This window comes from Nonomuraea sp. NPDC059023 (genome assembly GCF_042740095.1).
In the GTDB taxonomy this organism is placed as follows: Bacteria; Actinomycetota; Actinomycetes; order Streptosporangiales; family Streptosporangiaceae; genus Nonomuraea.
Map to the genome: position 1 here is coordinate 79,208 of NZ_JBHYIO010000039.1, position 56,053 is coordinate 135,260.

General features: G+C 71.2%; 54 protein-coding genes and 2 pseudogenes (1 of these 56 only partly in view). 17 read left to right on the forward strand and 39 right to left on the reverse strand.

Features of this window, described 5'->3' with window-relative positions:
* Positions 1 to 452 (reverse strand): annotated as a pseudogene (locus ACFWYW_RS46120) (hypothetical protein); the annotation flags it as partial.
* A 199-nt stretch (positions 453 to 651) separates the two neighbouring features.
* Here ACFWYW_RS46120 and ACFWYW_RS46125 point away from each other — a divergent pair.
* Positions 652 to 1,839 (forward strand): S8 family serine peptidase, encoded by a 1,188-nt coding sequence (locus ACFWYW_RS46125; RefSeq protein ID WP_379617645.1) that lies wholly within the window; start codon positions 652 to 654, stop codon positions 1,837 to 1,839.
* A gap of 157 nt (positions 1,840 to 1,996) precedes the next feature.
* Here ACFWYW_RS46125 and add read toward each other — a convergent pair whose 3' ends face one another.
* Positions 1,997 to 3,010, reverse strand: a complete 1,014-nt coding sequence (gene add, locus ACFWYW_RS46130; RefSeq protein ID WP_379639254.1) for an adenosine deaminase — start codon at positions 3,008 to 3,010, stop codon at positions 1,997 to 1,999.
* Between the two features lie 123 nt (positions 3,011 to 3,133).
* Between add and ACFWYW_RS46135 the strand changes: the two genes are divergently transcribed.
* Both ACFWYW_RS46135 and ACFWYW_RS46140 read left to right on the forward strand, forming a co-directional pair.
* Positions 3,134 to 3,883 (forward strand): class I SAM-dependent methyltransferase, encoded by a 750-nt coding sequence (locus ACFWYW_RS46135; protein WP_379617641.1) that lies wholly within the window; start codon positions 3,134 to 3,136, stop codon positions 3,881 to 3,883.
* A 50-nt stretch (positions 3,884 to 3,933) separates the two neighbouring features.
* Positions 3,934 to 4,086 (forward strand): hypothetical protein, encoded by a 153-nt coding sequence (locus ACFWYW_RS46140; RefSeq protein ID WP_379617639.1) that lies wholly within the window; start codon positions 3,934 to 3,936, stop codon positions 4,084 to 4,086.
* On the opposite strand, the gene ACFWYW_RS46145 is transcribed toward ACFWYW_RS46140, so the two are convergent.
* Positions 4,083 to 4,853 carry a hypothetical protein gene (locus ACFWYW_RS46145; protein ID WP_379617637.1) on the reverse strand — a complete coding sequence of 257 codons (771 nt, stop codon included), beginning with the start codon at positions 4,851 to 4,853 and terminating at the stop codon, positions 4,083 to 4,085. The genes ACFWYW_RS46140 and ACFWYW_RS46145 overlap by 4 nt on opposite strands.
* A gap of 87 nt (positions 4,854 to 4,940) precedes the next feature.
* On the opposite strand from ACFWYW_RS46145, the pseudogene ACFWYW_RS46150 reads away from it, so the two are divergent.
* Positions 4,941 to 5,337 (forward strand): annotated as a pseudogene (locus tag ACFWYW_RS46150) (Clp protease N-terminal domain-containing protein); the annotation flags it as partial.
* Between the two features lie 251 nt (positions 5,338 to 5,588).
* On the opposite strand, the gene ACFWYW_RS46155 reads toward ACFWYW_RS46150, so the two are convergent.
* A complete protein-coding gene (locus tag ACFWYW_RS46155) occupies positions 5,589 to 6,611 on the reverse strand; it encodes a GNAT family N-acetyltransferase (protein ID WP_379641283.1) in 1,023 nt (340 codons plus the stop codon).
* A 108-nt stretch (positions 6,612 to 6,719) separates the two neighbouring features.
* Between ACFWYW_RS46155 and ACFWYW_RS46160 the strand changes: the two genes are divergently transcribed.
* Complete coding sequence (locus ACFWYW_RS46160) at positions 6,720 to 8,111, forward strand: NAD(P)/FAD-dependent oxidoreductase (protein WP_379617633.1); 1,392 nt, start codon at positions 6,720 to 6,722, stop codon at positions 8,109 to 8,111.
* A 16-nt stretch (positions 8,112 to 8,127) separates the two neighbouring features.
* Entirely contained in the window at positions 8,128 to 9,732 is a 1,605-nt protein-coding gene (locus ACFWYW_RS46165) for an amidohydrolase (RefSeq protein WP_379617631.1), read from the forward strand.
* A gap of 168 nt (positions 9,733 to 9,900) precedes the next feature.
* Here the strand turns inward: ACFWYW_RS46165 and ACFWYW_RS46170 are convergent, their stop codons facing one another.
* From ACFWYW_RS46170 to gap, 5 genes are all read right to left on the reverse strand, one after another.
* Entirely contained in the window at positions 9,901 to 10,245 is a 345-nt protein-coding gene (locus tag ACFWYW_RS46170) for an RNA polymerase-binding protein RbpA (protein WP_184974105.1), read from the reverse strand.
* A 70-nt stretch (positions 10,246 to 10,315) separates the two neighbouring features.
* Positions 10,316 to 10,546, reverse strand: coding sequence for a preprotein translocase subunit SecG (gene secG, locus ACFWYW_RS46175; RefSeq protein ID WP_379617630.1), 231 nt, complete (start codon positions 10,544 to 10,546; stop codon positions 10,316 to 10,318).
* A 99-nt stretch (positions 10,547 to 10,645) separates the two neighbouring features.
* A complete protein-coding gene (gene tpiA, locus ACFWYW_RS46180) occupies positions 10,646 to 11,422 on the reverse strand; it encodes a triose-phosphate isomerase (protein ID WP_379617629.1) in 777 nt (258 codons plus the stop codon).
* Entirely contained in the window at positions 11,419 to 12,591 is a 1,173-nt protein-coding gene (locus ACFWYW_RS46185; protein WP_379617627.1) for a phosphoglycerate kinase, read from the reverse strand. Before ACFWYW_RS46185 ends, tpiA begins: the two co-directional genes overlap by 4 nt.
* Positions 12,588 to 13,592: a type I glyceraldehyde-3-phosphate dehydrogenase gene (gene gap, locus ACFWYW_RS46190; protein WP_379617625.1), complete on the reverse strand. Its 1,005-nt coding sequence runs from the start codon at positions 13,590 to 13,592 to the stop codon at positions 12,588 to 12,590. Before gap ends, ACFWYW_RS46185 begins: the two co-directional genes overlap by 4 nt.
* Positions 13,593 to 13,778: 186 nt before the next feature.
* On the opposite strand from gap, the gene ACFWYW_RS46195 reads away from it, so the two are divergent.
* Both ACFWYW_RS46195 and ACFWYW_RS46200 read left to right on the forward strand, forming a co-directional pair.
* Entirely contained in the window at positions 13,779 to 14,687 is a 909-nt protein-coding gene (locus tag ACFWYW_RS46195; RefSeq protein ID WP_379617623.1) for a hypothetical protein, read from the forward strand.
* A complete protein-coding gene (locus tag ACFWYW_RS46200; RefSeq protein WP_379617621.1) occupies positions 14,687 to 15,343 on the forward strand; it encodes a hypothetical protein in 657 nt (218 codons plus the stop codon). The genes ACFWYW_RS46195 and ACFWYW_RS46200 overlap by 1 nt, the downstream gene beginning before the upstream one ends.
* Before the next feature lie 253 nt (positions 15,344 to 15,596).
* Here the strand turns inward: ACFWYW_RS46200 and whiA are convergent, their stop codons facing one another.
* From whiA to ACFWYW_RS46235, 7 genes are all read right to left on the reverse strand, one after another.
* Positions 15,597 to 16,577 (reverse strand): DNA-binding protein WhiA, encoded by a 981-nt coding sequence (gene whiA, locus ACFWYW_RS46205; RefSeq protein WP_379617619.1) that lies wholly within the window; start codon positions 16,575 to 16,577, stop codon positions 15,597 to 15,599.
* Positions 16,578 to 16,661: 84 nt separating this feature from the next.
* A complete protein-coding gene (yvcK, locus tag ACFWYW_RS46210; protein ID WP_379617784.1) occupies positions 16,662 to 17,579 on the reverse strand; it encodes a uridine diphosphate-N-acetylglucosamine-binding protein YvcK in 918 nt (305 codons plus the stop codon).
* 224 nt (positions 17,580 to 17,803) lie between these two features.
* Positions 17,804 to 18,673, reverse strand: a complete 870-nt coding sequence (rapZ, locus tag ACFWYW_RS46215) for an RNase adapter RapZ (RefSeq protein ID WP_379617617.1) — start codon at positions 18,671 to 18,673, stop codon at positions 17,804 to 17,806.
* Positions 18,670 to 20,637, reverse strand: a complete 1,968-nt coding sequence (gene uvrC / locus ACFWYW_RS46220; RefSeq protein ID WP_379617615.1) for an excinuclease ABC subunit UvrC — start codon at positions 20,635 to 20,637, stop codon at positions 18,670 to 18,672. The genes rapZ and uvrC overlap by 4 nt, the downstream gene beginning before the upstream one ends.
* Positions 20,638 to 20,705: 68 nt before the next feature.
* Complete coding sequence (locus tag ACFWYW_RS46225; RefSeq protein WP_379617613.1) at positions 20,706 to 21,152, reverse strand: Rieske (2Fe-2S) protein; 447 nt, start codon at positions 21,150 to 21,152, stop codon at positions 20,706 to 20,708.
* A 49-nt stretch (positions 21,153 to 21,201) separates the two neighbouring features.
* Entirely contained in the window at positions 21,202 to 21,657 is a 456-nt protein-coding gene (locus ACFWYW_RS46230) for a Rieske (2Fe-2S) protein (RefSeq protein WP_184974084.1), read from the reverse strand.
* 104 nt (positions 21,658 to 21,761) lie between these two features.
* Positions 21,762 to 22,187: a Rieske (2Fe-2S) protein gene (locus tag ACFWYW_RS46235; RefSeq protein WP_379617611.1), complete on the reverse strand. Its 426-nt coding sequence runs from the start codon at positions 22,185 to 22,187 to the stop codon at positions 21,762 to 21,764.
* 210 nt (positions 22,188 to 22,397) lie between these two features.
* Between ACFWYW_RS46235 and ACFWYW_RS46240 the strand changes: the two genes are divergently transcribed.
* The gene (locus tag ACFWYW_RS46240) at positions 22,398 to 23,105 is read left to right on the forward strand and encodes a DUF2306 domain-containing protein (protein WP_379617609.1); all 708 of its coding nucleotides are present in this window, start codon (positions 22,398 to 22,400) and stop codon (positions 23,103 to 23,105) included.
* 55 nt (positions 23,106 to 23,160) lie between these two features.
* On the opposite strand, the gene uvrA is transcribed toward ACFWYW_RS46240, so the two are convergent.
* Positions 23,161 to 26,001 carry an excinuclease ABC subunit UvrA gene (uvrA, locus tag ACFWYW_RS46245; protein ID WP_379617607.1) on the reverse strand — a complete coding sequence of 947 codons (2,841 nt, stop codon included), beginning with the start codon at positions 25,999 to 26,001 and terminating at the stop codon, positions 23,161 to 23,163.
* 230 nt (positions 26,002 to 26,231) lie between these two features.
* On the opposite strand from uvrA, the gene ACFWYW_RS46250 reads away from it, so the two are divergent.
* Both ACFWYW_RS46250 and ACFWYW_RS46255 read left to right on the forward strand, forming a co-directional pair.
* Positions 26,232 to 26,909, forward strand: coding sequence for a maleylpyruvate isomerase N-terminal domain-containing protein (locus tag ACFWYW_RS46250; RefSeq protein ID WP_379617605.1), 678 nt, complete (start codon positions 26,232 to 26,234; stop codon positions 26,907 to 26,909).
* 120 nt (positions 26,910 to 27,029) lie between these two features.
* Positions 27,030 to 27,686, forward strand: coding sequence for an MBL fold metallo-hydrolase (locus tag ACFWYW_RS46255; protein ID WP_379617603.1), 657 nt, complete (start codon positions 27,030 to 27,032; stop codon positions 27,684 to 27,686).
* Positions 27,687 to 27,704: 18 nt separating this feature from the next.
* Here the strand turns inward: ACFWYW_RS46255 and ACFWYW_RS46260 are convergent, their stop codons facing one another.
* The 13 genes from ACFWYW_RS46260 to ACFWYW_RS46320 form a co-directional block, all read right to left on the reverse strand.
* Positions 27,705 to 27,971 carry a hypothetical protein gene (locus ACFWYW_RS46260; RefSeq protein ID WP_379617601.1) on the reverse strand — a complete coding sequence of 89 codons (267 nt, stop codon included), beginning with the start codon at positions 27,969 to 27,971 and terminating at the stop codon, positions 27,705 to 27,707.
* 38 nt (positions 27,972 to 28,009) lie between these two features.
* Entirely contained in the window at positions 28,010 to 28,831 is an 822-nt protein-coding gene (gene pssA, locus ACFWYW_RS46265; RefSeq protein WP_379617599.1) for a CDP-diacylglycerol--serine O-phosphatidyltransferase, read from the reverse strand.
* A complete protein-coding gene (locus ACFWYW_RS46270) occupies positions 28,818 to 29,459 on the reverse strand; it encodes a phosphatidylserine decarboxylase (protein WP_379617597.1) in 642 nt (213 codons plus the stop codon). The genes pssA and ACFWYW_RS46270 overlap by 14 nt, the downstream gene beginning before the upstream one ends.
* Positions 29,460 to 29,565: 106 nt before the next feature.
* A complete protein-coding gene (locus ACFWYW_RS46275; RefSeq protein WP_379617595.1) occupies positions 29,566 to 30,555 on the reverse strand; it encodes a TerC family protein in 990 nt (329 codons plus the stop codon).
* Between the two features lie 198 nt (positions 30,556 to 30,753).
* Complete coding sequence (locus ACFWYW_RS46280; RefSeq protein WP_379617593.1) at positions 30,754 to 31,824, reverse strand: glycosyltransferase; 1,071 nt, start codon at positions 31,822 to 31,824, stop codon at positions 30,754 to 30,756.
* Positions 31,825 to 31,870: 46 nt separating this feature from the next.
* Complete coding sequence (gene murJ / locus ACFWYW_RS46285) at positions 31,871 to 33,559, reverse strand: murein biosynthesis integral membrane protein MurJ (RefSeq protein ID WP_379617591.1); 1,689 nt, start codon at positions 33,557 to 33,559, stop codon at positions 31,871 to 31,873.
* On the reverse strand, positions 33,556 to 34,455 hold the full coding sequence (locus ACFWYW_RS46290; protein WP_379617589.1) for a hypothetical protein: 900 nt from the start codon (positions 34,453 to 34,455) through the stop codon (positions 33,556 to 33,558). Before ACFWYW_RS46290 ends, murJ begins: the two co-directional genes overlap by 4 nt.
* A gap of 3 nt (positions 34,456 to 34,458) precedes the next feature.
* Positions 34,459 to 35,436, reverse strand: a complete 978-nt coding sequence (locus tag ACFWYW_RS46295; RefSeq protein ID WP_379617587.1) for a copper transporter — start codon at positions 35,434 to 35,436, stop codon at positions 34,459 to 34,461.
* Positions 35,433 to 36,629, reverse strand: a complete 1,197-nt coding sequence (steA, locus tag ACFWYW_RS46300; protein ID WP_379617585.1) for a putative cytokinetic ring protein SteA — start codon at positions 36,627 to 36,629, stop codon at positions 35,433 to 35,435. Before steA ends, ACFWYW_RS46295 begins: the two co-directional genes overlap by 4 nt.
* A 63-nt stretch (positions 36,630 to 36,692) precedes the next feature.
* Positions 36,693 to 38,405 (reverse strand): DNA repair protein RecN, encoded by a 1,713-nt coding sequence (recN, locus tag ACFWYW_RS46305; RefSeq protein ID WP_379617583.1) that lies wholly within the window; start codon positions 38,403 to 38,405, stop codon positions 36,693 to 36,695.
* 105 nt (positions 38,406 to 38,510) lie between these two features.
* Positions 38,511 to 39,410, reverse strand: a complete 900-nt coding sequence (locus tag ACFWYW_RS46310) for an NAD kinase (protein WP_379641285.1) — start codon at positions 39,408 to 39,410, stop codon at positions 38,511 to 38,513.
* Positions 39,407 to 40,228, reverse strand: coding sequence for a TlyA family RNA methyltransferase (locus tag ACFWYW_RS46315; RefSeq protein WP_379617579.1), 822 nt, complete (start codon positions 40,226 to 40,228; stop codon positions 39,407 to 39,409). Before ACFWYW_RS46315 ends, ACFWYW_RS46310 begins: the two co-directional genes overlap by 4 nt.
* On the reverse strand, positions 40,225 to 40,383 hold the full coding sequence (locus ACFWYW_RS46320; RefSeq protein WP_379617577.1) for a hypothetical protein: 159 nt from the start codon (positions 40,381 to 40,383) through the stop codon (positions 40,225 to 40,227). The genes ACFWYW_RS46315 and ACFWYW_RS46320 overlap by 4 nt, the downstream gene beginning before the upstream one ends.
* A 114-nt stretch (positions 40,384 to 40,497) precedes the next feature.
* On the opposite strand from ACFWYW_RS46320, the gene ACFWYW_RS46325 reads away from it, so the two are divergent.
* The 3 genes from ACFWYW_RS46325 to ACFWYW_RS46335 are packed head-to-tail and all read left to right on the forward strand — an operon-like array spanning position 40,498 to position 42,409.
* Positions 40,498 to 40,845, forward strand: coding sequence for an SCP2 sterol-binding domain-containing protein (locus ACFWYW_RS46325; RefSeq protein WP_379617575.1), 348 nt, complete (start codon positions 40,498 to 40,500; stop codon positions 40,843 to 40,845).
* 38 nt (positions 40,846 to 40,883) lie between these two features.
* Positions 40,884 to 41,636, forward strand: a complete 753-nt coding sequence (locus tag ACFWYW_RS46330; RefSeq protein ID WP_379617573.1) for an ABC transporter ATP-binding protein — start codon at positions 40,884 to 40,886, stop codon at positions 41,634 to 41,636.
* Positions 41,636 to 42,409: an ABC transporter permease gene (locus ACFWYW_RS46335; protein ID WP_379617782.1), complete on the forward strand. Its 774-nt coding sequence runs from the start codon at positions 41,636 to 41,638 to the stop codon at positions 42,407 to 42,409. The genes ACFWYW_RS46330 and ACFWYW_RS46335 overlap by 1 nt, the downstream gene beginning before the upstream one ends.
* On the opposite strand, the gene ACFWYW_RS46340 is transcribed toward ACFWYW_RS46335, so the two are convergent.
* The 6 genes from ACFWYW_RS46340 to ACFWYW_RS46365 are packed head-to-tail and all read right to left on the reverse strand — an operon-like array spanning position 42,406 to position 49,901.
* A complete protein-coding gene (locus tag ACFWYW_RS46340; protein WP_379617571.1) occupies positions 42,406 to 44,097 on the reverse strand; it encodes a bifunctional metallophosphatase/5'-nucleotidase in 1,692 nt (563 codons plus the stop codon). The two genes, ACFWYW_RS46335 and ACFWYW_RS46340, sit on opposite strands and share 4 nt — an antisense overlap.
* A 7-nt stretch (positions 44,098 to 44,104) precedes the next feature.
* Positions 44,105 to 44,914, reverse strand: coding sequence for a carbohydrate ABC transporter permease (locus ACFWYW_RS46345; RefSeq protein ID WP_379617569.1), 810 nt, complete (start codon positions 44,912 to 44,914; stop codon positions 44,105 to 44,107).
* Complete coding sequence (locus ACFWYW_RS46350; RefSeq protein WP_379617567.1) at positions 44,907 to 45,782, reverse strand: carbohydrate ABC transporter permease; 876 nt, start codon at positions 45,780 to 45,782, stop codon at positions 44,907 to 44,909. The genes ACFWYW_RS46345 and ACFWYW_RS46350 overlap by 8 nt, the downstream gene beginning before the upstream one ends.
* Positions 45,779 to 47,023: an ABC transporter substrate-binding protein gene (locus ACFWYW_RS46355; protein WP_379617565.1), complete on the reverse strand. Its 1,245-nt coding sequence runs from the start codon at positions 47,021 to 47,023 to the stop codon at positions 45,779 to 45,781. The genes ACFWYW_RS46350 and ACFWYW_RS46355 overlap by 4 nt, the downstream gene beginning before the upstream one ends.
* Positions 47,024 to 47,049: 26 nt before the next feature.
* Positions 47,050 to 48,657 carry a beta-N-acetylhexosaminidase gene (locus ACFWYW_RS46360; RefSeq protein ID WP_379617563.1) on the reverse strand — a complete coding sequence of 536 codons (1,608 nt, stop codon included), beginning with the start codon at positions 48,655 to 48,657 and terminating at the stop codon, positions 47,050 to 47,052.
* Positions 48,654 to 49,901 (reverse strand): Gfo/Idh/MocA family protein, encoded by a 1,248-nt coding sequence (locus ACFWYW_RS46365; protein ID WP_379617561.1) that lies wholly within the window; start codon positions 49,899 to 49,901, stop codon positions 48,654 to 48,656. Before ACFWYW_RS46365 ends, ACFWYW_RS46360 begins: the two co-directional genes overlap by 4 nt.
* 141 nt (positions 49,902 to 50,042) lie before the next feature.
* Here ACFWYW_RS46365 and ACFWYW_RS46370 point away from each other — a divergent pair, with 141 nt between their 5' ends.
* Positions 50,043 to 51,215, forward strand: coding sequence for an ROK family protein (locus ACFWYW_RS46370; RefSeq protein WP_379617559.1), 1,173 nt, complete (start codon positions 50,043 to 50,045; stop codon positions 51,213 to 51,215).
* 296 nt (positions 51,216 to 51,511) lie between these two features.
* Here ACFWYW_RS46370 and ACFWYW_RS46375 read toward each other — a convergent pair whose 3' ends face one another.
* Positions 51,512 to 52,477, reverse strand: coding sequence for an HAD-IIA family hydrolase (locus ACFWYW_RS46375; protein ID WP_379617557.1), 966 nt, complete (start codon positions 52,475 to 52,477; stop codon positions 51,512 to 51,514).
* Between the two features lie 417 nt (positions 52,478 to 52,894).
* Positions 52,895 to 53,317, reverse strand: a complete 423-nt coding sequence (locus tag ACFWYW_RS46380; protein WP_379617555.1) for a tetratricopeptide repeat protein — start codon at positions 53,315 to 53,317, stop codon at positions 52,895 to 52,897.
* A 155-nt stretch (positions 53,318 to 53,472) separates the two neighbouring features.
* On the opposite strand from ACFWYW_RS46380, the gene ACFWYW_RS46385 reads away from it, so the two are divergent.
* A complete protein-coding gene (locus ACFWYW_RS46385) occupies positions 53,473 to 55,302 on the forward strand; it encodes a DUF1015 family protein (RefSeq protein ID WP_379617553.1) in 1,830 nt (609 codons plus the stop codon).
* A gap of 15 nt (positions 55,303 to 55,317) precedes the next feature.
* On the opposite strand, the gene ACFWYW_RS46390 is transcribed toward ACFWYW_RS46385, so the two are convergent.
* Positions 55,318 to 55,656, reverse strand: coding sequence for a single-stranded DNA-binding protein (locus ACFWYW_RS46390; RefSeq protein WP_379617551.1), 339 nt, complete (start codon positions 55,654 to 55,656; stop codon positions 55,318 to 55,320).
* Between the two features lie 112 nt (positions 55,657 to 55,768).
* Here ACFWYW_RS46390 and ACFWYW_RS46395 point away from each other — a divergent pair, with 112 nt between their 5' ends.
* Positions 55,769 to 56,053: the beginning of an MBL fold metallo-hydrolase gene (locus ACFWYW_RS46395; RefSeq protein WP_379617549.1), read on the forward strand. Its footprint extends 642 nt past the window's final position; only the first 285 of its 927 coding nucleotides appear in the window; its start codon is at positions 55,769 to 55,771; its stop codon lies beyond the right edge, outside the window.

Sequence of the window (56,053 nt, forward strand, 5' to 3'; positions counted from 1 at the left end):
CACCGCCGCCCGCCCCCCCGCCGCCGGCTGGGGGCCACGATGTGGGGTTTGTGGCGGGGGCCGGGCGGGTGTGGGGGGGGCCCCCCCCCCCCCCCCCCCCGTCCGTACTCGGCCGCCTCGTACAACCCCGGGCGCAGGGAGAAGTAGATCAGCGTCGTCATGGCCAGGTTGATCGTCAGTTTGGCCGCGACCCACCAGTAGCGGATCAGCCCGTACTTGCTGCCCAGGCCCAGCGTGACACCGGTGGCCAGGCTGCACAGGCTGGCGATGAGCATCGGCCACACGGCGATCAGGTGCGCGGCCTGGAAGGCGGTCGCGGCGGTGGCGGTGTCGTCCGTGAGCATCGCGGTCAGCACGAGCACGCCGAGCGCGAGGTCGATGCCGATCCACGCGCTCACCGCGACGACGTGGCCGACCAGGACGACCTTGCGGGTTCTCGTTCCCAGTCTCATGTCGTCCAGGGTCCGGGTTCGCGGGTCGGGCCGCGTCCGGCGTGGAGAGACCGTGCGGGTACCGCGTTGCGTGTACGCGCGAGGCGGGCGGGATCGGCCCCTGGGTGTACGCCCACCGCTTGACCACAAATGTTAGGCCTTGTCATGAGCCGGAGTCGCGTTTAGCTTCGGGGGCGAATCCTCACGAAGGGATACCCCCATGGCGTTATTCCGCTGGGCAGCCGCCCTGGCCGCGGCCGCCGCCACCGTCCTGGCGAGCACCACCCCCGCCCTCGCCGACCCCGCCCCGGCCATCCTCACCCCGGAGGCCGAACCGGTCCCCGGCAGCTACATCGTGGTACTCAAGGATTCCGGCGAGGTACGCGCCCGGGCCGGCGACCTGACCGCGCGGCACGGGGGCACGACGTTCGCCGAGTACCGGCACGCGCTGCGCGGCTTCGCCGTGAACGCCACCGAGCGGCAGGCGCGCCGCCTGGCCGCCGACCCGGCCGTCGCCTACGTGCAGCAGAACGCGATCCACCGCGCCTCCGACACCCAGCCCAACCCGCCGTCCTGGGGCCTGGACCGGATCGACCAGCGCAACCTGCCGCTCAACAACTCCTACACCTACGGGCCCACCGGGCAGGGCGTGCGCGCGTACATCATCGACACCGGCATCAGGCCGAGCCACGGCGACTTCGGCGGCCGTGCCTCGATCGGGTTCGACGCCATCGGCGACGGCCAGAACGGCAACGACTGCAACGGCCACGGCACCCACGTCGCCGGGACCACCGGCGGCACCGCCCACGGCGTCGCCAAGCTCGTGACGCTGGTCGGCGTGCGCGTCCTGAACTGCCAGGGCTCCGGCACCACCGCGCAGGTCGTGGCCGGCATCGACTGGGTCACCGCCAACGCCGTCAAGCCCGCCGTGGCGAACATGAGCCTCGGCGGCTCCGCGAACACCGCGCTGGACGACGCGGTGAAGGGCTCGATCGCCTCCGGCGTCGGCTACGCGATCGCGGCGGGCAACGGGCTGTTCGGGCTGTTCGCGCTGGACGCCTGCACGCAGTCGCCGGCCAGGGTGCCCGAGGCGATCACGGTGTCGATCACGAACATCTCCGACACCAAGCCGTCGTGGGGCAACCGCGGCCCGTGCGTTGACCTGTTCGCGCCCGGCTACAACATCACCTCGGCCTGGCACACCTCCGACAGCGCCACCAACACGATCAGCGGCACGTCGATGTCGGCGCCGCATGTCGCGGGGGCCGCCGCCGCGTACCTGCAGGGGCATCCGACCGCGACCCCCCAGCAGGTCCGCGACGCCATCGTCGCCAACGCCACCACCGGCGTCGTCCGCAGCCCCGGCTCCGGCTCCCCCAACCGCCTCCTCTACACCCCGGGTCTCTGACTCCTGCGGGTTTGGGATCGGGCTTCTCCGCCCTTATGGGTTACGGCAAGCCCGGCTGACCCGCACGCGCCGACGTGCGCGGGCCTCTGTCCTGGCCGGTCGTGAGGGCCCACGGGGTCGCTCGCCGTGACGAGCGCCCCGTGGGCCCGCGCCGTGTTCAGGAGGTTGGCAGGGCGTCGATCTCGGCCAGGAGGGTGCTCTTGGTCTCCTTCGGCATGAAGGAGGCGTTCACGCTGTTGCGGGCCAGTTGGGCCAGGTGCTCCGCGCCCAGCCCCAGGGCGTGGGCCACTCGGTACTCCTGGGACAGCGTGGTCGCGAACATGGGCGGGTCGTCGCTGTTCAGCGTGACGTACAGGCCCTCCTCCAGCAGGCGCGGCAGCGGGTGGTCCTCGATGCGTCCGACCTGGCCGGTGCAGACGTTCGAGGTCGGGCAGACGTCCAGCGGGATCTGCGTCTCGCGCAGGTGGGCGACCAGGCGCTCGTCGTCCAGGCAGCTGATGCCGTGGCCGATGCGCTCGGCGCCCAGGCCCTCGATGACCTCCCAGATCGTCTCCGGGCCGGACATCTCGCCGCCGTGCGGGACGCTGTGCAGGCCGGCGGCGCGGGCGGCGGCGAAGGCGTCGCGGAACGCGTCGCGGAAGGGGGGCCGCTTCTGCTCGATCCCGCCCAGGCCGAAACCTACCAATGCGGCGGGAGGTTCGTTGAGCGCGTGGTCGAGGGTGATCCGGGCGGCCTCCTCGCCGTCCTCGCCGGGGATGTCGAAGATGTAGGCCATCTCCACGCCGTGGTCCTCGCGGGAGGCGGTGGCGGCGAGGTTCAGGGCCTCGGTCACCTCGCGCATCGGCATGCCCGTGATCGCGTGGGCGTACGGGGTCACCTGGAGTTCGGCGTAGCGGGCGTTCTGGGCGGACAGGTCGCGGGCCAGGCCCAGGACCAGGGTGGCCACGTCCTCCGGGTCGCGGACCAGGGAGTTGACCGCCTGGTAGACGCGGGCGAAGTGGGGGAAGTCGGTGAAGGTGTAGAAGGCGCGGAGTTCCTCCTCGCTGGTGGGCACGCCGCTGCCGGGGTGGCGCCGTGACAGTTCCAGCACCGTGGGAACCGAGGCGGAGCCGATCAGATGGACATGGAGTTCCACCTTGGGCAGGGCGTCAATGAAGGCATCGATCGTCATGCGGACGACCATAAGTCGCCCACAACCGGCAACGACAGGCTTTATCGCGAAATTTCACATAAGAATGTGAGCTTTGAAGTGGCGCGACCGCGACCCGGCATCTCCCCCGATAGGCTGCCGCCCGTGACCAACCCCCAGGTGTACGCCCGCGGCTTCGCGAGCCTCACCGCCCACACCGTGGACCCGCTGCTCAACCTCGTCCGCAAGAGCCGCGCCCCACGACTTCTGGACCTCGGCTGCGGCACCGGCGTGGTGACCGCGGCGGCCCTGGCACTGGGCGCCGACGTCACCGCCGTGGACTCCGACCTGGACATGCTCGAATACACCGCCCGCGCCCACCCCCACGCCGCCGTCCGGCTGGCCGCCCTGCCCGAGCTGCCCTTCCCCGATGGCGGCTTCGACGCGGTGGCGGGCAACTTCGTCATCCAGCACGCCCCCGGCACCCCGGCCACTCTCGCCGAGCTCCACCGCGTCCTGCGCCCCGGCGGCACCCTCGCGCTGAGCTGGTGGAAGCGCGACGAGATGCCCGCCACCACCCTGCTGGCCGACGCCGCCGCCTCCGCCGGGCTCCCCGTGGACCCGGACCCGCCGCGCGACTTCGACCGGTACGCCGGCCCCGCGGCCTTCACCGCCCTGCTCAGGAAAACCGGCTTCTCCGGCGGCGCGGTCGACACCATCCGCTGGCGCCACCGCGTCGACCTCGCCACCTGGTGGGACGACGTCACCGGCGCCGCCGGGCCCCGTTTCGCGTTCATCCTCGAACAGGACGCGGCCACCGTGGAGCGCATCCGCCAGGCCTACCTCACCCTGGCCGCCCCGTACGCCGAGCAGGGCTTCCCGGTCTGCGCCCACCTCGCCCACGCCACCCGCTAGCCGGAACGGTCTGCCTTGCACGTGAGCCGAACGCACGGAGGTCGCTTCAGGTGCGCAAGATCGTGTTCCACACGCAGACCACTCTGGACAACCGCATCGCGAACGCCGCCGGCGGGTTCCGGGAGCCGTTCCCGTGGGGCGAGGAGCGGGTGTTCGACGGCGGCGCGATCGTCGCCCGCTACCGCGTCGTCAGCCCGCTCTAGTGCGCCTTTTCCAGACGCTGGCGGGCCAGGCGCTCCTCCCGGCGGGCGACCTCGACGCGCTGGTGGCTCTCGTTCTGCCTCTTGCGCGCCTTGGCCAGCTTCTTCTCCAGTCTGGCCACCTTCTCCGAGCGTTCGTCCAGCTCCTGAACGGCCAGCGCCAGCGTGTCCCGCCACTCCTGGTAGTCGGACTCGGCCTGGGCCAGTTCCCTGGCCCGCCGTTCCCCGGCCTCGCGCCGCTCCCGCTCCACCTCCTCCGGTGAACGGGTGGCGCGGCGGGGCCGGGCGGAGCTACGGCCCAGCCCCGGCCCGGCCGACGGCAGCCCGGAGGGCCCGCCGAAACCGCTGTAGCTGAGCGGCTTCACCAGGCGGCCGAGCCGTACGAGGCCGGCCGCCTCCTCGTCCACCACGGCCGCGTCGAGGGTCTGGTCGACCTCCATGGCCGCCGCGCCGGACAGGCCGCCCTGGCGCAGGAGCCGGGCGAGCTTGCCTGTCACCTCGCCGCGGCGCCTGGTCAGCTCGGCGAGCGCGTCGGCGTCGCCCTCGGCCCAGGCGGCGCGCAGGTCCTCCCCCACCGACAGGAGCTCGGCCAGCAGTTCGGGATGTTCCCTGCGGGCGCGGTTGACCGCTCCGGCCGAGACCGTGGGCTTGCGCAGCGCGGCGATCTCGCGCGCCAGCCGTACCTGCCCGGACTCCTTCGCCGCCGCGGCCTCGGCGGTGCGTGCGGCGGTGAAGTCGGCAGGCGGGAGGCCATACAGGCGGTCCGCCACCTCGTCAAGATCCACACCTGTCAATTACCCCACATCGGGGGGTTTGTAGCGCATAGTGGAATCAGCCCTCTTAGCCGGGAGGCCCCCGTGTTCGAGCGTTTCACCGACCGTGCCCGCCGCGTGGTGGTTCTGGCCCAGGAAGAGGCCAGAATGCTCAATCACAACTACATCGGCACCGAGCATCTCCTGCTCGGGCTGATCCATGAGGGCGAGGGGATCGCCGCCATGGTGCTGCGGGAGAACGGCATCGCGCTGCCCGAGGTCCGCGTGGAGGTGGAGCAGATCATCGGGCACGGCCAGGCGTCGCCGTCGGGGCACATCCCGTTCACGCCGCGGGCCAAGAAGGTGCTGGAGCTGTCGCTGCGCGAGGCGTTGCAGCTGCACCACAACTACATCGGCACGGAGCACATCCTGCTCGGCCTGATCAGGGAGGGCGAGGGGGTGGCCGCGCAGGTCCTGGTCAAGCAGGGTGCGAACCTGAGCGCCCTGCGGGCGAAGGTCGTGGAGAAGACCCGGGGCCGCGGCCCGGAGAGCCTGGCCGATCCGCTGATCGGTCCGCGAGGGACGCACCTGGAGGAACGGCTGACGCGCATCGAGGCGAGCCTGCGTCGGATCGAGCGGCACCTGGGCATCGCCCGTCCGGACGACCCGCCCAACCAGGAGCCCGGCCACAAGCCCGGCGAAGAGGACGACGCCGCATCAGGCTGAGGCCCTCGCATGGGCGCCGCGGCGCTGTCAGGCCACGGTCAGGGCGCCGACCGGCAGGCGGGCCTCGACCACGCCGGGGTCGTCGGTGTAGCCCAGCGTCGCGCCCAGGGAGACGAGCAGGCGGCGCATCCTGACGTTGTCGGAGAGCATCGTGGCCCGCACCTCGGCATAGCCCTGGTCGCGCGCCTCGGTCACCAGCATCCTGGCCAGCGCCGCGCCAAGGCCGCGCCCCTGCCAGCGGTCCTCGATCAGGAAGGCCATCTCGGCGATGCCGGGATCCGGCGTGAACATCAGGTTCGCCATGGCCACGACCTGGCCGTCGTGCCCGGCCACGAGGGAGTGGCCGCGGGTGCGGTCGCACAGGCGCTCGAACATGCGCGGCGGCAGCGCCGGCATCGAGGTGAAGTAGCGGAACCTGCGCGCCTCCGGCGAGCACCGGTCGTGCAGGTCGCGGACGGCTTCGCGGTAGATGCCGGTGAGCGGCTTGACCGTGACCTGGGCGCCGTCGGCCAGCCGGACGCCCTGCTCGGCGGTGGAGTGGTCGGGGGCGGGCTGCGCCAGCCGTACGAAGGAGGCCGCCCGCGCCGCCTCGGTCAGCGTGAAGGGCAGCTCCGCGCGGCGCAGCCGTACGGCGCGCCGGGCGGCGACCGGCACCACCAGCCGCGTCGGGTCGGGAAGATCGCTCACCGCTTCACCATAGGTCCATCGGCCGTCGTCCGCGCGCAGCAGCTCGGCCAGCAGCTCCGGCAGCCGCCACGGCATCGAGCGCAGCCGGGAGGCCAGCAGCAGCGCCCTGGTGGGCTCGTCGGTCAGCTCGTGGGCGGTGGCGGGCACCACCTGTACCCGGCGTCCGCCGGCCGCCTCCAGGGCGGTGCGGACGGTCTCGGGTGTGGCGGAGATCTCAGCGACGAACTCGTCGACGGTCCCGTCGGCGTCGGTCTGCACGCTGAGGCCGAGGATGTTGCCGCCCCGGCCGGCCAGGGCGGCGGCCAGCGAGGCGAGACGTCCGGGACGTTCGTCGACCGTGGTGCGGATACGCAGGAATGCCATGTCCGCCAGCATGCGGGGAGGCTGTTTCGGACAAGCTAACACCCTGTTTCGCTCGCACCCCTTTTCGATGCAGCGTGTTACATCCCGGATGCTGGAAGATGGGGTGCTATGAACGCGCGTGTGCCACTATCTGAGGACTTCGTCAATGGCGAGGTGTCTTTCTGGTATCGCTCCTCCGGCGTACCGGAGCCCGGACCGCGCCTGGACGGCGACCTCCGGGCGGACGTGGTCATCGTCGGCGCCGGCCTCACCGGGTTGTGGACCGCGTACTACCTCAAGAAGGCCCGGCCCTCGCTCGACGTCGTGGTGCTGGAGCAGGAGTTCGCCGGGTTCGGCGCCTCGGGGCGCAACGGCGGCTGGCTGACCGGCGCGCTGGCCGGCTCCCACGGGCGCTACGCCAAGACCCACGGCGAGGAGGGGGCGCGGGCGCTGCAGCGGGAGATGTACGCCACGATCGACGAGGTGATCGCCGTCTGCGCCCGGGAGGACGTGGACGCCGGCATCGTCAAGGGCGGCGAGCTCACCGTGGCCCGCACGAGCGCCCAGGCCGGACGGCTGCGCGAGCTCGTCGCGGACGCGCGCGCGAGCGGCCTGCGCGAGGAGGACCTGCGCGTGGTGGACCCCGCCGACCACCTGCGCGTGGCCGGCGCGGTGGGCGCGGTCTGGACGCCGCACTGCGCCCGCATCCAGCCCGCCAAGCTCGTGCGCGGCCTGGCGCGCGTGGTGCGCGACCTCGGCGTGCGCGTCTTCGAGCGCACCCCGGTCACGCGCATCCTCCCGCATCGGGCCATCACGCCGTACGGCACCGCCGAGGCCCAGCACGTGATCCGCGCGACCGAGGGCTTCACCTCCCAGCTCAAGGGCCTGCGCCGCCAGTGGCTCCCGATGAACAGCTCCATGATCGTCACCGAGCCGCTGCCCGCCGCGTTCTGGGACACGGTCGGCTGGCAGGGCGCCGAACTCCTGGGCGACCTCGCCCACTACTACATCTACGCCCAGCGCACCGAGGACGACCGCATCGCCCTCGGCGGCCGCGGCCGCCCCTACCTGTACGGCTCCCGCGTCGACGCCCGCGGCAACACCCACGACTGGACCGTCGAGGCGCTCTGGCAGCTCCTGATCGACTTCTTCCCCGCCGCCGCCTCCTCGAAGGTCGCCCACGCCTGGTCCGGCGTGCTGGGCGTACCGCGCGACTGGTGCTCGACCGTCCACCTGGACCGTGACACCGGACTCGGCTGGGCCGGCGGCTACACCGGCCACGGGGTCACCACCACGAACCTGGCCGGCCGTACCCTGCGCGATCTGATCCTCGGCGAGGACACCGGGCTGACCGCGCTGCCGTGGGTGGGCAGGAAGGTGCGCGCCTGGGAGCCGGAGCCGCTGCGCTGGGCGGGCGTGCACTCCATGTACCGCCTGTACCGTATGGCCGACCAGCGCGAGCGCTCCATGACCCGCACCTCGGCCCTGGCCCGCCTCGCCGACCTCATCACCGGCCACTGAAGGAGAACACTCCCCGATGACGACCCTCTTCCGCGGCGGGCGCGTGTTCACCGCGCTCGGCGGCTTCGCCGAGGCCGTACTCGTGCGCGACGGCGTGATCGCCGCCGTGGGCGACGAGGCCGACCTGGTACGGCAGGCCCCCCGCCACGAGAGCGTGGACCTGGACGGCGGCCTGCTGGTGCCCGGCTTCACCGACGCGCACATCCACCCGGTCCAGGCCGGGCTGGAGCGCGCCAAGTGCGACCTGAGCGAGGTCTACGGCCTCGACGCCTACATCGAGGAGATCAGCCGCTACGCCGCCGGCCATCCGGACAAGGAGTGGATCGACGGCGGCGGCTGGGACATGTCGGCCTTCCCCGGCGGCCTGCCCCACCGCGCGCAGCTCGACTTCCTCGACCGCCCCGCCTACCTGATCCAGCGCGACCACCACGCCGCCTGGGTCAACACCCGCGCCCTGGAGCGGGCCGGGATCACCAAGGACACCCCCGACCCCGCCGACGGCCGCATCGAGCGCGACCCCGACGGCACCCCGAGCGGCGTCCTGCACGAGGGCGCCATGGACCTCGTCGGCCTGCTGACCCCGCGCGCCACCGCCCAGGACGCCGACGACGCGCTCGTGGACGCGCAGGCGCACCTGTTCTCGCTGGGCGTCACCGGCTGGCAGGACGCGATCGTCGGCTCCTACGCCGGCTCCGACGACCAGCTGCCGACCTACCTGTCGGCGGCCCGCTCAGGGCGGCTGAAGGCCCGCGTGGTGGGCGCGCTGTGGTGGGACCGCACCCGCGGCGCCGAGCAGATCCCCAGCCTGGTGGAGCGCCGCGCCTCCGCCGAGGGGCTGGAGCGCTTCCGCGCCACCTCGGTGAAGATCATGCAGGACGGCATCACGGAGAACTTCACCGCCGCGACGCTGGAGCCGTACTGCCAGTGCGGCGGCACCGGCCTTTCCTACGTGGACCCGGGCAAGCTCAAGGAGTACGTGCGCGAACTGGACCGGCTCGGCTTCCAGGTGCACTTCCACGCCATCGGCGAGCGGGCGGTGCGCGAGGCGCTGGACAGCTTCGAAGGCACCGACCCGGCCAACCGCCACCACATCGCCCACCTGCAGATCATCGAGCCGTCGGACGTGCCGCGCTTCGCCGCGCTCGGCGTCACCGCCAACCTGCAGCCGCTGTGGGCCACCCACCACGCCCAGATGGACGAGCTGACGCTGCCCTTCCTCGGCGAGCCGCGCTCGTCGTGGCAGTACCCCTTCGCCGACCTGCTCGGCCACGGCACCCGCTTCTGCGCGGGCAGCGACTGGCCGGTCTCCAGCGCCGACCCGCTGCAGGGCGTGCACGTGGCGGTCAACAGGACCGAGCCCGGCGGCTCGGTGCACGCCGGCTACCCGACCGCGCGCACGCCGTTCCTGCCCGGCCAGCGGATCGGCCTGGCCGAGGCGCTCACCGCGTACACGGCCGGATCGGCGTGGATCAACCGCTCCCCGGCGGGCGTCATCGAGCAGGGCCGTCCCGCCGACCTGGTGGTGCTCGACCGCGACCCGTTCACGCTGCCCGACAGCGAGATCTGGACGACCCGCGTGCGCCGTACGTTCGTAGACGGCGTGCAGGTCTACGCCGGCTGAGCGGGAGCGTTGTCCGCGCCTTCACCGAAGGTTCCCCTCGTGTCGTCGTCGCGGACACGGATGGTGTGAAGGATCGGGCTGCGCGTCCACCACCCCGGAGCGCGCACGCCGGGAACACACGGAAGCCCCCGCGAGGGCGCGGGGGCTTCCGTCAAACCGGGTCAGCGTCTACCAGGGCGACTTGTTGTTGCGCAGGCGCTCGAGCGCCTCCTCCAGAATCGCCTTGCCGTCCTTGTCGCTCCGGCGCTCCTTCACATAGGCCAGGTGCGTCTTGTACGGCTCGTTCTTCGGAGGAGCGGGCGGGGCCGCCTCGTCCTGACCGGCCGGGAGGCCACAGCGCGGGCAGTCCCAGTGCTCGGGGACGGCCGCGTCACTGGCGAAGCTGGGTCGCGTCTCATGCATGTTGGCGCACCAGAACGAGACCCGCACTCTGGGAGCTGCCTCGCCGCGCTCGGCCTCCCCCATCGGGCCGGCGCCGACACGGCTGCCACGGATCGCGTTGCCACTACCCACGGATGAACTCCTTGCTCGATCGCCCCGCGAGCGGCGGGGGGAGAATCACTGTCACGCGTCGCCGGGAAGCTCAGGGCTTGAGCAGCAGGCCGAGCGCGATGATGCAGACGAACCAGATCACGCCGGTGATAACGGTCAGCCGGTCGAGGTTGCGCTCCACCACGGACGAGCCGCCGAAGTTCGACGAGAAGCCGCCGCCGAACATGTCAGACAGACCGCCACCCTTACCCTTGTGGAGCAGGACGAGCAGGATCATGAGAAGGCTCGCCAGGATGAGGGCGATGGAGATTCCGATTTCCACGGTATGCCTGTTCCTTCAATCCACTGTTACGCGTGACGATTCAAACTTGCTTCTAGAGGGTACGACCTGGTGTCAAGTCGCACCCCCTGAACGACCCAGTTAGCCGGACAATTCGCCGAATCGGCAGATCTTGACGTACTCCCCGGCGTCGATGCTGGCACCGCCCACGAGCGCGCCGTCGACATCGGGCTGAGCCATGATCCCGGCGATGTTGCCTGACTTCACCGATCCTCCGTACAGGATACGGACCGCGGCGGCCACTTCGGCGTCGTAGAGCTCAGCGAGTCGCTTTCGCAACGCCCCGCAGACCTCCTGCGCGTCCTGTGGGGTGGCCACCTCGCCGGTGCCGATCGCCCAGACCGGTTCGTAGGCCACCACTATCGATTTTGCCTGCTCCGGCGTGACTTTGCGCAGAGCGGCATCGAGTTGTGACACGGAATACGCCACCTGGCCGCCCGCCTGCCGTACCGGCAGGCCCTCGCCCACGCACAGGATCGGCGTGATCGAGTGCCGGTAGGCGGCCCGCACCTTGGCGTTGACCAGATCGTCGTCCTCGTTGTGGTACTCGCGCCGCTCGGAGTGGCCGACGGTGACGAACGTGCAGCCCAGCTTGGCGAGCATGGCGCCGGACACCTCGCCGGTGTAGGCGCCGCCGTCGTACTGGCTGATGTCCTGCGCGCCGTACACGATGCGCAGCTTGTCGCCGTCGACGAGCGTCTGCACGCTGCGCATGTCGGTGAACGGCGGCAGCACGGCCACCTCCACCTTGTCGAAGTCCTTGTCGTTCAGGGAGAAGGCGAGCTTCTGCACCAGAGCGATGGCCTCGAGGTGGTTGAGGTTCATCTTCCAGTTGCCGGCGATGAGCGGCTTTCTCACTGAAGGGCCTCCAGCCCGGGAAGGGTCTTTCCTTCGAGGTACTCGAGGCTAGCGCCACCACCGGTCGAGATGTGGGAGAAGCCGTCCTCGGGCAGGCCCAGCCTGCGTACGGCCGCGGCGGAGTCGCCGCCGCCCACGACCGTGAAGGCCTGCGAGCGGATCAACGCCTCGGCCACCGCCCGTGTTCCCCCGGCGTACTCCTCGAACTCGAAGACGCCCATCGGGCCGTTCCAGAAGACGGTGCGCGCGTCGGCGAGCTTGGTCGCGAACAGCTCGCGGGTCTTCGGGCCGATGTCGAGCCCCTGGCGGTCGGCCGGGATCTCGGTGGCCGCCACGACCTCGTACGGCGCGTCCTCGGCGAAGTGCGTGGCCGCCAGGACGTCCACCGGGAGCACCAGCTCCACGCCGCGCTTGATCGCCTCGGAGAGGAAACCGCGCACCTGGTCGAGTTGGTCCTCCTGCAGGAGCGACTGGCCGACCTCGTAGCCCTGGGCCTTCAGGAAGGTGTACGCCATGCCGCCGCCGATCAGCAGCCGGTCGACCTTGGTGAGCAGGTTGGCGATGACGCCGAGCTTGTCGGAGACCTTGGCGCCGCCCAGGATGACGACGTAGGGGCGCTCGGGGTTCTCGGTGAGCCGCTTCAGGACCTCGACCTCGGCGGCCACCAGCCCGCCCATGACGTGCGGCAGCAGTTCCGGCACGTCGTAGACGCTGGCGTGCTTGCGGTGCACGGCGCCGAACCCGTCGCCGACGTAGAGGTCGGCCAGGCCGGCCAGCTTCCGCGCGAAGGCGCCGCGGGCGGCGTCGTCCTTGGACTCCTCGCCCGGCTCGAACCGCAGGTTCTCCAGCAGTGCCACCTCGCCGTCCTTGAGGCCGTCGACGAGCTCGCCGTCCACGACCTTCCCGGAGAAGGCGACCTCGCGGCCCAGCAGCTCGCCCAGGCGGGCGGCGACGGGCTTCAGCGAGTACTTCTGGTTGGGCTCGCCCTTGGGCCGGCCCAGGTGGGCGCAGACGACGACCTTGGCGCCCTGCTCGGCCAGGGCCTTGATCGTCGGCACCGAGGCGCGGATGCGCCCGTCGTCGGTGATCGTCTCGCCGTCCAGCGGCACGTTGAGGTCGGCGCGCACCAGCACGCGCCGGCCCCTGACGTCGGTGTCTGCGAAGGTCACAGGTCCTTGCCCACCAGCTCGATGAGGTCGGCCAGGCGGTTGGAGTAGCCCCACTCGTTGTCGTACCAGCCGATGACCTTGACCTGGTTGCCGATCACCTTGGTGAGCCCGGCGTCGAAGATGCAGGAGGCCGGGTCGGTGACGATGTCGCTGGAGACGATCTCGTCCTCGGTGTAGGTCAGGTAGCCCTTGAGCGGGCCCTCGGCGGCGGCCTTGTAGGCGGCCTTGACCTCGTCGACGGTGACGTCGCGGCGGACCTCGACGGTGAGGTCGGTGGCCGAGCCCGTGGGGATCGGCACGCGCATCGCGAAGCCGTCGAGCTTGCCCTTCAGCTCGGGCAGCACCAGGCCGATCGCCTTGGCGGCGCCGGTCGAGGTGGGCACCACGTTGAGCGCGGCGGCGCGGGCGCGGCGCAGGTCGCCGTGCGGGCCGTCCTGCAGGTTCTGGTCCTGCGTGTAGGCGTGAATGGTGGTCATCAGGCCCTTCTCGATGCCGAAGGAGTCGTTGAGCACCTTCGCCAGCGGGGCCAGGCAGTTGGTCGTGCAGGAGGCGTTGGAGATGACCGTGTGGCTGGCCGGGTCGTAGGTGTCGTGGTTGACACCCATGACGACGGTCACGTCCTCGTTCTTCGCCGGGGCGGAGATGATGACCTTCTTCGCGCCGTTCTCGGCGTGCACCTTGGCCTTGTTGGCGTCGGTGAAGAAGCCGGTCGACTCGACCACGACGTCCACGCCCAGGTCGCCCCAGGGCAGCTTGGCCGGGTCGCGCTCGGCGAAGGCCTTGATGGTCTTCCCGTCGACGACGATCTCGTCGGCAGTGGCCTTCACCTCGTACGGCAGGCGGCCCAGGATGCTGTCGTACTTCAGCAGGTGGGCGAGCGTCGCGTTGTCCGTCAGGTCGTTGACGGCCACGATCTCGATGTCCTTGCCGCTGGCGGCGACCGCGCGCCAGAAGTTACGACCGATGCGGCCGAAGCCGTTGACGCCTACGCGGATGCTCACGGGAACCGATCTCCTCGAACGTGATGGCGGGCTGAAACCTCAATCACGAACCCTATCGGACCTAAATTGGTTTAGACCACTGCAACCCCCGCCCTGCGTATGACAGATCAGGGAGCGCAATTTGCGGCATTGAAGTAAAGTGCCCGACTCGTCGGAGTAAATTCGCGGCATTCTCTGGGGGCTGAGATGTCACAACCACGATCCGGCCTGGTACGAGGGCTGTTTGCCGGGTTCGTCGCCATGCTGGTCGCCGGGGTCGCGTACAGCGCGGGCTCCTACGGCTTCGTCCTGCTGCCGTACAACGTGAGGTGGTTCACAGGCGACCAGCGCCTGCTGGCCCACACCGTCCTCGGCCTGGTCATCGCCGTGATCATCTGGCTGGCGCTGTGGCTCACCCGCCCCCGCGGCCTGCTCGTGCCCGTGCTGGCCGCCCTGTTCGCCTTCGGCGCCCGCACGATCGGCTCGATGGGCTCCGAACTGGGGAACTACGTCAGGGCCGGCTTCCCGTCGTCATCCCTGGACGACCAGGCCCTGCGCATCGTCTCGGAACTGCCCGAGCTCTTTCGCACCTCCCCGATCTTCTGGACGGGCGTGGCGATCGCCGCGACCCCGGCGTTCCTCCTCACCTTGCTCCGCGTCCTGCGCCTGCGCCGCCGGGACCGGGCGGAGGCCGCCGCCCTCGCAGCCCCATCACCCACCCCCGACCAGCCCGCCACACCCGCGCAGGACCCCTGGCCCGCCCAGCCTGCCGAGAGCCCCGCGGCCGCCGAGCGGTCCGGCGCCGGACGAGCCTCGGCGGACCACGAGGCGTTCCGCAGGCCCGCGAGCGAGCGGGACGCCACACAGACGATCGAGGAGGACCCCAGGGCCGAGGAGGGCCACCGGGGCGGGGAGCGCCACAGAGCCGACGAGGGCCACAGGGTCGGGGAGCGCCACGGGGCCGGCGAGCACCACGGGGCCGGGGAGCGCCGCAGGGGAGCCTCGGAGGAGCGGAGCGCCGCCGAGGAGCGTGGCGCGTTCGAGCCGCTCCAGCCGCCCGTGCGCCGTCCCGTCCCTGACATGTTCGCCCCGCCTCGCGAGCCGGGAGAGTCCTGATGCGTGCCCTGATCCTCGGCTTCCTCGCCATGGCCGTCAGCGCCACGGCCCTCGCCTGCGCCAGGCTCTTCGGCGACCGCCTGCCCGCGGCCATCACCCAGACCGCGGACGGCCTGCCCTGGAGCACCGCCCAGGCCCTGCTGCCCGGCCTCGTGGTGGGCCTCACCCTGCGCATCGGCCGCCCGCGCAGCCTCCTGGTCCCGTTCCTGGCCCTCCTGTACGCGGGCGCCGCCATGACCCTGGCCCTGATCATCGGCTCCGCACCCACGGCCTACGCGCTCTCCACCACCCCGGCCGCACAGCACGTGATCACCCTGGACGCCATCCTCGGCGGCTTCCAGCAGGCGGCCACGGCCTACGCGGACCCCATCCAGCGCTCCTGGCCCTACTGGACGCTCACCACGATCCCGGCCCTGATCGCCTTCGCCCTGGTCACCTTCAAGGTCCGCCGAATACGCAGAACCACCCCGGCCACCACGAACACCCCCGGCGCCCCGGACCACGACAGCTCGCTGGACCCCGTCCAGCCGCCGGAGCAACGCGGGGCATTCGAGCCGGTCCAGCCACCCGAGAAGCGCGGCGCCTTCGACCCCGTCCAGCCGCCCCGCCCCACCGCCGCCCCCTTCACCGCAACCCACCAGAGCCGGCAGCCATAATCCCGACGTGACAGGGTGACCGACGCCACGGCACGACAGGCAACCGCTTGGGGTCGCTCGGGGTCGTCACCTGGCAAGGCGGCCACGGAGCCCGGCCCACAGGACGCTCGTCACGGCGAGCGACCCCGTGGGCCCTCACGACCGGCCAGGACAGAGGCCCGCGCACGTCGGACCGTGCGCGGTGGTGGGGCGGGAGCCGTAACGGATACAAGGCCCGAAACAGCAACAGACAGAAAAGAGAGAGAAGGAGAAGTCAGGGGGCGAGCATGTCGGAGGTGAGGTTGGCCTCGGTGCTGGGGATGCCCAGGTCGGAGGCGCGTTTGTCGGCCATGGCCAGCAGGCGGCGGATACGGCCCGCGATCGCGTCCTTGGTCAGCGGCGGGTCGGCGATCTGGCCGAGTTCTTCGAGGGAGGCCTGCTTGTGCTCCACCCGCAGCCGCCCCGCGATCACCAGGTGGTCGGGCGCGTCGTCGCCCAGTATCTCCAGCGCCCGCTGCACCCGCGCCCCCGCCGCCACCGCCGCGCGGGCCGAGCGGCGCAGGTTGGCGTCGTCGAAGTTGGCCAGCCGGTTGGCGGTCGCCCGCACCTCGCGGCGCATGCGGCGTTCCTCCCAGGCCAGCACGCTGTCGTGCGCCCCGAGGCGGGTCAGCAGCGCGCTGATCGCGTCGCCGTCGCGGACCACGACGCGGTCGACGCCGCGCACCTCGCGGGCCTTCGCGTGGATCTTGAGCCGGCGCGCCGAGCCGACCAGGGCCAGCGCCGCCTCCGGCCCCGGGCAGGTGACCTCCAGGGACATCGAACGCCCCGGCTCGGTCAGCGACCCGTGCGCCAGGAACGCCCCACGCCAGGCCGCCTCCGCGTCGCAGGCGGCCCCCGCCACCACCTGACGCGGCAGGCCGCGCACCGGCCGGCCGTGGTTGTCGATCAGCCCGGTCTGGCGGGCCAGCGCCTCGCCGTCGCGGTAGACGCGCACGACGTAGCGCGAGCCCTTGCGCAATCCGGCCGGCGCGAGCACCAGTACTTCCGCCTTGTGCCCGAACACCTCACCGATGTCCTTGATCAGCCGACGGGCGGTGGCGTTGGTGTCGAGCTCGGCCTCGATCACGATCCGCCCTCCCACCAGGTGCAGGCCGCTGGCGAACCGCAGCAGCGTCGAGACCTCCGCCTTGCGGCAGCACGGCTTCAGCACCGGCAGTCGGCTCAGTTCGTCCTTGACCACACCTGTCATCGCCATAAGCGTTAGTCCTCCCCCATTCAGACCGGCCTCACAGCAGTCTCTCGCACCTTTCGGGCCGCCGCCCCCGATAGGTGGCCTTGATCAGCGCTTCTGGAGGAAAATCTCGTCCAGGACGGAGGCAAGTCGGCGTGGGTCGTGCCTGGGTGAACCGTCGGAGGTCGCGACGTCGGCCATCACGAGCCGGCCGCCGAGCGCCGCCACCGCCTTCTCCAGGGCGTCGCGGTCGTCGACCACCCCGGTATCGGCGAGTACGACATCTACCGAAAGATCGGGCGCGTGCTGCCGGAGCACCTCCAGGTGCTGCTGCGGCGAGAAGTCGTCCGTCTCCCCCGGCTGGGGCGCCAGGTTGAGCGTGACCAGGCGGCGCGCCCGCGTCTCGTGCAGCGCCCTGGCCAGTTCCGGCACCATCAGATGCGGCAGCACGCTGGTGAACCACGACCCGGGCCCGAACACCACCCAGTCGGCCTCCCGCACCGCCGCGATCGCCTCGGGCCGCGCCGGAGGGTCCTCGGGCACCAGCGAGACGGCCTGAACCCGACCCGGCGTCAGCGCGCAGGCGACCTGCCCGCGCACGATCGAGATGTTCCCGTCGAGCTCCACCTGGGCCACGATGTCCAGCGGCACCGACGCCATCGGCAGCACCCGGCCGTGCGCCTTGAGCAGCCTGCCCACCCAGTCGAGCCCGGCCACCGGATCGCCCAGCAGCTCCCACAACGCCACGATCAGCAGGTTCCCGACCGCGTGCCCGTGCAGGTCACCCTCGGAGCGGAAGCGGTGCTGCACGACCTCGCTCCACGTGCCGCCCCACTCGTCGTCGCCGCACAGCGCCGCCAGCGCCATCCGCAGGTCGCCCGGCGGCAGCACGCCGAGCTCACGCCGCAGCCGCCCGCTGGACCCGCCGTCGTCGGCCACCGTCACCACCGCGGTCAGCTCGCCGGTCACACCGCGCAGCGCCGACAGCGACGCGTAGAGCCCGTGCCCGCCGCCCAGCGCCACCACCCGCGGCCCGTCCCGCCGCGGCCCGCCGCCCGTCCCGCCGCTCTCCGCCGGCACGGATATCTGCCCCTCCATCCGGTACGGCACCGCCGCCCCGTCCCCCAGCAACACCCCGAGCACCTCGGAAACAGCTGCGGAACCCTGGCCCCCGGAACCGGCAGGCGGATACGCCGAACGGGCGCCGGAAGCCGCCATGGAAGCGTCTGCCGCGCCCGGAAGTTCATCAGTCACTCGCGGCCCACATCCCGGTGGCTCACCTGGATCTCCATCCCGCGGTCGCGCAGCCGGGCGGCGATCTGCTCGGCCATGGCCACGCTGCGGTGCTTGCCGCCCGTGCAGCCCACCGCCAGCGTCGCGTAGCTCTTGCCCTCACGCGCGTAGCCGGCGGCGACGACCCCCAGCACCTCCTCGTACGCGTCGAGGAACTCCTTGGCACCCGGCTGGCTGAGCACGTAGTCGCGTACCGGGACGTCGAGCCCGTTCATGGGGCGCAGGTCCGGCACCCAGTGCGGGTTGGGCAGGAAGCGGCAGTCGACCACGAGGTCGGCGTCGACGGGCAGGCCGTACTTGAAGCCGAAGGAGAGCACGTTGACCCGCAGGCCGGGCCGGTCCTCCCCGCCGAAGTAGGCGACGATCTTGTTGCGCAGCTCGTGCACGTTGTGCGCGGAGGTGTCGATGACCAGGTCGGCGTTGGCCCGCACCTCGCGCAGGATGCCGCGTTCGCGGGCGATGCCGTCGACCAGGCGGCCCTCGCCCTGCAGCGGGTGGGGGCGGCGGACGTTCTCGAAGCGGCGGACGAGCTCCTCGTCGCTGGCCTCCAGGAACACCACCCGGACGCGGACGCCGCGGCCTTCCAGCTCCTCGATGGCGGCGTTGAGGTCGGTGGTGAAGGCCAGGCTGCGCACGTCGACGACGGCCGCCACCTTGTCGGCGGCGAGCTTGACCTTGCCGGCCTCCTCCGCCATGGCGAACAGCAACCCGGGCGGCAGGTTGTCGATCACGAACCAGCCCAGGTCTTCCAGTGCCTTGGCCGCTGTGCTGCGCCCCGCCCCCGACATGCCGGTGACGATCACGAACGCCGGCTCGGTGGTGCTCACTGTCCTTCCCCCTTCAGCCTCGACACGATCATCTCCGCGGTCGCCTCGCCGATGCCGGGGACCTCGCGGATCTCGGCCACCGTGGCTTCCTTGAGCTTCTTGACCGAGCCGAACCTCTTGAGCAGCGCCTGCTTGCGCGCCGGGCCAAGGCCGGGCACCGCGTCGAGCGCGCTCTCCTTCACGGACTTGGACCTCTTGGCTCGATGGTAGGTGATGGCGAAGCGGTGTGCCTCGTCACGCACTCGCTGCAGCAGGTAGAGGCCCTCGCTCGAGCGCGGCATGATGACCGGCTGGTCGTCGGTCGGCAGCCAGACCTCCTCCAGCCGTTTGGCCAGGCCGCACACGGCCACGTCGTCCACGCCGAGCTCGTCGAGTGCCCGCTGCGCCGCCGCGGCCTGGGGGCCGGCGCCGTCGACCACGACGAGGTTGGGCGGGTAGGCGAACTTGCGCGGCCGGCCGGTCTCCGGGTCGATCGGGCCGGAGGCGACGCCCTCGGCGCCCTCCTCGTCCTCACCCGCCTCCGGCGTCAGCTCGCCGGTGTTGGAGCGCTCTTCGAGGTAGCGGCGGAAGCGCCGCTTGATCACCTCGTAGATCGAGGCGACGTCGCCTTCCTTGGTCTTCACCGCGAACCGGCGATACTCGCTCTTCCTGGCCAGGCCGTCCTCGAAGACGACCATGGAGGCCACGACGTTCTCGCCCTGCAGGTGGGAGACGTCGTAGCACTCGATGCGCAGCGGCGCCTGGTCGAGGTCGAGCGCGTCGGCGATCTCCTGCAGCGCCTTGCTGCGGGTGGTCAGGTCACTGGCGCGGCGGATCTTGTGCTGGGCCAGCGACTCCTTGGCGTTGCGCTCGACGGTCTCCATCAGCGACTTCTTGTCGCCGCGCTGCGGCACGCGCAGCTCGACCCGGGCGCCGCGCTGCTCGCACAGCAGCTCGGCGACCGCCTCCGGCTCCGGCGGCAGCTCGGGGACCAGCACCTCGCGGGGGATGTCGCCCTCGGAGTAGATCTGCAGCAGGAAGTGCTCGACCAGCTCGCCCGGCGTCGTCTCCTCGACCTTGTCGACCACCCATCCCCGCTGCCCGCGGATGCGCCCGCCACGCACGTAGAAGACCTGGACGGCCGCTTCGAGCGGATCCTCGGCCAGCGCGATCACGTCGGCGTCGGTGGCGTCGCCGAGCACGACGGCCTGCTTCTCCAGCGCCCGCTGCAGCGCCTGGATGTCGTCGCGCAGGCGCGCGGCCCGCTCGTACTCCTGCTCGGCGGCGGCCTGGCGCATGTCCTGTTCGAGGCGCTTGATCCAGCGGGTGGTGTTGCCCGCCATGAAGTCGCAGAAGTCCTCGGCCAGCTCGCGGTGCTGGTCGGGGGTGACCCGGCCGACGCACGGCGCCGAGCACTTGTCGATGTAGCCGAGCAGGCAGGGACGGCCGATCTGGCCCGCCCGCTTGAACACCCCGGCCGAGCAGGTACGCACGGGGAAGACGCGCAGCAGCAGGTCGACGGTCTCGCGGATGGCCCAGGCGTGGGAGTAGGGGCCGAAGTAGCGGGTGCCCTTCCGCTTGGCGCCCCGCATCACCTGTACGCGCGGGAAGTCGTCGCCCATGGTGACCGCGAGGTAGGGGTAGGACTTGTCGTCGCGGTACTTGACATTGAAGCGCGGGTCGAACTCCTTGATCCAGGAGTATTCGAGCTGCAGCGCCTCCACCTCGGTGCTGACGACCGTCCAGTCGACGTCGGCGGCGGTGGTGAGCATCGTCTGGGTACGCGGGTGCAGCCCGGCGAAGTCCGCGAAGTAGGAGTTGAGCCGCTGGCGCAGGCTCTTGGCCTTGCCCACGTAGATCACGCGGCGGTGCGCGTCCCGGAACCGGTAGACCCCTGGGGAGTCGGGGATGGAGCCGGATCGGGGGCGGAAACTGAGTGGGCTGGGCACGGATAGAAGCCTAGCCCGCCCGACCGACAACCTCATGCGGCCCGGGACCCGGGAGGACGGAGCGGCCCGCCGTACACGATGCGCGACGGGCCGCTCCGGCGCTCTCAGGCGAGCTTGATCTGGTCGCCCTCGACCGTGACGTCCTTGGCCGGCAACGGCTTATCGGCCGGTCCCTTGACCACCGCCCCGTCCGCGATGGCGAACTTGCTGCCGTGGCACGGGCAGTTGATCGTCCCGTCGGAGACGGAGCCGACGGTGCACCCGCTATGCGTACAGGACGCGCTGAAGGCTTTGAACTCACCGGCCTTCGGCTGCGTCACCACGATCTTCTCGGACGCGAAGATCTTCCCACCGCCGACCGGCACGTCGGCCGTGCTGCCCAGCCCGCCCGCGGGCGCCTGCGGCGCGGCGGAACCCGAGGTCGCCGGGGCGCCGGAAGCCTCCGCCGAGGTCTCGGCGGAGCCACCGCCGCAGGCCGCCAGCGCGAGCGTCAGCCCGCCCGCGCCGACGCCGGCGATCATCGTTCTACGGCTCTGAAGGTCATCTCCCATGCGGGACAGACAACCGCACCCGCGTGAGAATTGCATGAATCAGCCCGCGTCAGGCGAGCTTGATCTGGTCTCCGTCCACCGTGATCTTCTTCTTGGGCAACGGCTTCGGCGCCGGGCCGCCGGTCACCGAACCGTCGGAGATGTCGTACTTGCTGCCGTGGCAGGGACAGTTGATCGTGCCGTCCGCGACGTCGGCGACCGTACAGCCCGCGTGCGTGCACGTCGCGCTGAACGCCCTGAACTCCCCGGCGGTCGGCTGCGTGACCACGATCTTCTCGCTCTCGAAGACCTTGCCGCCGCCCTCGGGAATGTCGGCGGTGGCTGTCAGCGCCTTGCCGCCGGCGGCCGGCTTCTTGCTCTTCTTCGGTTCCGTGGCTCCGTAGCTCGGCGCCTCCGAACTGGGTGCGGCCGCGTCCTCCCCGGCTGGCTGTCCGTATCCCGCGCACGCGGTCAGCACCGCCGCGCCGGCGCCCAGCACCACGGCCCTGCGTGTCGTCTCCGCCATATCCGGTCCTCCCAGGTCGTTTGCTCACTTCAGGTACGGCCGGCGCACCGGCACCGGTTCAGCCTGAGGCGTGCCGATCCTGGGAACCACGCACAATTACCGGTTCAGACGATGATGATCCCGTCGCCCTGAAGCTTGACCTGGTAGGCGGCCAGCGGCGCCGTGGCCGGCCCCTTGAGGCACTTGCCGTCGTTGGCGTCGAACTCGCTGCCGTGGCACGGGCAGGTCATGACGCCTTCCTTCGGCGAGGCGACCGCGCAGCCCTTGTGCGTGCACGCGGCGCTGAACGCCTTGTAGACGCCGGCCGTCGGCTGGGTCACGACGATCTTCCACTTGGAGATCACCTTGCCGCCGCCCACGGGGACGTCGGCCGCCTTGGCGATCTCCTTGCCCTTGATGCCGGGCGCCGCGCCCTCGGGCTCGCCGCCGCATCCGGCCAGCGCCACGCCGCACGCGGCCACGCCCGCCGCGCCCAGCACCGTCCGGCGGCCGAATTCCGGCATGACGACATCACGCTCAGAACTTGTCATTTCCCGACCCTTCCGCGTCGCCCGTGACCCCCAACAGGCCAGGTCGTTACCCGTCGCACCAATCTATTGGCCGCCCAGGGCGGTCCCGTCAGCGGGTGGTAGGCGGACGGTCAGCGCTCCGCCGGACTCTGAACGCGCACACCGCGTCATGTCCAGCGTCCGGTCTCCGGGCACCGGATCTCAACCCCAGCGACCCCCTAAGGAGCTGTCGTGACCGACACCTTGAGCCCGCCACAACCACCGGCCCCGCAGCGCGTGCGCTGGTGGCGGCGGCCCTGGATCGCCCCGCTCGCGGTGGTGGCGGTGGTGTTCCTCGCCTTCTCCCTGCCGCCGTACGCGACGTTCGACGAGGGCGGCTCCAGGGTGCCGGCGCCTGACTTCTTCCCGCCGCACTTCCCCTTGCTGGCCCTGCACGTCATCTTCGGGTCGATCGCCATGATCACGTGCTGCCTGCAGATCTGGCCGTGGTTCAGGGGCCGCTATCCGACGGTGCACCGCTACACGGGCCGCGTGTACGTGCTGGCCGGAGTGCTGCCCGCCGGGCTGCTGGGCCTGGTGGTGGGCGCCGCGACGCCGTTCGGGCACGTGGCGCGGGCGAGCAACGTGCTGCTGGCGCTGCTGTGGCTGGGGTGCACGCTGGCCGGCTGGCGCATGGCCAGGCAGCGGCGCTTCACCGACCACCGGCGCTGGATGATCCGCAGCTTCGCCCTGACCATGTCCATCATCACGAACCGGCTCTGGGGCGCGCTGATCGTGATGTTCGTGCCCCTGGAGTCGCTGGGCAGCACGCCGGAGCAGATCGGCCAGACGGTCGCCGGTCTGAGCACCTGGGTGGGATGGGTGCTGCCGCTCCTGTTCGCCGAGTGGTGGCTGGATCGCCCGGCCGCCAGGCGCCGCCGCCGTCCCGCACGCGCCTGACCGGTGGAAAGCCCCTGTGCGGCTCGCGCCGGCCGCACAGGGGAGGTCTCTCGTCTCAGACGGACAGGATCTTGCGCAGGAAGCGCCCGGTGTGGCTCTCCTCCACGGCCGCGACCTCGTCCGGTGTCCCCGCCGCCACCAGCGTGCCGCCCCTGGACCCGCCCTCCGGGCCCATGTCGATCACCCAGTCGGCGGTCTTGATGACGTCGAGGTTGTGCTCGATGACGATCACCGTGTTGCCGCCGTCGACCAGCCGTCCGAGGACGCCGAGCAGGCGCCGGATGTCCTCGAAGTGCAGACCGGTGGTCGGCTCGTCGAGGACGTAGATCGTCCGCCCGGTCTGGCGGCGCTGCAGCTCGGAGGCGAGCTTGACCCGCTGGGCCTCGCCGCCCGACAGCGTGGTGGCGGGCTGGCCGAGCCGTACGTAGCCGAGGCCGACGTCGTTGAGCGTCTGCAGGTGGCGCTTGATCGCCGGGATCGCGTCGAAGAACCCGAGGGCCTCCTCGATCGGCATGTCCAGCACCTCGGAGATGGTCTTGCCCTTGTAGTGGACTTCCAGGGTCTCGCGGTTGTAGCGGGCACCGTGGCAGACCTCGCACGGGACGTAGACGTCCGGCAGGAAGTTCATCTCGATCTTGATGGTGCCGTCTCCCGCGCACGCCTCGCAGCGCCCGCCCTTGACGTTGAAGCTGAAGCGGCCCGGCTGGTAGCCGCGTACCTTGGCCTCGGTCGTGGCCGCGAACAGCTTGCGGACGTGGTCGAAGACCCCGGTGTAGGTGGCCGGGTTGGAGCGAGGGGTACGCCCGATCGGCGACTGGTCGACGTGGACGACCTTGTCGACCTGGTCCATGCCGTTGATCCGGGCATGGCGGCCCGGCACCGTGCGGGCGCCGTTGAGCTCCTTGGCCAGGGCGTTGTAGAGGATGTCGTTGACCAGCGTCGACTTGCCCGAGCCCGAGACGCCGGTGACCGCGGTGAACACGCCGAGCGGGAAGTCGATGTCGACGCCCTTGAGGTTGTGCTCGCGGGCGCCCTTCACGGTGATCTGGCGCTTCTTGTCGCGCTTGCGGCGCTTGGCGGGAACGGCGATGGACCTGCGGCCGGACAGGTAGGCGCCGGTCATCGACTCCTCGCTGGACAGCAGGTCCTGGACGGTGCCGGAGACGACCACCTGCCCGCCGTGCTCGCCCGCGCCGGGACCGATGTCGACCACCCAGTCGGCGGCGGCGATCGTGTCCTCGTCGTGCTCGACGACGATGAGCGTGTTGCCCATGTCGCGCAGCCTGATGAGGGTGTCGAGCAGGCGCATGTTGTCGCGCTGGTGCAGGCCGATGGACGGCTCGTCCAGGACGTACAGCACGCCGACCAGGCCGGAGCCGATCTGCGTGGCCAGGCGGATGCGCTGCGCCTCGCCGCCGGCCAGGGTGGCGGCGGCGCGGTCCATGGACAGGTAGTCGAGGCCGACGTCGAGCAGGAAGCCCATCCGGGCGTTGATCTCCTTGACCACCCGCTCGGCGATGTGCATGTCGCGGTCGGACAGCTTCAGCCCCGCCAGGAACTTCGCGCACTCGCCGATGGACATGCTCGCCACGTCGGCGATCGACATGTCGGCGACCGTGACGGCCAGCGTGACCGGCTTGAGGCGCTTGCCGTCGCAGGCCGGGCACGGGATCTCCCGCATGTAGCCTTCGAAGCGCTCGCGCGTGGCGTCGCTCTCGGCCTCGGCGTGGCGGCGCTGCACCCACGAGATGACGCCCTCGTAGGTGGTGTAGTAGGAGCGCTGGCGGCCGTAGCGGTTGCTGTAGCGGACGTGGACCTGCTCCTCGTGGCCGAACAGCAGCGACTTCTGCGCCTTCTTCGGCAGCTTCTCCCAGGCCGTGTCGAGGGTGAAGCCCATGGTGTGGCCGAGCGCCTCGGTCAGGCGGATGAAGTACTCGCTGGTGTGGCCGCCCGACCACGGGTGCAGGGCGCCGTCGCGCAGCGTCTTCTCCGGGTCGGGCACGACCAGGTCGGGGTCGACCTCCATCTTGGTGCCCAGGCCCGTGCACTCGGGGCAGGCGCCGAAGGGCGAGTTGAAGGAGAACGAGCGCGGCTCCAGCTCCTCGAACGACAGGTCGTCGTAGGGGCAGTAGAGGTGCTCGGAGTAGAAGCGCTCGCGGCCGGGGTCGCCCTCGGGCAGGTCGACGAACTCCAGCGTGATCGTGCCACCGGACAGCTGCAGCGCGGTCTCGACCGAGTCGGTCAGCCGCCGGCGCGCCGACTCCTTGACCGACAGCCGGTCGACGATGACCTCGATGTCGTGCTTCTCGTACTTCTTCAGCGTCGGCGGCTCTTCCAGCCTGATCACGGTGCCGTCGACGCGGGCACGGGCGAAGCCCTTGGTCTGCAGCTCGCGGAAGAGCTCGGCGTACTCGCCCTTGCGGCCCCTGATGACCGGCGCGAGCACCTGGAAGCGGGTGCCCTCCTCCAGGTCCATCACGCGGTCGACGATCTGCTGCGGCATCTGCCGGGCGATCGGGCGCGCGCAGACCGGGCAGTGGGGCTTGCCGATGCGCGCCCACAGCAGGCGCAGGTAGTCGTAGACCTCGGTGATCGTGCCGACGGTCGAGCGGGGGTTCTTGCTGGTGGCCTTCTGGTCGATGGACACCGCGGGCGACAGGCCCTCGATGAAGTCGACGTCGGGCTTGTCCATCTGGCCGAGGAACTGGCGGGCGTAGGCCGACAGGGACTCGACGTAGCGCCGCTGGCCCTCAGCGAAGATCGTGTCGAAGGCCAGGCTGGACTTGCCCGATCCGGACAGGCCGGTGAAGACGATCAGCGAGTCTCGCGGCAGGTCCAGCGAGACGTCCTTGAGGTTGTGCTCACGTGCTCCACGCACGATCAGGCGGTCAGCCACGGCGATCCCGGAAGTCGATAAACGGATAGGTCCACGGGGATAGTAGATGGGGGCACCGACAATTTCGGCGGCCCGCTCCCCGACCCCCGAAAATCCGTCCCACTCAGACTACGGCCTCCCGCCGCGAGGGCAGGCGCTCTTTGGAGGTCAACCGCGCGACCTGCGCCTTTATGCCCGCGTACGGCGGCCGCCGCTGGTGAAGGGGCCACAGTCCTGCTGGAATGGCCGCCATGACGGTCATCCCCGCGCTCCACTCCGAGATCACGGCGGCCACCAACCGTCTCCTCGCCACCGCGGCCGGCCTGTCGCCCGCCGGACTGTCCGCCCCCTCGAACCTGCCCGGCTGGACCCGCGGCCACGTCCTGGCCCACCTCGCCCGCAACGCCGACGGCCTGCTCAACCTGCTCGCCTGGGCCAGGACCGGGGTCGAGACGCCCCAATACCCCTCGCTCGCCGCCCGGGCCGCCGGCATCGAGGACGGCGCCTGCCGTACCCCGGCCGAACATCTCGCCGACCTGGAAGACGGCGCGGTACGGCTCGCCCGCGCCATCCGCGAGCAGCCCGCGCAGGCGTGGAGCGGCCTGGTCCGCGCGCCGCGCCCGCCCTGGCACCCCGCCTGGTACGTGCTGGTCAGGCGGATCAGGGAGCTGGAGTTCCACCACGCCGACCTGGGCGCCGGCTACGGCCCCGCCGACTGGCCGGCCACGTTCGTCCGGCGCGAGCTGCACGACTGCCTGGCGAGCTGGCCGTACGGGAGGAGCACGGTCGGCGAGATCACCCTCCTGGGCGAGCCCCCGGACATCTGGCGCGACCTCGGCGGCACCCGGCGGAGGGCTGCCCGCGGTGGCGGGCGGGCCGGTGGACGTGCTCGCCTGGCTGACGGGTCGCTCGCGTGGCGAGGGGATTAGGGTGGTGCGCGAGGGGCACGCCGTTCCTGAGCCGCCGCCCTGGCTGAGCCAGCCGGCCCCGCCCGGCCTTCCGGCGGCGCCCCCCGACGACTATCCGTGATCGGGCCCCGAGGAGATCTCATGACCTACACCGGCGACGTCACGGTCGGCGGCCCTGCCGATGTGCGGCAGCTGCCCGCGCTGAGCATCGCCAAGCTCGCCGTCGGCCCCTTCGACAACAACGCCTATCTGCTGCGCTGCGCCGAGACCGGCGACGGCCTGCTCATCGACGCGGCCGCCGAGGCCGACCGGTTGCTGGCGCTGGTCGACGAGCAGGCGATCAGCACGATCGTCACCACTCACCAGCACGGCGACCACTGGCAGGCGCTGGAGCAGGTGGCCAAGGTCACGGGCGCCCAGGTGATCGCCCACCCGCTCGACGCGCCCGCGCTGCCCGTCGAGCCCGCCCGCCTGGTCGAGCACGGCGACCGCGTCACGGTCGGCGAGGTCACGCTGGAGGTCATCCACCTGCGCGGCCACACGCCGGGTTCGATCGCCCTGCTCTACGACGGCGGCGAGACGATCAAGCATCTGTTCACCGGGGACTCGCTGTTCCCCGGCGGCGTCGGCAACACCTGGGACGACGCCGAGCGCTTCACCCAGCTCTACACCGACGTGGTCGAGCGGGTCTTCGACCGGCTGCCGGACGAGACCTGGGTCTACCCGGGCCACGGCAAGGACACCACGCTGGGCGCCGAGCGCCCGTCGCTGCCGGAGTGGAAGGCCCGGGGATGGTGAACCTGGCCGCGAGATGAGCTACCTGATCGGCCCGAGGATCCTGGCGATCCGGTCGGCGGCCTCGGCGGGGTTGGTGGTCGACTCCACCACCTCGCCCCAGGACCAGCGGTAGTACCAGCCTTCGGCGATCGGAACGCAGTCGACCGTCTCGGTCAGCAGCCGGGCACCGGGGTCGCCGACCCGCAACGAGGGCGGGTCGGCGCGCAGCGTGGCATCGAGGCCACGGAACTCCAGCTCCCTCGCGAGCTTGCCGAGGAAGTACGTGCGAGTGTGTTCGCGCGCCATGCCTCCATCAAAGCCGATGACGCCCGGCTTGAGGAGGCTCAGTTGTCGACGCGGTGGGCTTCCTTGCGCTGCTCGCGCTTGTAGAAGAGCATCCGCAGCGGGATCGCCGCCACGAGCGCGATCTGCATGGTCGCCCCGATCTTGATCGGCAGGTCGCCGCCCTGGGGGAAGGCCACCCAGAACGTCAGGAAGGCGACGTTGACCATGATCCAGCCGAGGACGACGGCGGCGAGCTGACCCTTGGGCTTCGGGTACTCCACGCGGCTGACCATCAGCCAGGACACGCCGAGCACGGCCAGCAGCGACCAGATGTTCGCCTCGAACAGCATGACGATCGAGATGACGGTCATGCAGCCCATGGGGATGGGCAGGCCCATGAAGTCGCCGCTCTTGGTCTTCACGCAGGCGAAGCGGGCCAGCCGTACGACGCCGGCGATGAGCACGGAGGCGGCGGCGGTCAGCACCCACCAGATGGGCACCGTGCCGTTGAAGCCACCCCAGATCACCACCATGAAGGCGGGCGCGAAGCCGAAGCTGATGACGTCGGCGAGGTTGTCGAGTTCGGCGCCCATGGCCGAGGCGCGGAAGCGCCGCGCCACCAGGCCGTCGAACAGGTCGCAGGTGGCGCCGATGAGCAGCAGCACCACGGCGGTGGCGAAGAAGCCGGGCTGGATCACCAGGCCCTTGTTCGCCTGCAGGGAGCTGACGGCCGAGGTGGCCAGCACGCACACGGCCAGGAAGCCGCACAGCGCGTTGCCCAGCGACAGGGAGTCTGCGGCGGAAAGTCGGAACGCCTTGCCGACGGGCCCACGGGGGTCCTCGTCGTCGGCTTGCCAGCCGCCTGCGTCAGCCGTGGTCAATTCGGGTCACCCCCGCAACCGTCTTCTCACCCACGGCGACCGCGGGCGTGATGCCTTCGGGAAGGTAGATGTCCACGCGCGAGCCGAACCGGATCAGGCCGATCCGCTCGGTCTGGGTGACCTTGGCCCCCGCGTTCAGGTACGGCACGATCCTGCGCGCCACCGCGCCCGCGATCTGCACCATCTCGATGTCGCCGAGCGCGGTCTCGAAATGCCACACCACGCGTTCGTTCTGGTCGCTGTCCTTGTTGAATGCCGGCAGGAACCCACCCGCCACATGCTGCACGGAGGTGACGGTTCCCGCAAGGGGTGCCCGGTTGACGTGCACGTTCAGCGGGCTCATGAAGATCGCCACCCGGGTCCGGCCGTCCGGCCACGGGTCGATGCTCTGCACCACGCCGTCGGCGGGCGACAGGACGCGGCCCTGACCGGGCGTCCGGTCGGGGTCGCGGAAGAACCAGAGCATCCCGCCGGTGAGTGCGGTCAGCGGCACGGCGGCCAGCGCCCAGCGCTTGTCCTTGCGGGTGAGCAGCGTGGTCGCGGCGGCGGCCGCCACGGTCGGGAGGAGCCACGGGGACACCCCGCGCGCCAGGCGCACGCGGGCGGTCTTAGCTGAATCGTCTGACACGGACAACCTTTGGAGTGGTGAACGAACCGGCGCTTTGCCGTGATGTTACAGAACTTGCAACTATGACACGACGCAACTAGACACAGCAAAGCGCCTAGAACGCCTTTTAGCTAGCCCCGCTCTGGCTTGCGCTCTTCACGCCCTTGCGCGCGTCGCTGCGGGACTTGAGCAGGCTGGCGACGGTGGTGACGACCATCGTGGCACCGATGACCGCGAGCGAAAGCTGGATGGGCACGGTGGGCGCCCAGGAGACGTCGCTGGCGTGCAGAGCCTCCAGAACCAGCTTAACCCCGATGAAGCCGAGGATGAACGCCAGGCCGTAACTGATGTAGACCAGCCGCTGGAGCAGCCCGCCGAGCAGGAAGTAGAGCTGACGCAGGCCCATCAGGGCGAACGCGTTGGCGGTGAAGACGATGAACGGGTCCTTGGTGAGCCCGAAGATGGCGGGGATGGAGTCGAGCGCGAACAGCAGGTCGGTGGTGCCGATCGCGACCATGACGATGAGCATCGGGGTGACCATGCGGCGGCCGTGGATCCTGACCATGATCTTGGAGCCGACGTAGTCGGGCGTGGTCGGGAACGCCTTGCGCACCCACCGCAGCACCGCGTTCTCCTGGAAGTCCTCGTCGTCGCCCTTGACGTGCTGGCGGACGATGTTGATCGCGGTGTAGACGAGGAAGGCGCCGAAGACGTAGAAGAGCCAGCTGAAGCGCTCGAGGGCGGCCGCGCCGAGCGCGATGAAGATGCCGCGCATGACCAGCGCCATCAGGATGCCGACCAGCAGCACCTTGTGCTGGTACTGCTTCGGCACCGCGAACCGGCTCATGATGATGAAGAAGATGAACAGGTTGTCGACGCTCAGGCTGTACTCGGTGATGTAGCCGGCGAAGAACTCACCGGCCTTGCCGCCCCCCTCGGTCACCCACAACAGCACACCGAAGGCGACGGCGAGCGCGATGTAGAAGGAGACCCAGTAGGTCGCCTGCCGCATGGAGAATTCGCGGGCCTCGCCCCTGTCGACGATCCACAGATCGATGGCGATGACCAGGAGGAGCCCGCCGATCACGGCGATCCAGGCCCACACGGGTACGGTCACGTTGTTCCTACCTCCGGCACGCATGACTGACAGCCGGAGGTCTCTCCCGCCGGCGCGATCGGCCGACCGGCAGCCCCGGGGGCCCCGTGGAGCGGGGCTACACCGTGATGACGAGGCTGCCGCGAAGGGATACTCCCCTCCCCTAACCAACGCAGTATAGGAGAACGCGGGGTCGCGACGTAATCTTCCCAGGCGTCTTCACGCGTTGTAGACGCCCAGGACAGCGTCCACCGCGTCGTCGTCGCGGGGCAGCGCCGCGCCCCTTTCCGCCGCCGCCCGAGCGTGCCGTTCCGCCTCGCCGGGCTCCTCCAGAACCGCCCGTACGGCCGCGCGCGCCACCCCCGCATCCCCGTACGGCACCAGCGTCCCGGCGCCCCCCAGCAGGTCAGGGATGCCACCCACCTCGGTGGCCACCACCGGACGGCCCGCCATGAGCGCCTCACTGAGGCTGAGCGGCATTCCCTCCCAGCGGCTCGGCCAGAACACGACGTCGGCCGCGGCCAGCAGGTCGGGCACGTCGTCGCGGTTGCCCAGCAGCCGCACGGGCAGCTTCTCCCTGTCCACACGTTCCTGGAGCTCCCGCTTCAGCGGCCCCTCCCCCGCGATCGCGAACATCGGCTCCCGCGCGCCCCAGGGTCCGGCCGCCACGTCCAGCAGGAACTCCAGCCCCTTCTGCTGCGCCAGCCGCGCGACCGTCAGCACCACGGGCCGCTCCCCGGCGCCGAGCTCCTCGCGCACCCGCGCGGCGGTGCGTGACGGCGGCCTGGGCACGGGGGCGGGCACCACGGCCGGGCGCACGTCGCGGGCGCCGAGCGCGGTCATCCGCGCGCCCAGATCCGGTGAGACCACCAGCACGGTGCCGGCGCCCCGTGCCACGATCCGCTCCAGCACGCCGTGGACCGCGCCGATGAATCCTCCGGCGGTGAGCGCGTTGTGCAGCGTCACCACCAGCGGCGGGCGGGCCCGGCCGAGCCCGGCCAGGACGGCGAGGGCGCCCGCGCGCAGCCCGTGCGCGTGCACGACGCGGGCCTCGCGGGTGATGCGGCGGATCGCGGCGACCGCCGCCAGGTCGCGGGCCGGGTGCGGCCGGTCGGAGACGGCGACCGGGACGAACCGCGCCCCGGCCGCGCCGAACCCGAACGCCTCGCCGACGGCCGCCGGCCCGGCGACGACCACCTGGTGGCCGCGCCGTACCAGGCCTTCGGCCAGCATGAGCACGTGCCGCCCGGTCCCGCCTGACGTGGTTCCGAGCACGAACACCACCCGCACGACGCTTCTCCTCTCCACCATCCACTGATGCCCGTTCCGGTCCCGGTCAGCGCCGCAGGGCCATCCCGGCCAGGGCGCGGGCGTCGTCGCGGTCCAGCAGCGCCGCCACCGCGGCGCCCGCCACGATCGCGACCACCCCGCCCAGCACCGTGGCCCCGAGCCGCGGCCAGAACCCCTCGGCCCCGACCAGCCCCGCCGCCCACGCGCCCGCCAGGAACCCCGCCGCCCCTCCGGCCACCGTCGCGAACGCCGCCCTGACCAGCCCAGCGACCGCCGCCCTGCCACGGGCCCGCAGCACCGCGACCAGCAGCCAGAGTCCGCCCACGGTCATCCCGGCGCTCATCCCGAGCGCCATCCCGGCGATCTCCCACTCATCCGGCAGCACCAGCACGAACCCGGCCTGCGCCACCATCACCACCAGCCACCCGGCCACGGTCCCGGTGGCCGCCTCGCGGCCCTTGCCCGCCGCGTACAGCACCCGGCTCAGGTGCGCGATCAGCCCGTACCCGATCAGGCCCGGCGCGAACAGCGCGATCGTCCGCGCGAGCTGCGCGTGCGGCACCGCCGACTCCGACCCCAGCAGAAACACCTCCGCGCCCGGCCCGGACACCGCCGCAAGCGCCCCCGCCGCAAGCCCCGACACCAGCACGACCGCCCGCGTCGTGCGCGCGGCCAGGCCCGCGAAACCCTCCTCGTCACCGCTCTCCGCCCGCGCGGACAGCCCGGGAAAAGCACTGGTCGCGATGGGTACGGCCAGCACCGCGTACGGCACGAGGTAGATGGCCCACGCGTAGTTGTAGACCGCGATCGCCCCTACGCCGATCCCGTTGGACAGGTACAGCACCACGACCATGGCCGCCTGCTGGGCCAGCAACCCGGCGATCCCGGCGAACGCCAGCCCGCGCACCTGCGCGGCCACGCCCTCGGGGAAGCGCAGCGTGGGCCGCCACCGGAGCCCGAGCCGCGACGCCGGCCCGGCGACGGTGAGCACGAGCGCGAGCACGCCCAGGCTGGTCCCGGCCGCCAGCACGGTCTCGCCCGCGTCGAGCGGACTGACCGGCGCGCTCACGCCGCCGCTGACCGGGACGAACACCAGGTAGGCGGCGATCACCACGATGCTGGACACCAGTGGCGCCACGGCGGGCCCGGCGAAGCGTTTGTGCGCCTGAAGGACGCCGTAGAGGACGACGGCCACGCCGTACAGGGGGATCTGGGGGGCGAAGACGACCAGCATGTCCGCGGTGACGGCCCGCACGGCCTCGACCTCGCACGGCGGGAGCGCGGAGCCGTAGAAGAGCCCGGCGATGGGGCCGGCCAGCACCGCCACGGCCACGGCCGTCGGGACCAGCACGACCAGCACCCAGGTCAGCAGCGCCGAGGAGACCCGGCTCACGTACGCGTGGGCCTCGACGGGCGAGGCCGCCACGGCCTGGGCGCCGCGGGCGGCCTCCGGGGAGTCGGGTTCCTCCAGCGGCGGCTCACCCCACGGACGGGCGCGGGCGGCGGCGCCGGCGAGGACCGGAACCACCATGCCGGCCAGCGCTCCCCCGACCACCACCTCGAAGACGATGTTGGGGATCTGGTTGGCGGTGAAGTAGGCGGTGGACAGGCATTCGGTGCCGACGGTCTGGGCGAAGACGTACTGCTTGGCGAAGCCGGTGACGCGCGCGAGGATCGTGATCGCGCCGATCAGTACCGCGCCGCCCGCGACGCCCCGCGCCAGCCGTCCGGTCACGGGGCGGGGCGGCGGCCGAGCATGTCGATGCGGTTGAGCACCGGGTTGCCCGCGATGACCTTGGTGAAGGAGACCTTCTCCGAGGCGGCGGTCAGGACGGCGACGGTGCCGAGCACGGCCAGCCGTCCCGGGCGGCCGAGCGTGGTGACGGCGGCCAGGCCGAGCAGGGCGCCCAGGGCGTTGGCCCCGGCGTCGCCGAGCATGGCGCGCTCGCCGAGGTCGTCGGGCAGCAGTGCGGCGGCGGCGCCCAGCGGGACGGCGGCCAGCGCCGCGCCCGACGGGGAGCCGCGCAGCAGTGAGGCGGCCAGCAGCGGGCCGCCGGTCAGCAGCGCGACCTTGATGGCCCGGCCGGGCCGCAGGTCGAAGAGGTTGGCAAGGTTGGCGGCGCCGGCGATGGTGGCGCCGTTGGCGAGGGTGTCGAGGGGGCCGCGCGAGACGAGCGCGGCGGCGGCCAGGCCGGTGGCGCCGATACCGAGGATCTTGACGGCGCCGCTGGTCACCTCTCCCTTGGCCAGGGCGCTGAGGTGGCCCTTGAAGCCCTTGGAGGAGGTGCTGCCGTAGAGGTCGTCGTAGGCGCCCAGCGCGCCGCTGCCCGCTCCGGCCAGGAGGGCGGCCAGCCGTACGCGGAGGTCCAGGCCGGGGGCGAGCGCGGCGGCGGCGCTCGCGCCCGCCACGAACGCGGGGCCTTCGAGCAGCGTGATCGGCTCGCCGCGGTGGTTGCTCCGGGTCCAGGTGGCGGCGGCGCGCAGCCCGCCCGTGGCCACGACCTCGCCGGACGGCGTGGCCGTCTTCTCGGGAGCCTCGGCCACACGCGAGGTGAAGGCGGAGTAGGCGGCGCGGGCGGCGACGGCGCCGAGTGCGGCTCCGGCGAGCGCGCACAGCAGGGCACGGGCCATGGTTCAGCTCCCTGACGAGGTGGGGACGGGGGTGGGACTGGGCAGCGGCGGCTGGAAGTCGGTCACGCCGGTGCCGATGCCGTACTGGCCGGCCCGCCCGGCGATCTGCTCGCGCAGGGCGTAGACGCCGACGACGCGGCCGGCGGGCATGTCGAGGGTGTCGATGCTGGAGACCCGCTGGCGGATGTCGCCGGAGTCGCGCAGTTCGGTGATGACGCCGCCGGGGGCCACCGCGGTCGTGCTGCCGGCGATGAGCGCGCCCTTGCTCCCGGCGTCGAGGCCGGCGGCGAGGGAGACGAGCGCGGCCGCCTGCGTCTCGGCGCGCTCGCCCTCGAAGGGCTTGTCCGGCGCGAACATCACCGCGAGCGTGGCGCGCTTGTCGACGTCGCCCTCGACGCTGATGAAGCCGCCCTTCTCGAACGCGGCCAGCACGGCGGCGGTCTCGGCGTTGGCGGTGCCCGCCTGGGTGGGGTCGGCGGTCGTCAGCGTCGCGGCCAGGAGCTGGGCGACCTTGTCGTAGACGCTCGCGCCGGCGGTGTAGGTGAGGTCGGCGGGCTTGAGCTGGGTGGCCAGCCCGTCGAGGACGCCTTCGCTGTCGAGGGCCAGGAACTTGTCGCTGATCGTCACCCGCTGGCCGACGGTCGCGCCGGCCTGGTCGAGCACCTGCTGCTGCGCCTCGCGCAGGGCGGCGGTGGAGCCGGGCGTGTCGACCAGCAGCACGCGCTGGCCGCTGAGCCCGCCCGCGACCAGGGCCAGCACCGGGGTCATGTCCTTGACGAAGGAGTCGTTGCCGGCCTGGCGCCGGGCCAGGTCGTCCTTCTCGGCGCGCAGCTCGCTGTTGCTCTTGATCAGCCCGTCCGTGGTCTCCTTGGCCATCTGGATGGCCGGATTCTGCAGCAGCGTGGTGCCCATGACGATGCCGACCGCCAGCGCGAGAAAGATGGCGACGATGGAGACGAGGTGATAGCGGAAATCGATCACGAGAAAAGTCCGACCAGCCAGAAGATGAAGGCGTTCCAAAGGTCTTGCTGGCCGTTGAGCCAGGTCTGGCCGATGGGCGAGCTGAACAGAGCGACCCCCATCGTGACGAGCGCGGTGCTCACCAGCAGCAGCAGCTGCGGCGTGGAGATGCGGCTGCGGTAGAGCCTGCTCACGCCCTTGGCGTCGATGAGCTTGCTGCCGATGCGCAGCCGGGTGAGGAAGGTGCTGGCCATGCCGGAGCGCCCCTTGTCGAGGAACTCCTCCAGCGTCCAGTGGGTGCCGACGGCGACGATGAGCTCGGCGCCCTTGTCGTCGGCCAGGAGCATGGCGATGTCCTCGCTGGTGCCGGTGGCGGGGAAGATGACGGCCTCGCGGCCGAGCTGGTGCACGCGCTCCAGGCCGGGCGCGCGGCCGTCGCGATAGGCGTGCACGATGAGCTCGGCGCCGCAGGTGAGGGCCTTGGTGGAGACGGAGTCGAAGTCGCCGACGATCACGTCGGGCAGGTATCCGGCCTCCAGGAGCGCGTCCGCGCCGCCGTCGACGCCGATGAGGACGGGGCGGTACTCGCGGATGTACGGCCGGAGCGTGGCGATGTCCTCTTTGTAGTGGTACCCGCGCACGACGATGAGAACGTGCCTGCCCTCGATGGGGGTGCGGATCTCCGGCACGCCGACTCCGTCGATGAGAAGCCTGCCCTCACCACGAACGTACTCCATCGTGTTGACGGCGAAAGCCTCGATCTGCACGGAAAGTCCGGCGCGTGCCTCGGCCATGGCGGCCTCGACGGTCTCCTCGGTCGCGACGTCGCCCTTGCCGACCATCTCCTCGCCGAGGTAGACGATCCCGTCGCAGACGCGGACCGGTTCGCCGTCTGCCACCCGCTCGAACAGCTCGGGCGTGGCGTTGTCGACGAACGGGATGCCGGCCTCGACCAGGATCTGCGGACCGAGGTTGGGGTAGCGCCCGCTGATCCCCGCCGCGACGTTGACCACGGCGGCGGCGCCGCACGCGACGAGCGCCTCCGCGCTGACCCGGTCCACGTCAACATGGTCGATAATCGCAATTTCCCCCGGCCGGAGGCGCTTGGTTAGCCTCTTCGTCCGCCGGTCGATTCTCGCCACTGCCGTGAGGCCGGGAAGGTCACCGACCTTCCTGCCGCGGAGGCCCGGCAACTTGTTCCCCGGTACCTTCATCAAGACCATCCTGCCAGAGCCGGAGAGCCCGGGGGCCACGCACTGCGCGGCGTGTCTGATATGTCACGCAGAGTCGGCAGCGGCGAGCCCCAGCAATTCTTCCGCATGGGCCCTGCCCAGCTCGGAATCTTCCAGGCCCGCCAGCATGCGCGAAAGCTCGCGTACCCGGCCCTCGTGGTTGAGCGTGAGCACGCCGCTGCGCACCACGCTGCCGTCGCTGGCCTTCTCCACGACGAGGTGCTGGTCGGCGAAGGCGGCCACCTGCGGCAGGTGGGTGACGACGATAACCTGAGCGGTGCGGGCGAGCCTGGCCAGGCGGCGGCCGATCTCGACCGCGGCCTTGCCGCCCACGCCCGCGTCGACCTCGTCGAAGACGAAGGTGGGCACGGGGTCGGCGCCGGCGAAGACGACCTCGATGGCGAGCATGACGCGGCTGAGCTCGCCGCCCGAGGCGCCCTTGTTCAGGGGCAGCGGCGGCGCGGCCGGGTGCGCGGCCATGCGCAGCTCGACCTCGTCGACGCCCTCGGGGCCGAACTCGGCGCTCTGGGCGAGCTGCACGACCACGCGGGCGTGCGGCATGGCCAGCGCGGTGAGCTCCTCGGTGACGGCCTCGCCGAAGCGCTCGGCGGCGGCCTCGCGCACCTTGGTCAGCTCGGCGGCCAGCTCGGTGAGCCGCTCGGTCAGCTCGTCGAGCTCGCGGGTGAGCTCGTCGATGCGTTCGTCGTCGCCCTCGAGCTCGGTCAGGCGCGCCGAGGACTGCTGCGCCCAGGCCAGCACGCCGGCGCTGTCCTCGGCGTACTTGCGGATCAGGCCGGTCAGCAGCGAGCGGCGCTCCTGCACGATCGCCAGCCTGGCCGGGTCGGCCTCGATCGACTCGGCGTAGGCGGCCAGGTCGGTGGCCACGTCGGAGATGAGGTAGCCCGCCTCGGCCAGCCGGTCGGCCACCTGGGCGAGCTGCGGGTCGAAGTCGCGCACACCCTCGACCGCCGAGCGGGCCTCGCCCAGCAGCGAGATCACGTCGTGGGTGCCGTCTGCGGACTCCATCGGGTCGCCGAGCAGCGCCGTGTGGGCGCCGGTGGCCGCGGTGCGCAGCGCGTCGGCGTGGGAGAGCCGCTCCTCCTCCGCGCGCAGCTCCACGTCCTCGCCGGGCTTGGGGTCGACCTTCTCGATCTCCTCCAGGCCGAAGCGCAGCAGGTGGGCCTCCTGGGCGCGCTCGCGCGCCCGGGTCGTCAGCTCCTCCAGCAGCGCGGCCACCTGCTTGTGCCGCTTGTACGCCTGCGAGTACGCCCGCAGCGGCTTGACCAGATCGTCCCCCGCATACCGGTCGAGCGCGGCGCGCTGCCTGGCCGGCTGCAGGAGGCGCTGCTGGTCCATCTGCCCGTGGACGGCCACCAGGTCGTCGGCCAGGTAGGTGAGCGTGCCGACGGGGACGGTGCGCCCGCCCAGCCAGGCGCGCGAGCGGCCCTCGGCGGAGACGGTGCGCGAGATGATCAGCTCGCCGTCCTCGACCTCGCCGCCGATGTCCTCGACCTGCTGGCCGACGCGGCCGCCGGCCTCGATGACCAGCGTGCCCTCGACGGTCGCCTTGTCGGAGCCCGGACGGATGCGCGAGGGGTCGGCACGGCCGCCGAACAGCAGGCCGAGCCCGGTGACGACCATGGTCTTGCCCGCTCCGGTCTCGCCCGTGACCACGTTGAATCCCGGCGAGAGCTCGAGAACGGCCTCGTCGATGACACCCAGCCCCTGGATGCGGACCTCTTCGACCCTGGGTCGCACCGGCCACTCCTGTCGCTGCCTGCGTTTACGGTCGCACCCGGCTTCGGAGCCCACTGTCCGAACACACGTGCGCAAGCGATCCTACGCGCTCCTGAGCCAATTGACTCAGGGACGCACCCTTCCGCGCCACCCCTGCACGGGAAGTTCGAACTTGGCGACCAGCCTGTCGGTGAACGGCGCGCCGGTGCTCTCGATGCCGTGCAGGCGGGCCACGCGCACCGGGTGCTCGCCGCGGCGGACCTCGACGCGGGTGCCGGTCGGCAGGTCGAAGCGGCGGCGGCCGTCGCACCAGAGCACGCCGCCCGGCGTGCCGGGCAGGATCTCGACGGCGTGGGTCGCGCGCGGCGAGACGACCAGGGGCTTGGCGAACAGCGCGTGGGCGCTGATCGGCACCATGAGCAGCGCCTCCACCTCCGGCCAGACCACCGGGCCGCCGGCGGAGAAGGCGTAGGCAGTGGAGCCGGTCGGGGTGGCGCAGATGACGCCGTCGCAGCCCCAGCGCGACAGCGGGCGGCCGTCGACCTCGGCCACGACCTCCAGCATGCGCTCGCGCTTTTCGACGGTGGCCTCGTTGAGCGCCCACGTGTCGGCGATCACCTGGCCGTTGAGCCGGGCGAGCACGTCGATGGTCATGCGCTCCTCGACGTCGTAGTTCCCGGCGACGACGCTGTCGACGGCGGCGGCCAGGTCGTCGACCTCGGCCTCGGCCAGGAAGCCCACGTGGCCGAGGTTGACGCCGAACAGCGGGGTGCCGGCCGAGCGGGCCAGTTCGGCCGAGCGCAGCAGCGAGCCGTCGCCGCCCAGGACGATCATCACCTCGGCGTCCTTGGCCGCGCCGGGGTCGCACGGCACCACCTCGGCGCCGACGCACCCGATCTCCACGGCCTCCTGCTCCAGCACGCGCACGGTGATCCCGGCGTCGACCAGGCGGTTGACGACAAGGCGGGCGCTGTCGACGGCGGCGCCGCGCCCGGTGTGCACGGTGACCAGAACGGTCCGGTTCATTGGGGCCCTTCTTCTACGGCGCGCTGGATCTCGGCGTCGAGGTCGAGGAGCCCGGCGACCGGCGGCTCGCCCTCCCCCTTGCCCAGCCAGAGCAGGTATTCGACATTTCCCGACGGTCCCGGCAGCGGGCTGGCCGTGACGCCGCGCACCGCCAAACCTATGTCCTGTGCCTTGGCGGCGGCGTCGCGGACCGCCTGCGCGCGCAGCGCGGGCTCGCGCACCACGCCGCCGGCGCCGACGCGCTCCTTGCCCACCTCGAACTGCGGCTTGACCAGCATGACGAAGTCGGCGGCCGGCGCGGCCACGGCGGCGAGCGCGGGCAGCACCAGCCGCAGCGAGATGAACGACAGGTCGCCGACGATCAGTGTGGGGGCCTCGCCGACCATCTCCGGCGTCAGGTCGCGCACGTTGACGCGTTCCATGACGGTGACCCGCTCGTCGGTCCGCAGCGACCAGGCGAGCTGGCCGTAGCCGACGTCCACGGCCAGGACGTGGGCGGCGCCGTGGCGCAGCAGCACGTCGGTGAAGCCTCCGGTGGAGGCGCCGGCGTCGAGGCAGCGGCGGCCCTCGACGCTCAGGGCCTTGAAGGCCTCCAGCGCGCCGAGCAGTTTGTGCGCGCCGCGCGAGACGTAGTCGGGGCCGTCGGGCGACTCGGCCACGACGATGGCGGCGGCGGTGTCGACCTGGGTGGCCGCCTTGCCGGCGACCTGTCCGCCGACGCTGACCCGGCCGGCTTCGATGAGCTGGGCCGCCTGTTCGCGGGAGCGGGCCAGGCCGCGCCGTACGAGCTCGCTGTCGAGCCGGACGCGTCGGCTCACTGCTCGTCCATCGCGGCGAGGGTCTCCTCCAGCCCGGCGAACGCGTCGTCGTAGACGGCGGCGTGCTCGCCCACGGGCAGCCCGGACAGACGTTCCAGACCTGCGAGAACGGCGTCGACCCGTTCGTCGCCCGTCCCCTCCGGGATCTCAGTCATGACACGACCGTAACGCCTGGCACCGACACCCGGCACCTCGGCAGGCGTGTCACACGTTATGCAGTCGTATGGAACGCTACGGTCCGTGTCAGTGGGGAGAAAGGAAGCGCATCCATGGCAAGCGTCGAGGAGTGCCGGGCCGCTCTGGCCAAGCTCGTCGCCAATTTCGACGAGATCAGCGACGAGGACCGCGCCAAGCACGTCGTCGAGCGGACGGTCAGCTGCCGTGTTTCCGACCTCGACGTCGTCTTCTACGGCCGGCTCAGCCACGACGGCCTGGATCCGTTCACGGAGGTGCCTCCGGCCGACGGCAAGGAGGCGGACGTGAAGCTGACCATCACGAGCGACGATCTGATCGCGCTGGTCGAAGGTGAGCTCGACCTGGCCAGGGCCCTGCTGGGCGGCCGGGTCAAGGTGGACGCCAGCTTCGGTGACCTCCTGCGGCTGCGGAAGTTGCTCTGATATGCTTAACGCATCCGTTAAGTACTTGAGGTGCGTCCATGGGAATGATCATCGACGCGGAGCGGCTCAGCCGCCGCTTCGGGCAGAGCACCGCGGTTGACCAGCTGACCCTCACGGCCGGCGCCGGCGAGGTCGTCGGCCTGCTGGGTCCCAACGGCGCCGGCAAGACCACGACCATCAGAATGCTGGCCACCCTGCTCCCGCCGAGCTCGGGCACGGCGCGGGTGTGCGGCTTCGACGTGGTACGCGCGGCCGGCGACGTGCGCCTGCGCATCGGCTACGTCATGCAGCAGGTCTCCCCGATGGGCTACTACATGCTCACCGGCCGGGAGAAGACCGAGATCGAGGCGGCCCTCTACCACGTGCCCAGGAAGCGGGTGAAGGCCAGGGCCGCGGAGGTCCTGGAGCTCGTCGGCCTGAGCGCCCACGCCGACCGCCTGGTGCAGGCGTACTCGGGCGGCATGCAGAAGCGGCTGGAGCTGGCCTGCGGCCTGCTGCACCGGCCCGAGCTGCTCATCCTCGACGAGCCGACGCTGGGCCTGGACGTGCAGTCGCGCCACCACGTCTGGGACCACATCAGGCAGCTCTGCCAGGAGGGCATGACCGTCCTGCTGGCCACCAACTACATGGACGAGGCCGACCGCCTGTGCGACCGGCTGACCATCATCGACCACGGCCGCGAGATCGTCTCGGGCACTCCGGCCGAGCTCAAGGCGGAGATCAGCGCGGACAGCCTCGACGAGGTCTTCCTGCGCCACACCGGCCACGCGCTGCGTGAGGAGGCGGCGTGATGTGGGCCCAGGAGGTGCTGGCGCTGTCGCGGCGCTGGCTGCTGATGACCCTGCGCGAGCGGCTGAACCTGTTGTTCAGCGTGCTCCAGCCGGCGGTGTGGCTGGTGTTCTTCGCCGGCTCGCTGGGCGGTGCCATGAACGCCGAGGTCGTGGGCACCACCGACTACCTCGCCTTCGCGGTGCCCGGCATCATCGCCTTCACCGTCGTCGGCAACGGAGTGAGCGCGGCGATGCCGCTGCTGTTCGACAAGGAGACCGGCTACCTCGACAAGCTGATGAGCATGCCGATCAGGCGCAGTTCGCTGATCGTCTCGCGCTTCGTCTTCCAGATGGGCATGAACTCGGCGCAGGTGCTGGTCATCCTGCTCGTCGCGCTCCTGCTCGGGGTACGGCCCGCCACCGGCCTGCCCGGTGTGCTGGCGATCCTGCTCACCGCGGCGCTGCTGACGCTGGCGATGACGGCGGCGGCCATGGCGCTGGCCTGCGCGGTCCCCTCGCACGGCACGTTCTTCGCGGTCACCGGGTTCGCCTCGCTGCCGCTGCTGTTCATGTCCAACGCCTTCGTGCCGCTGACCGCGATGCCCGGTTGGATGCAGGTCGTGGCGCGGGCCAACCCGCTCACGTACGCGATCGAGGCGATGCGGCTGCTGATGCTGGACGGCTGGAGCGCCGGGCTGCCGGTGGCGATGGGGGCGCTGGTGCCGGCGTCCGCGCTGCTGCTCGTGGTGGGAGCGTGGCAGTTCGGACGCCAGACCAGCGAACGCGTCGCCTAGAGGAGCGGCTGGGCGCGGTCCAGGGCGGGCGGGTTCACCGGGCCCGTGCCGAGGTAGGAGCGCAGGGCCTCGTAGTCGCGCGGCCCGCGCACGGCGTCGGTGTAGCCGGTGAAGGCGGTGTAGCCGTCGGCGCCGATCAGCGTGTAGGCCAGGGCGGCGAGACGGTAACCGCGGGCCGGGTCGAGCGGCTTGCCGTCGATGAGCACGTTCTCGACGCGCTCGCCGACCGGCTTGCTCACGTCATACGAGAAGCGGACATTTCCTGATACGGCCAGCGGGGCGAACCGGACCGTCCCGTTGGCCTGCGTCTGCCACTGCTGCTCAAGCGCCTGGTCGATCTGGGCGCCCTTCACCGACACGGTCAGCACCGGGTTGGCGTAGCCCCACGCCGCCCACGCCTGGGCGAAGGTGACGGGACCGGCCTTGAGGTCGCCGCGCAGCGAGTTGGAGCCCTTCACCGGCGCCACCGCGACCATAGCCAGGTCGGCGCCGTCGGAGGCGGCCTTCTCCGCGTCGGCCGCGAGGTTGCCCAGCGTGCTCTCGCCGTCGGCGTCGCGCACCCTGGTCACGTCACCGGTCAGCGTGCCGATCTGGCGGGCGCCGGTCTCCTTGGCCTTGGCGTTCCAGTAGTCGACCATCGCGACCATCTCGGGGTCGGCGGGCACGTCGCGGGTGACGGGGTGGTTGCGCGCGGTCGTGGCCGGCCTGATCACGTCGCGGGTGCGGCGGTCGATCTTCAGGTTGATCTCGTTGATGAGCCGGCCGTGGTTGGCCGCCTCCACGACCGGGCGGAGGTTGCCCGCCGGGTCGGGCAGCGAGCAGTTGAAGAACCAGTGCCAGTGGCCGGTGACGATCGCGTCGATGTCGGGCGAGGCGTCGCGGGCGAAGTCCCAGATCGGGCCGCTCTTGGTCGCCCCGCAGCCGTTGAAGTCCTGGCCGGCGGCGCCGCCCTCGTGCACGTTGGCGACGATGGCCTCCACGCCCATCCGCTTGAGGATCGCGGCGTACTTGTTGGCCGTCTCCACCAGCGGCAGGTTGTCCAGCGTGGGCTGGTAGGAGGTCGAGCCGGCGACCGTCGTGGGCGTGGTGAGGTTGATGAAGCCCACCGGCACACCCTGGAAGCGCTTGATCACGAATGGCTCCAGCACCGGGCGGGTGCTGCCCTTGCGGGTCATGTTGGCCGAGGAGATCTCGAAGCGGGCGCCGGGGAAGCGCCTGCCGGAGGAGTCGGTGAAGCAGCTGTCCAGGCCGACCTCGCCGAAGCACCTGCCCTTGCCCATGTGGTCGCGGGTGAACTCCAGCGACCGGTCGAACTCGTGGTTGCCCGCCGCGGTGAACTGCACGCCGATCCGGTTCAGGAACTCGACGGTCGGCTCGTCGGCGTGGTGGGAGACCTCCACGGGCCAGCCGCTGAAGTCGTCGCCCGTGGTGAAGGTGACGGTGTTGCGCTTGCCGTTCCGCAGATTCTTCAGGTGGGTCGAGACGTACGGCGCGCCGCCCACCACCAGCGTGTTGCCCGCGCCGTCCTTGATCGTGCCGTCGGCGGCGTTGTTCTGCGGGGTGATGTAGCCGTGGAAGTCGGTGATGGACAGCAGTTGCACGTCGACGGGCTGGCGCCCGGCGGCGGAGGCGGGCTGTGCGGTGAGCGCCACAAGGGCGGCCGCGCCTATCAGCAGGGGTAAACGCATGGGGGATCTAACCCTTCGTTCCGGTGAATGCGATTCCGGCGATGAGCTGGCGCTGCATGATCACGAAGAGCACGATGACCGGCAGCGAGGCGACGATCGATCCGGCGAACAGGATCGGGAAGTTGGTCTGGAACTGTCCGCGGAGCGAGGCCAGCCCGGCGGCCAGCGTCATCTGCTCGGGGTCGGTGTTGACGACGAGGGGCCACAGCAGGCTGCTCCACGACCACATGACGCTGAGCAGGCCGAGCGCCAGCAGCCCCGGCCTGACCAGCGGGAGCATGACGTGCCAGTAGATCTGCAGCGGGCTGGCGCCGTCGAGGCGGGCGGCCTCGTCGAGTTCGGTGGGCAGCGTGAGGAAGAACTGCCGCAGCAGGAACGTCCCGAAGGCGCCGAACACGCCGGGCGCGATGAGCGCCTGCAGCGTGTTGAGCCAGCCGAGACCCTGCATGATCTCGTAGCGGGGCAGCAGGAACAGCTCCTGCGGCACCATGAGCACGGCCAGGAACACCATGAAGATGACGCCCCGGCCGGGGAAGCGCAGCCGCGCGAAGGCGAACGCGGCCAGCGAGCACAACAGCAACTGCCCGGCCGTGACCGCGGCGGTGACCACGACCGTGTTGAGGAACTGCCGCCCGAGCGGCACCGTCTTGAACACGTCGGTGAAGTTCTCCCACCGCCACGACGGCGTGAGCACCGGCGGCACCCGCAGCGAGTCGCTGAGCGTCTGCAGGGAGACGATGAGCTGCCACGCGAAGGGCGCCAGCATGACCAGCGCCCCGGCGATCAGCGTCACATGCGCGGGCCAGGTCCTACGCATAGTGCACCCACCTCTTCTGCAGCCTGAACTGGATCGCGGTGAGCACGAGGATCAGGCCGAGCAGCACGACGGCGATGGCGGCGGCGTAGCCGCGCTGGTTCTGCAGGAAGCCCTGCTCGAAGAAGAAGTAGACGATCGTGCGGGCGCCGGGCAGCGCCGGGCTCTTGAGGTCGAAGATGAGGTAGACGAGGTCGAAGACCTGCAGCGCGTTGATCAGCGTGATGACGAGGACGAAGAAGGTGGTCGGGGTCAGCAGCGGCAGCGTGATGCGGAAGAACTGGCGCAGCCGCCCGGCCCCGTCGATCTCGGCCGCCTCGTAGTAGTGGCGGGGAATGCCCTGGAGCCCGGCCAGGAACAGCACCGCGTTGTACCCGATGGAGCTCCAGATACCGACGAGGGCGAGGGCGTAGATCGCCACGTCGGGGTCGGCCACCCAGTACGGGCCGTCGATCCCGACCGCCGCGAGGAGCTGGTTGATCGGACCGAAGTCGCCGTTGTACAGGTAGCGCCAGGTCAGGCCTACGGCCGCGGGCATGGTGACCACCGGCAGGAAGTAGATCGTCCGGTAGAAGCCCAGCCCGCGCAGGCCGCGTACGTTGAGCAGCGCCGCGACCACGATCGACAGGGGCACGCCCGCCAGCACCAGCACCGCGTACAGCAGCGTGTTGCCCAGCGCCCCCCTCATCTCCTCGTCGGCGGCCAGCGCGGTGAAGTTGTCCAGGCCGACCCAGGTCTGCCCGCCGAACACGCCTGACTCGGTGAAGCTGAGGTAGAGCGTCTGCGCGATCGGCCAGACGTAGAACACGGCCAGGCCGAGGGCCATCGGGGCGATCAGCGCATAACCCCAGAGCCGTTCCCTGCCTTTCATTCCTTGGCCAGGATCTCGTTCATCTTGACCGCGATCTCCTTGGCCACCTCCGCCGTCGGCCGCTTGCCCGTCCAGGCGTCGACCAGCAGCTTCTGCTGCACGTCCTGCCACTTCGCGGTGTCGAGCGTCACGGGGTACTCCACGCCGTGCGGCATCGAGCCCTCGAACAGCCCCTTCAGGTCGAAGTCGGGGTAGGCCTTGTAGAAGCCGTCCTGGGTGCCCTCGCGGGCCGAGATCGAGGCGCCGCCCGCGTCGCTGAAGATCTTCTGGCCCTCCTCAGAGGCGAAGAAGGCGGCGAAGGCGGCGGCCTCCTTCGGGTGCTCGGTCTTGGCCGAGACCGCGTTGGCCAGCGAGGCCACGATCATGCCCTTCTGGACCGGGCCCTTGGGCAGAGGGACCAGGTTGACGCGGGACTTCACCTCGGGGTTGGCGGCGAAGGTGGCGGCGAACCAGGACCCGCCGTAGTACATGCCGTACTTGCCCGTCTGGAACAGTTGCAGCGGCTCGGTGTCGTTGTAGACCTGGGCCTGCGGCGCGACCTTGTCCTTGTTCATCAGGTCGGTCCAGAACTCCAGGCCCTGGATGGAGCCGGCCTCGTCGAAGCCGGACTTCTTGCCGTCGGCCGACAGCACGCGCCCGCCGGCCTGGATCATCGTGTTGTAGAACCCGCCCTGGTCCCACATCGGGGCCATGATGCCCCACTGCTTCTTGGCCGGGTCGGTCAGCTTCTTGGCGGCGGCCTTGACGTCGTCCCAGGTCCAGTCCGCGGTCGGGTACTTCATGCCGGCGGCGTCGAAGATCTTCTTGTCGTACCAGAGCGCGGGCAGGCTCACACTGAACGGCAGCGCCCACAGCTTGCCGTCGTAGCGGTATCCGGCGACGGTGGCCGGGGTGAAGCCGGTCGTCTTGCTCTCGTCGGCCGGGGCGATGACGCCGCCCTTGGCGTACATGCGGACGTTGAGGCTGCTCATCCAGAACACGTCGGGCGCCGATCCACCGGCCGCGGCGGTCTGGAGCTTGGTCCAGTACTGGTCCCAGGGGGTGATCTCCAGCTTGACCGTGACGCCGGGATTGGCCTTCTGGAAGGCGTCGATGATCTTCTGGGCGGCGGGAGCGTCGTTCTTCTCCCACAGCGCATAACTGATCTCGATTTTTCCGGGCTTCTCGGGCTCGCTGGAGCCGCAGCCGGAAGCTAACAGGGCCAGTCCGAGCAGCCCGGCGATGGGCAGGCGCTTACGCATGGTCGTTCTCCAAACAGGGGGTGTGGCTACGGCCATCGAAGGTTGGCCGTCCAGGCGGCGAGCTCTGCGTCGATCTCCGCCCGGGTTCGTGGGTGGCCCGGCGCGTCGGGGCGCCGTTGCCAGGGGTGCGGCCCGCCGGCCGGGCGATACTCCACGCCCAGCGCGTCCAGCCGCCTTTCGTGTACGGCGAGGCGGCCGAGGAAGTCCTCGAAGTCGCGCCCGTCGTTCCATACCGCCTCCGCGAACGCGGCCAGGCGGGGGAAGGCCATGTAGTCCAGCAGCCGGGGCGAGTCGATGTGCTCGGTCCACAGCGCCGCCTGCGCGCCCAGCACCCGCTCGCGTTCGGCGGCCGAGAGCCCGGCCGGCACCGGGTCGAACCCGTGCACGGCGCGCAGCCCGGTCACGCTGCCGATCGCGACCGGCTCCTGCTCGCCCTCGGCCTGCCGGAAGTCCAGATAGGTCTCGGCGAAGGGCGAGACCACCACGTCGTGGCCGGCCCGCGCGGCCATCGCCGCGCACGCCTGCCCGCGCCAGGCGGCCACCGTCAGTCCGGGCGGCAGCCCGCCCGCCAGCAGCTCGTCCCAGCCGACGGGCTTGCGGCCGCGGGCGATGAGGTAGTCGGTGAAGTGGCGGACGAACCAGCTCTGCAGTTCCTCGGCGTCGCGCAGGTCCAGCTCGCGGATGCGCTCCTTGGCGGGGACGCTCTCGTTCCACTGGCCCTTGGGCACCTCGTCGCCGCCCACGCACACGTACGGTCCGGGGAAGAGCTCCAGCACCTCGTCCAGGACGTCCTTGAAGAAGGCGATGGTGGCGTCGGCGACGTTGAGCACGTTCTCGCCGACGCCCCACTCGGTGCGTACCGGCAGGGTCGTGTCCAGGTTGCCGAGCTCGGGGTAGGCGGCGATGGCGGCCTGCGTGTGGCCGGGCAGGTCGATCTCCGGCACCACGGTGACGAAACGGTCGGCCGCGTAGGAGACGATCTCCCGGATGTCGTCCTGGGTGTAGTAGCCGCCGTGCGGGCGGCCGTCCCATCTGCGGTGCTTTTTCGCGCCGAGCGGGGATTCGTGGCGCCAGGCGCCGATCTCGGTGAGCTTCGGGTACTTCCTGATCTGCAGCCGCCAGCCCTGGTCGTCGGTCAGGTGCAGGTGCAGGACGTTCAGCTTGTGGGCGGCCAGCAGGTCGATGTAGCGCAGCAGGTCGTGCTTGGGCAGGAAGTGCCTGGCCACGTCGATCAGGCAGCCGCGCCAGCCGTACCGGGGACGGTCCTCGATCGTGACGGCGGGCACCTGCCACGGCCCGCGCGCGGTACGGCCGGCGCGGAAGGCGGCCGGGCCGAGAAGCTGGCGCAGGGTCTGGGCGCCGTAGAAGGCGCCCGGTGCGGTGGCGGCCTCGATGAGGACGCGGCCGGGGGTGGCGGTGAGGCGGTACTCCTCCTCCGCCATGCCGGGCACGTGGCGCATCTCGATGCCGCCGGGGCCCTCCGGCAGGGGTAAGCCGGTGGCGGGGACGAGCGCCTCGCGCAGCCAGGCGGCGGCGCGGGCCAGGGCGGGGTCGGCGGTGAGCGTGGTGGCCGGGCCCAGGCTGAAGACGCCCTGCCCGGGGACGGCGGAGACCGGCGCCGGAACGAGCGTCACAGGGTCACCACCGTGCCGGTTTCGCGGGCCCGTTCCGCCGCCCACACCAGCAGGTGCCCGGCGAGCGCGTCGGTGGCGTCGCCGCCGAGCGCGCTCTGGTCCCGGGTGGCCACGGCGTCCAGGAACGCCTCCACCAGGCCGCCGTCCCCGCCGCCGTGCCCGTCGGACAGTGAGGCGCCGCCGCCCGTGGCCTTGACGGTGTGCTCCTGGCCGGTGCGGAAGTCGACGACCCTGATCGAGGCGCCGTCGCCCTCGGCGTAGCCGTGCGAGCCGAAGATCCTGGTCTTGCGGTGTTCGAGCGGGGTGAAGGCGGTCATGGTGAAGGCGACCGTCGCGCCGCGGGCGAACTCCACGATCACGACCTGCTGGTCGACCACGTCGTTGTCGGCCGCGTAGACGCAGCGCCCGTACGGGCCCGTCTCCAGGGCCCGCGTGACCCCGGCCACGCTGGCGTCCGCCGTGACCGCGCCGAGCGGCCAGAACTCCTTGTGCGGGTCCCCGATCATCTCCATGTAAAACCGCTTCGCCGAGTACGGGCAGGCCGATTCGATCTCCAGCGGGCACGACACGCAGCGGTCGGCGGCGCCGGCCGGCCGGTTCTCGGGACGGAAGTGGATCAGGGAGCCGAAGGAGGCGACCCGGGCGGGCTCGTCCTCGACGACGTGCAGCAGCCAGTCGAGGTCATGGCACGACTTGGTGAGCAGCATCGGGCCGGATCCGGCCACGTCGCGCCACGCCCCGCGCACGAACGAGTGCGCCTGGTGCCACCACCCCACCGGCTCCAGATGCTGCACGCTGGCGATCTCGCCGAGCACACCGGAGGCCAGGACGCGCTTCAGCTCTCTCGTGTACGCCGTGTAGCGCAGCACGTGGCCCACGGCGAACACGACCCCGGCCCGCTCGACCGCCTCGACGATCCGGCGGGCCTCCTTCTCGGTCGGAGCCAGGGGCTTTTCCAGCAGCATGTCGTAGCCGAGCGCGGCGAAGGCGACGGCGGGATCGGCGTGCTGGTGGTCCTGGGTGGCGATGACCACCGCGTCGGCCAGCTTCGGCACCGCGGCCAGCTCCTCCCAGCCGGGGAAGCAGGCCTCCTCGGGCAGCCCGTGCTCGCGGGCCACGGCCGCGCGGCGCCCCGGATCGGGATCGGCCACGGCCACGACCCTGGCCCGGCCGGAGGCGGCCGCCGCCCTGGCGTAGATCTGCCCGCGCGCTCCGGCGCCGGCGATCGCGATGGTTACGGTCATCGATGTGTTTCACTCCGCGACTTATGTGGGAGTCCATAAATATTCATGGATGACCGGCCGTGGTCAAGCCCCAGGTTTCGATGTGGCAGAGACGTCGCTTGCCGTACATAATGAGGTTTCCATCAAAAAGGAGGCATCGACGTGCACGTCAGCGGTGGGGACCTGCAGCGGTTGCGGCAGCTGAACTCGCTCAGCAGCATCCGCGCCCTGCGCGACGCGCGCCGCCCGCTCACCCTCACCGAACTCGCCGCCCACACCGGGCTCTCCCGCGGCTCCATCGTCGACGTCGTCACCGACCTGCAGGAACGCGGCTGGATCGCCGAGGTCGAACCCTCCCCCGGCGGCATGGGCCGGCCCGCCCGCCGCTACCGCTTCCGCTCCGACGCCGGGCACGTCCTCGGCATCGACATCGGCGTGCACAAGGTCCTGGCCACCATCACCGACCTCAACGGCAGGGCCATCGCCAGCGGCCGCACCTCCGTCAGCCCCGGCACCCCGCGCGAGCAGCGCCTCGACGCCATGAACAGAGCCATGGACGCCGCCCTGATCGCCGCCGGCCTCACCCCCGCCCACCTGTGGGGCGTGGCCGCCGGCACCGTCGGCGTCGTCGACCGCGAAGGCGTCATCACCCGCGTCCAGGCGCTGCCCGACTGGGCCGGCACCGACCTCATCGGCCACCTCGGTGCCCGTCTGCCCTGCCCCATCACCATCGAGAACGACAGCAAGCTCGCCGCCCTCGCCGAACAACGCCTCGGCGTCGCCGCGGGCGTACGCGACCTCGTCTACCTCCACGCCGGCCGCCGCCCCGGCGCCGCCCTGATCCTCAACGGGCGCCCCTACCACGGCTTCAGCGGCGCCACCGGGGAGGTGGGACTGATGGAGATCACCGGTTGGAGTACCATGACCGACCACCTGGAATCCTGCCCCGCCGCCGCCGGCGCCCCCGCGGAGGACGCCGCCGCCCTCGTCTTCGGCGCCGCCCGCACCGGCGACCCCACCGCCCGCGCCGCCGTCGAGGCCTACGCCCGGGACCTGGCCCTGGGCACCGCGGCCATGGTCCTCACCCTCGACCCCGAAGTCGTGGTCCTGGGCGGCGGCTTCTCCCGCTCAGCCGACGTCCTCCTCGCCCCGCTACGCCACGCTCTGGCCCCGCACTGCCTGCGCGTACCGGAGATCCGGCCTTCTACGCTGGGCGAGGAATGCGTGGTTCTGGGGGCGGCCTGCCTGGCCTTGGACCACATCGACCACCTGTTCTTCTCCCCCGAAGGCGCCCTCACCCACCCCACGGCCCCCCAACGCCCCACCCCCGCCTAACCCGACCACCCCCGGGCGCCCAACCCCGACCCCCAACGCCCACCTGAACCAACACCCAGCCCGGCCTCTTACCCGGCGCACTGCCCCGACGCCCTCGACCCCGGGGTGCCTTCGACCACCCACATTGCCCAGCGCAGCAGCGCTTCGGACCCCCTGCGACCAGCCACGAATGCGGCCCGCCCAGCACCCGATCCCCCACCCAGCGTCTCGCCTCGCCTACGGGCATCCCACCACCGCGGCCCGTCCACCCCGGAGCCCCCGAGCCCGGTCGGCCGGATCCGCGCCGCTACCCCGTATCAGCCGGCCTGGAGGCGTTCCAGCACCGGCTTGACGCTGTCCTCATCCACACGCCCCGCCCCGGCCGCCGCCCAAGCCGCCTCGCAGGCCGTCCGGAGCCCGTCGATCCACGTCCCGTCACCCTCCAGGCGGAGGCTCCCGTCGACCCAGGTGGCCCGCCAGCCCCGCCGTACCTCGGGATAGTCCTCGCCCAGAGCCCGCAGATCCTCCGCGACGTAGGTGGGCCGATGCTCGGGCGGGGCCGTCAGCACATCGAGCGGACCCGCCACCCCCGTCAGCACCAGCAGACTGTCCACTCCCGCGTTGCTGGCCCCCTCGATGTCGGTGTCCAGCCGATCCCCCACCACGAGCGGCCGCTCGGCCCCCGTCCGCAGCATCGACTCCCGATGCAACGGCGGCGCCGGCTTACCCGCGTAGACAGGCTCAACCCCGGTCGCCGAGGCGATCACCCGCACCATAGCCCCGTTACCCGGCAGTTCCCCCCGCCCGGAAGGCATCGTGCTGTCCCCATTGGACGCCACGAACAGCGCCCCCTGCCGAACCGCCAAAGCCCCCTCAGCCAGCAGCCCGTACGACAACCCGGCCGCGATCCCCTGCACCACCGCCACAGGCTGGTCCGTCGCGGTCGTCACCACCCGAAGCCCCTGATCCCGTACGGCCAGCCGCAACCCCGTCCCACCCACCACCAGCACCCGCGCCCCGGGCTCGAACCGCTCAGCGATCAACCGAGCCGCCGCCTGCGCCGAAGTGACCACATCCTCCGGCTCCGCGGGCACCCCCAACTCCCGGAGATGCCCCGCGATGGCAGCGGGAGTACGCGAAGCATTGTTCGTCACATAAGCCAGCCGAACCCCCCGCCCTTTGGCCGCCACCAACGACTCAGCCGCCCCGGGCACGGCATGAGCCCCCAGATAGACAACCCCATCAAGGTCAAGCAGCAAGGTGTCGTACCTATCGACCAGCACCACATATCCCCTAACCCGCGACCAACACCGCCAGCGACTCTAACCCCCGCGCCTTCACCCACCCACAACCAGTTGTCCGCCCGCACACAGGAGAGCATCACAGCGGCACCGAAGGCGAAACCCAAGAACAAGCCCAAGAGCGAAACCCAAAACCCGAAGCCCGAGGTTCAGGGCCCAAGGCCCGAACTCCCGGAGCCCATGCCAAGAACAAGGCAGCAACCGTCAGCGACAGAGCCCGCAAGCACGAAACCCAGAGGCGCAGACCCCAAAAACCCTACGCACAGAGCCCAAGCTTCCCTTCGGCGGAGCTCCACCCCGTCAGAAGATCGGCAGCCACCCGCACACGCATCAAGCACCCGCGCAACGCCCAGCCCCGCCGGCCAAGCCGCCCAGAGAATCGGAACGCCACCGAACCCCTCACATAGCCCGCCGAGCCCGCAACGTCGCCCGCACATTCCGCAATGCCGTCACATAGTTACGCTCATCCGGCCGCATGGCCACAGCGATAGCCAGCGGCTCCTGAGCCGCCTCCATATCCCCGGTACGCCACAACGACAGCCCAAGCCCAAAATAGGCGTAATCCTCCGCCGGATTGGCATCCACAATCCACCGGAAGGTATCCGCGGCCTGCACGTACTGCCGCGAGTTGAACTGCGCCCGAGCCAACGCCTCCCGAATGCTGCGCGACTCCGGCTCAGCCGCCACCGCACGTTCCAGAAGCGACGCGGCAGCAGCCGGACTGCCCTCCTGAAGAAGCTTCACCCCACGCTGGTACCAGTCATAAACCTCACCCGAAGGCGCTCCGGGGGAATCATCAGGGACGTTTCTGCCTTGGATCATGCGTGAGGGCTCCTTCATCGAACGACGGCAGTTCCGCGCGATTCCCGGAGAGAACGGGCATCGCCGGGATATGGGGGCAACCCGGGGAAGACTCGGACCTCTATGGGAGCATGCCCGGTATGGGGACTCCTGAACTACCGGTGCCAGATGGGCTAATGCTGCGCCCCTTCCGCGGTGTCCGCTTCTCCGTGGACGACCCCGGGGCGGTCACCTCCCCGCCCTATGACCTGATCTCGGACGACGACGTCCAAGCTCTCCTGGACTCTCATCCCAACAATGTCGTCCGCCTCATCCTTCCCCGCGCCCCCGCCCACCTGGCCTCCCCGCCACCGGCCCCCGTCCCCGTCCCTCACACGTCCGCCCCCCAGGCCACACCCCAGCCGCCCTCCGCGAGCCCGCACAACACGGACGCCGAAAGCCCGCAGCCCACGGACGCCACAGAGCAGCACGGCGCGAACACCACAGTCCAGCCCGGCACGGCCCAAGCCTCCCTTCGCGCCTCCACCGTCGATGGACCCGCGGCCACCGCACGCCTCGACGACATTGGACAAGCTCCCACGCACCGCCCACACCCCAGAACACCGCCCAACCCCGAAGAGGCGGACCAGGCATCGGGAACAGGCCAGGACGCCGGTGAGTCCACCGATCACGAGCACAACCACGCCCCGAGGCAGGCCACACCGACGGCCGAGCACACCACGGCCCACCCGCAGGCCGAGACGCAAGACCGCCCGTCACCCTCCGCCCGCCGGTACGGCGCAGCCCGAGACGCCCTGCGCGCCTGGCTGGCGGACGGTGTGCTGGTCCGTGACGACCGCCCGGCCCTGTACGTCTACGAGCAGCAGGCCCCGGGCATGCTGCAACGCGGCCTGATCGGCGACGTCGGCCTGGCCGCCCCGGAGCAGCGCGTCATCCTCCCCCACGAGAACGTCATGCCCGGCCCCGTAGCCGACCGCCTGGCCCTCATGAGCACCACCCAGGCCAACCTCGAACCCATCCTCCTCCTCTACAACGGCAACGACCCCACCGCAGCCCCAAGCACACACTCAGACCCCAAGGACACCCCGACCGCCGGATACCGAGGCAGCGGAACGTCCGGCTCGGCCGCCCGGCAGGGCAGGGCGAGCCGCCTGGTCGACGAGGTCGCCACCACCCGCCGGCCCCTGGTGACCGCCCAGACCACCGACGGCGTACGGCACAGCCTCTGGGCCATCACCGACCGGGCCGAGATCGACGCCGTGAACGCCGACCTCCGCCACCGCCAGGCGCTCATCGCCGACGGCCATCACCGCTACGCCACCTACCGCGAACTCCAGCGCAACGAACACGCCCGCCGTACCACCACCCCCGCAACCCCCGCACCGGCGACCAGCCCGGCCGAGACCGACCAGGTGTCCGGCACGCAGGACCAGGACTCCGGCCCGTGGGACTTCGGGCTGGCCCTGCTCGTCGACTCCGACGCCTACCCACCGGACCTCAAGGCGATCCACCGTGTCATCCCCGGACTGCCTCTCGAAGAGGCGGCCGCCCGTGCCAAGGGCGCGTGGCGAGTCCAGGACTTCGCGGACCTGCCCTCCGGGCTGGCGGCGCTGCGGGAAGCACCCGAACCGGCATTCCTGCTGGCCGGAGAAGGTGGCGGCCATCTACTGACCGATCCGGATCCGGTGCAGTTCGCCCGTGCCATGCCGGCCGAGCGCTCGGCGCGGTGGAACGCGTTGAACACCTCCGTCCTGACGGAGTTCGTCATGCCCAGGGTGTGGGGCATGCGGGACGACGAGGTCGACGTCCGGATCGTGCACCACGACGCGCAGGCCGCGGCGGACCTGGCCGCCACCACCGGAGGCACGGCGGTGATCCTCAACGCGCTGGCCGTCGACGACGTGCTCGCGGTGGCGGCCGAGGGTGAGCGGGTGCCGCGCAAGTCCACGTCGTTCGGGCCGAAGCCGCGCACGGGACTGGTGCTGCGTACGCTGGACGCCGACTGATCCGGCCGGGGCGGCTCAGCATGCGGCCACCGCCCCGGCCTCGGGGACGACCGCCCGGGTGGCCGAGGCGACCTCGACTTCGTAGCGCCAGACCTTGGCATGCGACGGACCGTAGATGCGGCAGCGGATGGCGCCGCTGATCTCCATGCGGTCGCCGGACGCCAGGCCCTCAACGAACGCGGTGATATCAGGGTCGTACGTCACGCACCGGATCGTGTCCACGACCGCGCGCGGCCGAGGCTGCGGGCGGCGGACGACCAGGCGCCACGCCGTCTGCGTGTCGCCGCTCGGCATCTCCCTGTGCTCCGGTGCGCCGGACAGCTTGCCGGTCAGCTGGACGTCGTTGTGGTCCATCTCAGGCCTCCCTCGTCGGTGAACTGGCCGAGATCACTCTTTACGATGAGGGCATGGCCGGATCGGCTCGAACGCCGTTCTGGGGATTGTGGTGAACGACTCGGGAGTGCTTGTGGACAACATCACCGCCCTTGGCGGCGACGTGTACGAGATCGACACGAAGATGGCCGGATACTCCGGGATCACCGCAGGCTATCTGATCCTGGGTGACCGGCCATGCCTGGTCGAAACGGGCACCTCGACCTCCGCGCCGGTCGTGCGGGACGCGCTGGCCTCGCTCGGCGTGGGGCCGCAGGACCTCGCGACGGTCGTCGTCACGCATATCCACCTCGACCACGCGGGCGGAGTGGGGGACATGGCGAAGTACTTCCCGTCCGCGCAGATCGTGGTGCACGAG

Bases quoted from the DNA above. Each gene is read 5' to 3' on its own strand.
- ACFWYW_RS46260 (WP_379617601.1), bottom strand. From the start codon at position 27,971: ATGGCGCGCGAACACACTCGCACGTACTTCCTCGGCAAGCTCGCGAGG.
- ACFWYW_RS46390 (WP_379617551.1), bottom strand. From the start codon at position 55,656: ATGGACCACAACGACGTCCAGCTGACCGGCAAGCTGTCCGGCGCACCG.
- ACFWYW_RS46250 (WP_379617605.1), top strand. From the start codon at position 26,232: ATGACGGTCATCCCCGCGCTCCACTCCGAGATCACGGCGGCCACCAAC.
- ACFWYW_RS46345 (WP_379617569.1), bottom strand. From the start codon at position 44,914: ATGCGTAGGACCTGGCCCGCGCATGTGACGCTGATCGCCGGGGCGCTG.
- ACFWYW_RS46385 (WP_379617553.1), top strand. From the start codon at position 53,473: ATGCTGCGCCCCTTCCGCGGTGTCCGCTTCTCCGTGGACGACCCCGGG.
- ACFWYW_RS46165 (WP_379617631.1), top strand. From the start codon at position 8,128: ATGACGACCCTCTTCCGCGGCGGGCGCGTGTTCACCGCGCTCGGCGGC.
- ACFWYW_RS46335 (WP_379617782.1), top strand. From the start codon at position 41,636: ATGTGGGCCCAGGAGGTGCTGGCGCTGTCGCGGCGCTGGCTGCTGATG.
- add (WP_379639254.1), bottom strand. From the start codon at position 3,010: ATGACGATCGATGCCTTCATTGACGCCCTGCCCAAGGTGGAACTCCAT.
- ACFWYW_RS46355 (WP_379617565.1), bottom strand. From the start codon at position 47,023: ATGCGTAAGCGCCTGCCCATCGCCGGGCTGCTCGGACTGGCCCTGTTA.
- ACFWYW_RS46235 (WP_379617611.1), bottom strand. From the start codon at position 22,187: ATGACAAGTTCTGAGCGTGATGTCGTCATGCCGGAATTCGGCCGCCGG.
- ACFWYW_RS46310 (WP_379641285.1), bottom strand. From the start codon at position 39,410: ATGAACCGGACCGTTCTGGTCACCGTGCACACCGGGCGCGGCGCCGCC.
- ACFWYW_RS46330 (WP_379617573.1), top strand. From the start codon at position 40,884: ATGGGAATGATCATCGACGCGGAGCGGCTCAGCCGCCGCTTCGGGCAG.
- ACFWYW_RS46125 (WP_379617645.1), top strand. From the start codon at position 652: ATGGCGTTATTCCGCTGGGCAGCCGCCCTGGCCGCGGCCGCCGCCACC.
- ACFWYW_RS46290 (WP_379617589.1), bottom strand. From the start codon at position 34,455: ATGGCCCGTGCCCTGCTGTGCGCGCTCGCCGGAGCCGCACTCGGCGCC.
- ACFWYW_RS46255 (WP_379617603.1), top strand. From the start codon at position 27,030: ATGACCTACACCGGCGACGTCACGGTCGGCGGCCCTGCCGATGTGCGG.
- ACFWYW_RS46200 (WP_379617621.1), top strand. From the start codon at position 14,687: ATGCGTGCCCTGATCCTCGGCTTCCTCGCCATGGCCGTCAGCGCCACG.
- ACFWYW_RS46340 (WP_379617571.1), bottom strand. From the start codon at position 44,097: ATGCGTTTACCCCTGCTGATAGGCGCGGCCGCCCTTGTGGCGCTCACC.
- uvrC (WP_379617615.1), bottom strand. From the start codon at position 20,637: ATGAGGTTGTCGGTCGGGCGGGCTAGGCTTCTATCCGTGCCCAGCCCA.
- ACFWYW_RS46325 (WP_379617575.1), top strand. From the start codon at position 40,498: ATGGCAAGCGTCGAGGAGTGCCGGGCCGCTCTGGCCAAGCTCGTCGCC.
- ACFWYW_RS46160 (WP_379617633.1), top strand. From the start codon at position 6,720: ATGAACGCGCGTGTGCCACTATCTGAGGACTTCGTCAATGGCGAGGTG.
- ACFWYW_RS46380 (WP_379617555.1), bottom strand. From the start codon at position 53,317: ATGATCCAAGGCAGAAACGTCCCTGATGATTCCCCCGGAGCGCCTTCG.
- ACFWYW_RS46225 (WP_379617613.1), bottom strand. From the start codon at position 21,152: ATGGGAGATGACCTTCAGAGCCGTAGAACGATGATCGCCGGCGTCGGC.
- ACFWYW_RS46230 (WP_184974084.1), bottom strand. From the start codon at position 21,657: ATGGCGGAGACGACACGCAGGGCCGTGGTGCTGGGCGCCGGCGCGGCG.
- whiA (WP_379617619.1), bottom strand. From the start codon at position 16,577: ATGGCGATGACAGGTGTGGTCAAGGACGAACTGAGCCGACTGCCGGTG.
- steA (WP_379617585.1), bottom strand. From the start codon at position 36,629: ATGAAGGTACCGGGGAACAAGTTGCCGGGCCTCCGCGGCAGGAAGGTC.
- ACFWYW_RS46155 (WP_379641283.1), bottom strand. From the start codon at position 6,611: ATGGCATTCCTGCGTATCCGCACCACGGTCGACGAACGTCCCGGACGT.
- ACFWYW_RS46365 (WP_379617561.1), bottom strand. From the start codon at position 49,901: ATGACCGTAACCATCGCGATCGCCGGCGCCGGAGCGCGCGGGCAGATC.
- ACFWYW_RS46195 (WP_379617623.1), top strand. From the start codon at position 13,779: ATGTCACAACCACGATCCGGCCTGGTACGAGGGCTGTTTGCCGGGTTC.
- ACFWYW_RS46350 (WP_379617567.1), bottom strand. From the start codon at position 45,782: ATGAAAGGCAGGGAACGGCTCTGGGGTTATGCGCTGATCGCCCCGATG.
- ACFWYW_RS46320 (WP_379617577.1), bottom strand. From the start codon at position 40,383: ATGACTGAGATCCCGGAGGGGACGGGCGACGAACGGGTCGACGCCGTT.